This window comes from Rapidithrix thailandica, from assembly GCF_039710355.1.
Taxonomy (GTDB): Bacteria; Bacteroidota; Bacteroidia; order Cytophagales; family Flammeovirgaceae; genus Rapidithrix; species Rapidithrix thailandica.
In genome coordinates, this window is the sequence record NZ_JBDKWZ010000001.1 from 213,173 (window position 1) to 270,843 (window position 57,671).

Annotated in this window: 41 protein-coding genes (1 of these 41 cut by a window edge); 16 read left to right on the plus strand and 25 right to left on the minus strand. The window is 41.8% G+C overall.

Annotated elements, in window-relative coordinates:
* Positions 1-512 precede the first annotated feature (512 nt).
* Together AAG747_RS00725 and AAG747_RS00730 are read right to left on the minus strand one after the other, a co-directional pair.
* A complete protein-coding gene (locus AAG747_RS00725) occupies positions 513-1,424 on the minus strand; it encodes a metallophosphoesterase family protein (protein WP_346819195.1) in 912 nt (303 codons plus the stop codon).
* 334 nt (positions 1,425-1,758) lie between these two features.
* Positions 1,759-3,147, minus strand: coding sequence for an SLC13 family permease (locus tag AAG747_RS00730; protein WP_346819196.1), 1,389 nt, complete (start codon positions 3,145-3,147; stop codon positions 1,759-1,761).
* Between the two features lie 260 nt (positions 3,148-3,407).
* Between AAG747_RS00730 and AAG747_RS00735 the strand changes: the two genes are divergently transcribed.
* The 3 genes from AAG747_RS00735 (at position 3,408) to AAG747_RS00745 (ending at position 7,621) form a co-directional block, all read left to right on the plus strand.
* The gene (locus tag AAG747_RS00735; RefSeq protein WP_346819197.1) at positions 3,408-4,142 is read left to right on the plus strand and encodes a class I SAM-dependent methyltransferase; all 735 of its coding nucleotides are present in this window, start codon (positions 3,408-3,410) and stop codon (positions 4,140-4,142) included.
* A 497-nt stretch (positions 4,143-4,639) separates the two neighbouring features.
* A complete protein-coding gene (betB, locus tag AAG747_RS00740) occupies positions 4,640-6,103 on the plus strand; it encodes a betaine-aldehyde dehydrogenase (protein WP_346819198.1) in 1,464 nt (487 codons plus the stop codon).
* A 27-nt stretch (positions 6,104-6,130) separates the two neighbouring features.
* On the plus strand, positions 6,131-7,621 hold the full coding sequence (locus tag AAG747_RS00745) for a GMC family oxidoreductase (RefSeq protein ID WP_346819199.1): 1,491 nt from the start codon (positions 6,131-6,133) through the stop codon (positions 7,619-7,621).
* 133 nt (positions 7,622-7,754) lie between these two features.
* Here the strand turns inward: AAG747_RS00745 and AAG747_RS00750 are convergent, their stop codons facing one another.
* Entirely contained in the window at positions 7,755-9,383 is a 1,629-nt protein-coding gene (locus AAG747_RS00750; RefSeq protein ID WP_346819200.1) for a high affinity choline transporter 1, read from the minus strand.
* Between the two features lie 542 nt (positions 9,384-9,925).
* Between AAG747_RS00750 and AAG747_RS00755 the strand changes: the two genes are divergently transcribed.
* The 3 genes from AAG747_RS00755 to AAG747_RS00765 all read left to right on the plus strand — a co-directional run bounded on the left by AAG747_RS00755 (position 9,926) and on the right by AAG747_RS00765 (position 12,921).
* Positions 9,926-10,621 (plus strand): DUF4331 family protein, encoded by a 696-nt coding sequence (locus tag AAG747_RS00755; protein ID WP_346819201.1) that lies wholly within the window; start codon positions 9,926-9,928, stop codon positions 10,619-10,621.
* Between the two features lie 35 nt (positions 10,622-10,656).
* Positions 10,657-11,511 carry a DUF4331 family protein gene (locus AAG747_RS00760; protein WP_346819202.1) on the plus strand — a complete coding sequence of 285 codons (855 nt, stop codon included), beginning with the start codon at positions 10,657-10,659 and terminating at the stop codon, positions 11,509-11,511.
* 84 nt (positions 11,512-11,595) lie between these two features.
* The gene (locus AAG747_RS00765) at positions 11,596-12,921 is read left to right on the plus strand and encodes a tetratricopeptide repeat protein (RefSeq protein ID WP_346819203.1); all 1,326 of its coding nucleotides are present in this window, start codon (positions 11,596-11,598) and stop codon (positions 12,919-12,921) included.
* Positions 12,922-13,009: 88 nt separating this feature from the next.
* Here AAG747_RS00765 and AAG747_RS00770 read toward each other — a convergent pair whose 3' ends face one another.
* The 7 genes from AAG747_RS00770 to AAG747_RS00800 all read right to left on the minus strand — a co-directional run bounded on the left by AAG747_RS00770 (position 13,010) and on the right by AAG747_RS00800 (position 23,538).
* The gene (locus AAG747_RS00770; protein WP_346819204.1) at positions 13,010-16,246 is read right to left on the minus strand and encodes a S41 family peptidase; all 3,237 of its coding nucleotides are present in this window, start codon (positions 16,244-16,246) and stop codon (positions 13,010-13,012) included.
* A 243-nt stretch (positions 16,247-16,489) separates the two neighbouring features.
* Positions 16,490-17,389, minus strand: a complete 900-nt coding sequence (locus AAG747_RS00775; RefSeq protein ID WP_346819205.1) for a metal ABC transporter permease — start codon at positions 17,387-17,389, stop codon at positions 16,490-16,492.
* A gap of 30 nt (positions 17,390-17,419) precedes the next feature.
* A complete protein-coding gene (locus AAG747_RS00780) occupies positions 17,420-18,718 on the minus strand; it encodes a metal ABC transporter permease (RefSeq protein WP_346819206.1) in 1,299 nt (432 codons plus the stop codon).
* A 10-nt stretch (positions 18,719-18,728) separates the two neighbouring features.
* On the minus strand, positions 18,729-19,520 hold the full coding sequence (locus tag AAG747_RS00785) for a metal ABC transporter ATP-binding protein (RefSeq protein WP_346819207.1): 792 nt from the start codon (positions 19,518-19,520) through the stop codon (positions 18,729-18,731).
* Between the two features lie 39 nt (positions 19,521-19,559).
* Positions 19,560-20,492 carry a metal ABC transporter solute-binding protein, Zn/Mn family gene (locus AAG747_RS00790; protein WP_346819208.1) on the minus strand — a complete coding sequence of 311 codons (933 nt, stop codon included), beginning with the start codon at positions 20,490-20,492 and terminating at the stop codon, positions 19,560-19,562.
* Between the two features lie 1,136 nt (positions 20,493-21,628).
* Positions 21,629-22,630 (minus strand): sugar phosphate isomerase/epimerase family protein, encoded by a 1,002-nt coding sequence (locus AAG747_RS00795; protein ID WP_346819209.1) that lies wholly within the window; start codon positions 22,628-22,630, stop codon positions 21,629-21,631.
* A gap of 155 nt (positions 22,631-22,785) precedes the next feature.
* Positions 22,786-23,538 carry a hypothetical protein gene (locus AAG747_RS00800; protein WP_346819210.1) on the minus strand — a complete coding sequence of 251 codons (753 nt, stop codon included), beginning with the start codon at positions 23,536-23,538 and terminating at the stop codon, positions 22,786-22,788.
* Between the two features lie 509 nt (positions 23,539-24,047).
* Between AAG747_RS00800 and AAG747_RS00805 the strand changes: the two genes are divergently transcribed.
* On the plus strand, positions 24,048-24,851 hold the full coding sequence (locus AAG747_RS00805; protein WP_346819211.1) for an OmpA family protein: 804 nt from the start codon (positions 24,048-24,050) through the stop codon (positions 24,849-24,851).
* Positions 24,852-24,920: 69 nt separating this feature from the next.
* Here the strand turns inward: AAG747_RS00805 and AAG747_RS00810 are convergent, their stop codons facing one another.
* Positions 24,921-27,791, minus strand: a complete 2,871-nt coding sequence (locus tag AAG747_RS00810; RefSeq protein WP_346819212.1) for a LysM peptidoglycan-binding domain-containing protein — start codon at positions 27,789-27,791, stop codon at positions 24,921-24,923.
* A gap of 43 nt (positions 27,792-27,834) precedes the next feature.
* Positions 27,835-28,476, minus strand: a complete 642-nt coding sequence (locus tag AAG747_RS00815) for an O-methyltransferase (RefSeq protein WP_346819213.1) — start codon at positions 28,474-28,476, stop codon at positions 27,835-27,837.
* 631 nt (positions 28,477-29,107) lie between these two features.
* On the opposite strand from AAG747_RS00815, the gene map reads away from it, so the two are divergent.
* The gene (map, locus tag AAG747_RS00820; protein WP_346819214.1) at positions 29,108-29,887 is read left to right on the plus strand and encodes a type I methionyl aminopeptidase; all 780 of its coding nucleotides are present in this window, start codon (positions 29,108-29,110) and stop codon (positions 29,885-29,887) included.
* Positions 29,888-30,107: 220 nt separating this feature from the next.
* Positions 30,108-30,515 carry a hypothetical protein gene (locus AAG747_RS00825; RefSeq protein ID WP_346819215.1) on the plus strand — a complete coding sequence of 136 codons (408 nt, stop codon included), beginning with the start codon at positions 30,108-30,110 and terminating at the stop codon, positions 30,513-30,515.
* 51 nt (positions 30,516-30,566) lie between these two features.
* On the opposite strand, the gene AAG747_RS00830 is transcribed toward AAG747_RS00825, so the two are convergent.
* The gene (locus tag AAG747_RS00830) at positions 30,567-31,415 is read right to left on the minus strand and encodes a flavin reductase family protein (protein ID WP_346819216.1); all 849 of its coding nucleotides are present in this window, start codon (positions 31,413-31,415) and stop codon (positions 30,567-30,569) included.
* Between the two features lie 294 nt (positions 31,416-31,709).
* On the opposite strand from AAG747_RS00830, the gene gcvH reads away from it, so the two are divergent.
* The gene (gcvH, locus tag AAG747_RS00835) at positions 31,710-32,090 is read left to right on the plus strand and encodes a glycine cleavage system protein GcvH (protein WP_346819217.1); all 381 of its coding nucleotides are present in this window, start codon (positions 31,710-31,712) and stop codon (positions 32,088-32,090) included.
* A 64-nt stretch (positions 32,091-32,154) separates the two neighbouring features.
* Here the strand turns inward: gcvH and AAG747_RS00840 are convergent, their stop codons facing one another.
* The 5 genes from AAG747_RS00840 to AAG747_RS00860 all read right to left on the minus strand — a co-directional run bounded on the left by AAG747_RS00840 (position 32,155) and on the right by AAG747_RS00860 (position 39,317).
* Positions 32,155-32,787 carry a porin family protein gene (locus tag AAG747_RS00840; protein ID WP_346819218.1) on the minus strand — a complete coding sequence of 211 codons (633 nt, stop codon included), beginning with the start codon at positions 32,785-32,787 and terminating at the stop codon, positions 32,155-32,157.
* Positions 32,788-33,097: 310 nt separating this feature from the next.
* The gene (locus tag AAG747_RS00845) at positions 33,098-33,637 is read right to left on the minus strand and encodes a condensin complex protein MksE (protein ID WP_346819219.1); all 540 of its coding nucleotides are present in this window, start codon (positions 33,635-33,637) and stop codon (positions 33,098-33,100) included.
* Between the two features lie 2 nt (positions 33,638-33,639).
* Complete coding sequence (locus AAG747_RS00850) at positions 33,640-34,845, minus strand: hypothetical protein (RefSeq protein WP_346819220.1); 1,206 nt, start codon at positions 34,843-34,845, stop codon at positions 33,640-33,642.
* Between the two features lie 37 nt (positions 34,846-34,882).
* The gene (locus AAG747_RS00855) at positions 34,883-37,597 is read right to left on the minus strand and encodes a hypothetical protein (protein ID WP_346819221.1); all 2,715 of its coding nucleotides are present in this window, start codon (positions 37,595-37,597) and stop codon (positions 34,883-34,885) included.
* Between the two features lie 241 nt (positions 37,598-37,838).
* Complete coding sequence (locus AAG747_RS00860; protein WP_346819222.1) at positions 37,839-39,317, minus strand: glycine--tRNA ligase; 1,479 nt, start codon at positions 39,315-39,317, stop codon at positions 37,839-37,841.
* A gap of 312 nt (positions 39,318-39,629) precedes the next feature.
* On the opposite strand from AAG747_RS00860, the gene AAG747_RS00865 reads away from it, so the two are divergent.
* Complete coding sequence (locus AAG747_RS00865) at positions 39,630-40,502, plus strand: universal stress protein (protein ID WP_346819223.1); 873 nt, start codon at positions 39,630-39,632, stop codon at positions 40,500-40,502.
* A gap of 230 nt (positions 40,503-40,732) precedes the next feature.
* Entirely contained in the window at positions 40,733-41,974 is a 1,242-nt protein-coding gene (locus tag AAG747_RS00870; protein ID WP_346819224.1) for a hypothetical protein, read from the plus strand.
* A 45-nt stretch (positions 41,975-42,019) separates the two neighbouring features.
* Here AAG747_RS00870 and uvrC read toward each other — a convergent pair whose 3' ends face one another.
* The gene (gene uvrC / locus AAG747_RS00875) at positions 42,020-43,828 is read right to left on the minus strand and encodes an excinuclease ABC subunit UvrC (RefSeq protein ID WP_346819225.1); all 1,809 of its coding nucleotides are present in this window, start codon (positions 43,826-43,828) and stop codon (positions 42,020-42,022) included.
* 426 nt (positions 43,829-44,254) lie between these two features.
* Here uvrC and AAG747_RS00880 point away from each other — a divergent pair, with 426 nt between their 5' ends.
* Together AAG747_RS00880 and AAG747_RS00885 are read left to right on the plus strand one after the other, a co-directional pair.
* A complete protein-coding gene (locus AAG747_RS00880; RefSeq protein WP_346819226.1) occupies positions 44,255-45,223 on the plus strand; it encodes a hypothetical protein in 969 nt (322 codons plus the stop codon).
* Between the two features lie 420 nt (positions 45,224-45,643).
* Positions 45,644-46,162 carry a sigma-70 family RNA polymerase sigma factor gene (locus AAG747_RS00885; protein ID WP_346819227.1) on the plus strand — a complete coding sequence of 173 codons (519 nt, stop codon included), beginning with the start codon at positions 45,644-45,646 and terminating at the stop codon, positions 46,160-46,162.
* Positions 46,163-46,387: 225 nt separating this feature from the next.
* On the opposite strand, the gene AAG747_RS00890 is transcribed toward AAG747_RS00885, so the two are convergent.
* Complete coding sequence (locus tag AAG747_RS00890) at positions 46,388-46,699, minus strand: winged helix-turn-helix transcriptional regulator (protein WP_346819228.1); 312 nt, start codon at positions 46,697-46,699, stop codon at positions 46,388-46,390.
* Positions 46,700-46,814: 115 nt separating this feature from the next.
* On the opposite strand from AAG747_RS00890, the gene AAG747_RS00895 reads away from it, so the two are divergent.
* Entirely contained in the window at positions 46,815-47,642 is an 828-nt protein-coding gene (locus tag AAG747_RS00895) for a DNA alkylation repair protein (protein ID WP_346819229.1), read from the plus strand.
* Positions 47,643-47,735: 93 nt separating this feature from the next.
* On the opposite strand, the gene AAG747_RS00900 is transcribed toward AAG747_RS00895, so the two are convergent.
* The 4 genes from AAG747_RS00900 to AAG747_RS00915 form a co-directional block, all read right to left on the minus strand.
* The gene (locus tag AAG747_RS00900) at positions 47,736-50,390 is read right to left on the minus strand and encodes a tetratricopeptide repeat protein (RefSeq protein ID WP_346819230.1); all 2,655 of its coding nucleotides are present in this window, start codon (positions 50,388-50,390) and stop codon (positions 47,736-47,738) included.
* 166 nt (positions 50,391-50,556) lie between these two features.
* Positions 50,557-51,240, minus strand: coding sequence for a DUF1266 domain-containing protein (locus tag AAG747_RS00905; protein WP_346819231.1), 684 nt, complete (start codon positions 51,238-51,240; stop codon positions 50,557-50,559).
* Positions 51,241-51,296: 56 nt separating this feature from the next.
* On the minus strand, positions 51,297-54,932 hold the full coding sequence (locus AAG747_RS00910; protein ID WP_346819232.1) for a zinc ribbon domain-containing protein: 3,636 nt from the start codon (positions 54,930-54,932) through the stop codon (positions 51,297-51,299).
* Positions 54,933-55,090: 158 nt separating this feature from the next.
* Positions 55,091-55,831, minus strand: a complete 741-nt coding sequence (locus tag AAG747_RS00915; RefSeq protein ID WP_346819233.1) for a hypothetical protein — start codon at positions 55,829-55,831, stop codon at positions 55,091-55,093.
* 238 nt (positions 55,832-56,069) lie between these two features.
* Here AAG747_RS00915 and AAG747_RS00920 point away from each other — a divergent pair, with 238 nt between their 5' ends.
* Positions 56,070-56,672 carry a hypothetical protein gene (locus tag AAG747_RS00920; protein WP_346819234.1) on the plus strand — a complete coding sequence of 201 codons (603 nt, stop codon included), beginning with the start codon at positions 56,070-56,072 and terminating at the stop codon, positions 56,670-56,672.
* A 126-nt stretch (positions 56,673-56,798) separates the two neighbouring features.
* Here AAG747_RS00920 and AAG747_RS00925 read toward each other — a convergent pair whose 3' ends face one another.
* Positions 56,799-57,671, minus strand: the 3' portion of a protein-coding gene (locus tag AAG747_RS00925; RefSeq protein WP_346819235.1) for a DUF3999 family protein. 360 nt of this gene lie beyond the right edge of the window; only the last 873 of its 1,233 coding nucleotides appear in the window; its start codon lies beyond the right edge, outside the window; it ends in the stop codon at positions 56,799-56,801.

Below are 57,671 nucleotides of genomic sequence, written 5' to 3' on the forward strand. Positions count from 1 at the left end.
AAATAAATTGAACCACATAGAGCACAATAGGATACATAGATTTTGGAAAGTGAGGGTTGGTAATTTCCCTACTGTGTTCCTATGTTACTACTGTGGTTCTAAATAAATTGAACCACATAGAGCACAATAGGATACATAGATTTTGGAAAGTGAGGGTTGGTAATTTCCCTACTGTGTTCCTATGTTACTACTGTGGTTCTAAATAAATTGAACCACATAGAGCGCAATAGGATACATAGATTTTGGAAAGTGAGGGTTGGTAATTTCCCTACTGTGTTCCTATGTTACTACTGTGGTTCTAAATAAATTGAACCACATAGAGCGCAATAGGATACATAGATTTTGGAAGGTGAGGGTTGGTAATTTCCCTATTGTACTTCTATGTTACTATTGTGGTTCTAAATAAATTGAACCACATAGAGCACAAAAGGACACATAGATTTTGAATGTGGATAAAAATCACCGGGTAAATAGACTTCCCGGTGACTATGGGTTACAGTTTAAAATAATCCTTAAAAACTATGCGAAATATATTCATTGGTCACTGTTCCGTCACTGTACAGATCGATGATGGCATAGCCGGGAGGGGTCTGTAAATAATAAGATTTCCCGGCCGAGTTTTTATCGCCTTCTTCCCACCAAAAACCGCTCAAGGCACCATTACAATAGTAGGAGACATCGTTGTAAACCACCTTGTCCAACAAGTGGATATGCCCGCTGACACATGACTTGACTTTGTCTTTGTGTTGGTAAAACAAATCGATCAGGTATTTATAATCGGTGTGCATGCCTCCGCCATCCAAGTGGGTACAGGCAGCCAGCAGCGGGTAATGACTCATAATCAACACCGGGGTATTGGCGGGGAGAGCTGCTAAGTCTTTCTCCAACCATTCGCGCTGCGCCTCATCGAGCGAACCGGCATTTTTGTTGTTGCTGTCGAGAACGATAAAGTGCCAGTCGTTTTTATCAAAGCTATAATAACGGCCCGGTATGTCCAGCTGCTTCACCACATGATTTTTCCCATACATCTCATCCGACTTGTCGGGGGCGGCCCACCACATGTCGTGGTTCCCCAGGCAACTGTATACCTCATATTCTTTGATGGATGCTCTGCACTGGCTCCATATCTGCCATTGTTCGTTGACACGCTCCCGGGTAATATGGCTATAGTCTGCGGCATAAATGGTGTCCCCGCCATTCAGGAAAAAATCAGGTTTGTGCTTGCGAACCTCCTCCATGCATTTTTCAAAACGCTTTGGAGCATCATGCTCCGGGCGGATATGTACATCGGTAATATGGGCAATTCTCAATACCCTTTTCGATTTGCCTTTTTTGGCCGTTGAGGCCATTGCCTGAGGAGAAAGCGCGGTGGCGCCTGCCAATACCGCCATGGATTTTATGGCGGACCTTCGGTTAGATTTCATTGGTTGTAAGTTTTATTTTTGTGAATATTAGTTACTCTTTATTTATGAAAATCAACTTGTCCAATTTAGGGCTTGTGCTCGACCTTTTGCCCCTTCTATCAGGTTCTGTTATCGTTCACTAAGTTGATTTGTAAAAAAAAAGATTTTTTTCCGAATAGCCTTAGCAGGAGGAAAGAATTCAAGTAAGGTTCATAAAGTTAGTCCCTTCCTTAGGCATTCATGCCCGGATTAAAACTTCCAATTGAGTGATTGTTTCGCTTTGCTCTTTTCAAATAAAGGGTGAAATTTAAACATGTTTTAAAGCTGTTACCACCAGGCTAATTCGTCTTAAAACTTAAATCTCCCAAAGCAAAGGCAGCACAAACCAGACAAACAAAAAGATGACGCCAATGGAGAAGAGGTTTAACCAGACGCCGGCTTTGATCATTTCTCCGATCTTGATTCTCCCCGATCCGAATACCACCGCATTGGGAGGGGTAGCCACCGGAAGCATAAAGGCACAGGAAGACGCTAACACCGCCCCGACCAACAAAGTCATTGGGGAGACTTTCAGCGAGGTGGCGAGCGTGATCAGTAGTGGTAAAATCATACTGGCTGTAGCAGTATTCGAAGTGATTTCGGTGAGAAAATTAATACAGGCTACTACAATCAATAAGACTAAAAAGATAGGGATAAAATTCAAGGTCAGAAACTGATTGGCCAACCAGCTAGTAAGGTCGGTGCTGGAAAAACCCTTTGCAATGGACAAGCCTGCTCCAAAGATCAAGAGTACTCCCCAAGGGAGTTTTTTGGCGGTGTTCCAGTCCATCAGGTAGGTTTTTTCTTGGCCGGAAGGGATGATAAACAAAATGACTGCTCCGAAAATCGCGATGATGGTATCGTTGACCTGCGGGATGAATTTGACAATGACAAAAGAGCGGCTGATCCACAACAGGGCGACTAAGGCAAATACAATGGCTACCCGTTTTTGAGGGGTGGTAAGGGCTTCGGGAGCCTTAAAATGATAAGTAAAACCTTTCATTTCGGATGGAATGTTGGCGGTGAGGTATAGCCAAGTGACCACAATTAAAAAAGATGAGAACGGTAAGGCAAACACCATCCATTCTCCAAAAGGAATTTCTACACCTAATGAATCTTTCATGACCCCTGCAAAAATGATATTAGGAGGAGTGCCAATCAACGTAGCCATCCCTCCGATGGAAGCCGAATAAGCAATGCCTAAGAGTAAATGCTTTGAAAATAGATTGTTGTTATTCTCCGAGCCGATCACTGATAAAGCAATGGGTAACATCATGATGGAGGTGGCCGTATTGGAAATCCACATGGATAAAAATGCTGTGGCCAGCATAAAACCCAGAATGACTTTTTTAGGGCTGTTGCCAATCAGCCGGATAATGGTAAAAGCAATCCTTTGGTGAAGCAGCCACTTTTCAATGGCCAAGCCGATCATAAATCCCCCCATAAATAAAAAGATATAAGGATGTCCGTATGATGCGGTGACTTCCCCGATCTTTAAGCCTTGGGAAAGCGGTAACAACAAGATAGGAAGCAAAGAGGTAACTTCCAGTTCCACGGCTTCCGTAATCCACCAAATAGCCACCCAGGCAGTGGTGGCCAACACCGTTTGGCCTTCGTAGGAAAGGTCTTCGAAAGTGAGAGATTTTATAAGGATAAATGCAACAGGGCCGGCAAGTAAAGTTAGTATCTTTTTATAGTTGATCATTTCATTTCTTTTGTGGAGTACAACCAGCCTCAATATACCAAAAGTTGACTAGAGGTTCCATTCGGTCAGATGGTTTATCCTTCAAGTGGATAGTTCTTGTCTATGGATAACTACTGGTTGGGGTTGAGAGAAGTTGAATTTACGTATGTAAAAGATGTTCTGGATATTAATATTTATTTACAAATAACAATGTGCAGATGTAGCTTCTTTTATGTTTGTATTAATGAAACTCTTTCGTTTTATCTAATACTACCCATGATATGCATACTTTGCTCGAGAAGATTTTTGCGTCCAAAGCATTTGTCAATTCAAATAATGAATTGGTCGAAGTGCATTCGGAAACGTCCCAATACCAATGTGAATTCCTGCAAAAGATCATTATTGACAATCATTTTTCTCAATCCATTGAAATAGGGTTTGCTTATGGGATTTCCACTTTAGCCATTTTAGAAGTGGTTTCAAAAAATGCAGGGAGGCATTTTGTCATTGACAAATTCCAACATTCGGGATGGGGAGATAATGGCTTGGATTTGATAAAGCAAGCGGGATACCAAGAGTTTCTCGATTTTTCAGATGATTTTTGTTATGAAATCTTGCCTAAACTTCATTTTGACAACCGGAAATTTGATTTTGCCTATATCGATTCCAGTAAGCAATTTGATTGGATTTTGGTGGACTTTTTTTACCTGGACAAAATTCTGCAAACCGGAGGAGTGGTTGTGTTTGATGATGTGAGCTTTCCAGGGATACGGAAGGTTTTGCGGTATGTCTCTCAGTTTCCGAATTATGAAGTGTATGCCCAATTTCCGCCTAACCAAGAAGAAACCTCGTTGCGTAAGTTGGCCAATCTGTTAACGAAATTACCTAAGACAGACAAAATTTTAAAAGAGGAGCTTTTGTTGAGCGATCAACAACTTGGGATTAATTCCCGTTGTGTGGCTTTGCGCAAAACAGGGGAAGACCAACGAAATTACGATTGGCATGTGAGTTTTTAATTTTTTTGAAATTGAATGTAAATACTGGAAAGGTGCTTTTTTTCAGTGTTTGCTAAAAGAGTAAGCCGCTTGACGCTGAAGTGATTCACACGTATAGTTCTTGACCGAACATGGAATCAAAATCGGCTCATCAAGGCACTAAAGCTATTGTTGAAAAAAGTAACACAGAGGAGGCGTTTTTAAAGCATTTTTTAAGAAAAAGAAAAAGGTTAATTTACTTCACTAGGCGAGCAATCTGTAACTCTCATCCATAGGTGAAAACCTCACTCCTGATGTTGCCAAACCTTGTACAGTGATAGGGCGGTAGCCTTTTCTCTCACTTCTTGTATTGTATACAACCTATTCATGTCAAATTTCAAGATCACGCTTTTGGGTGACTGTCGGATAAGCATTAGTTTTGTGGGAATTTTCAAAGTATTAGGACTTGCTATGCTCAACAAATGCACTCATTTGCAAGTCCCCTTCAAGGTATTCATTGTCACAAGATCATTTTACAAATGAAGAAAATACAACATTTTATCGATGGAGAGCTGGTTTCCTCATCTTCATCTAATACGTTCTATACAACGAACCCGGCTACCGGTCAAGTGGTGGGTGAAGTGTATCAGGCGACTGAAAAAGAAGTAGAACAGGCAGTGACTGCGGCACGAAAAGGTTGGGAAGTGTGGTCGGAAACACCAGGTGCCGAACGAGCAAAAGTTCTTTTGAAAGCAGCCCGACTTTTACGGGAACGCAATGAAGAGCTGGCAAAACTGGAAGTGTTGGATACGGGTAAACCTTATGCCGAAGCGGTGGAGGTTGATATTCTCTCAGGTGTGGAAGCCATAGAGTTTTTTGCGGGAATTGCCGCCTCTATTCATGGTGAACATTATGACTTGGGTGGTTCCTTTGCCTATACCCGGAGAGAATCTTTGGGGGTTTGTGCGGGCATCGGGGCATGGAATTACCCGATCCAGATTGCGTGTTGGAAATCAGCTCCGGCCTTGGCTTGTGGAAACAGTATGGTGTTTAAACCAGCCGAACTGACTCCGATGACGGCTTTGGAATTAGCCAAAATTTATAAAGAAGCCGGCTTGCCGGATGGTGTGTTTAACGTGATCCAGGGAGATGGCGAAGTGGGCAAAGCCCTGACCGAACATCCTGATATTGCCAAAATTTCCCTGACAGGCGAAGTGGGTACCGGTAAGAAAGTGATGGCAGCCAGTGCTGCTACTTTGAAAAAGGTAACCTTGGAATTAGGTGGGAAATCACCGATTCTCGTCTTTCCGGATGCGGATTTGGATGAAGCCGTTTCAGGTGCCTTGTTGGGTAACTTTTATACCCAAGGAGAAATCTGTTCCAATGGCACGAGGGTGTATGTGCACAAAGAGGTAAAGGAGCAATTTTTGGAAAAATTGTTAGCGCGTACCCGGAAACTGAAAATAGGAGATCCGACTGATGCTACTACTGATGTGGGGGCTTTGATCAGCGAAGAGCATATGGAGAAAGTGTTGAAGTATATTGAATTAGGAGAGCAAGAAGGTGCCCGTAAGCTTTGTGGTGAGGGGCGTGTACAGTTTGAGCAAAGTTCTCCTTTGAACGGAGGGTATTTTGTAGAACCTACCATCTTTGATGCTTGTACGGAGGAGATGCGCATTGTACAGGAAGAAATCTTCGGGCCGGTGATGTCCGTGTTGGAGTTTGAAGAGGAGAAGGAAGTGATACAAAGGGCCAATAATACACCTTTTGGCTTGGCCGCCGGAGTGTTTACCCGGGACTTACAAAGGGCCCACCGGGTAGTGAAGCGGTTGCAGGCAGGAGTCTGTTGGATCAACACCTATAACATTACCCCTGTGGAAGTACCTTTTGGCGGATATAAACAATCCGGTATCGGGCGCGAAAATGGCCTGGCCGCCATTGAACATTACACCCAACTCAAAACGGTATATGTGGAAATGAACGGTGTGGATGCACCTTATTGATTATATAATTAATTGACCTGATTACTTATGAAATTTGATTTTGTCGTAGTGGGAGGAGGTTCTGCCGGAGTGGTGACGGCCTACCGCCTGGCGGAACAAAACCTGGGAACTGTGGCTTTGATAGAAGCCGGACCAAATGATAAGAATATTGAAAAAGTATTAGAGTTGCGCAGGTGGCCGGAATTGCTGGAAAGTGAATTGGATTACGATTACGCCATTGAACCGCAGCAAAACGGAAACAGCGCGATGCGACACAGCCGGGCAAAAGTACTGGGGGGATGTAGTTCTCATAACTCTTGTATTGCCTTTCAGGCCCCTGATTATGATTTTGAAAATTGGGCAAGTTTGGGCGTTGAAGGTTGGGATGTGGCTACCGTCAGGGCTAGTTATAATAAAATGCTTTCCAAAGTAAACCTGGAAGCTTCCGACTCGAACAATGCTTGTGGTAAGGCCATGATAGAAGCGGCCAACACTTATGGGATTCCCGAAGTAAAATTCCCGCAAGGGCATTATGAAGAAGGCGCAGGTTGGTTTCAGTTGAATAAAAAAGGAGGCACCCGGCATTCCAGTTCCGTGGCTTATTTGCATCATAGTGAGCAAGTGCCTGAAAACCTGACAGTACTTTGTGATACCAAAGTAAGTCAAATTGTATTGGATGAAGAGCGGGTGGTTCAAGCCATTGAAACCAATCAAGGAAGAATTGAAATAGGAAAAGAACTGGTCGTCAGCACAGGGGCGATTGACACGCCTAAATTGTTGATGTTATCAGGGATAGGCCCTAAAAAACACCTGGAAGAAATCGGTATTTCTGTAAAAGTAGATTTACCCGGTGTAGGTGAAAATTTGATCGATCATCCTGAGGGAGTGATTGTGTGGGAAGCAAGCCAGTCTGTTCCCAAAGAAACAGCACAAGAATATGAGATCGGTTTGTTTTGTAAAGTAGAACAAGAAGCGCCTATTGCCGACTTGATGTTTCATTTTGGCACGGTAGCATTCGATATGCACACTGTACCCAATGGGTATCCTACCAGTGAGAATGCTTTTTCGCTTACGCCAAATGTGATGCGGGCCAAAAGCCAAGGAACTATTCGATTGCGTTCGGCTAATCCGGCCGATGCTCCTTTGGTAGATCCTAAATATTTTACCGATGCGGAAGGCTACGATCAGAAGATCATGGTGGAAGGTATCAAAGTAGCCCGGAAGCTGATGGAGCAACCGGCCATGAAGGCTTGGGTAAAACGTGAGTTGGCCCCGGGGGCAGAGGTGCAAACCGATGAGGAAATTTTTGAATACATTAAAAAAACACACAACACAGTATACCACCCAGCAGGAACTTGCAAGATGGGAAATCCGGAAGAAGAGCTTACAGTAGTAGACAGCGCTTTGAAAGTGAAAGGCGTAAAAGGTTTGCGTGTGGCGGATGCTTCCGTATTTCCTGCGATGGTGAGTACCAACCCTAATCTTACCTGTATGATGATTGGGGAGCGTTGTGCGGAATTGATCGGAGAAGAATATTAATAAAGAAATCAGGATTGATGATGTGATTCGTCCTTTTTTGTTATTGATACTAATTGTGATAAACTAAAAGCAGCCCGTCATGAATCATGCGGGCTGTTCTTGTTGAAGTTGTCAGATAATTCGATTTCTGGTGCTAATCTTTACAAGGCACCAATGGTGTAGCAGGACATGTTTTTTGGGTGAGTCTGGAAACAATAAGAATGGTGATCAAACTGGAAGCCATTGCCATTGTCCGGAATGGAAACAATACTTCACCGTTTTCAATCATCGGATACGGTAAAAATGGCTCTAATCCAAAGGCCGCTTCCCCGCCACCCATACGAAGGAATAAAGCCACGGCAAATCCACTGATCGATCCGTATACATTGGCCTTTTTATCAAACAATGCAGTGGTGAGTTGAGGAAAGAGAATACAATACACAAAATCACTGCACAAAGACCATAGTACGTAAACGCTTTTTACTTGCAATGCCAAGAGGGTTGCCGAAATGCCGATGATCCAGATACTCCGCTTGATAATTTTGGGAAGGTGTTTTTTAGGATCTTGTTTTTTTATAAAAAGAGGTTTGTACACATTCCAGGTAAACATGGAAGAAGCCGAAAGAATCGAAGAGTCCGCTGAAGACATGACTGCGGCCGCAATTGCTCCCAAACCTACGGTGGCTACCAAAGGAGGTGTGAGGTAGCGTACCGCATAGGGCAAGGTCAAAGCCGCTTCTTCGGGTGGGTTGATGCCTATGGCATTCCAGTCGACTACATTTCCGATCATACCGATCAACACGGCAGGGATAGCAGCCAAAATACAGACAAACCCGGCAATGATGGATAACCGTTTGGCTGTTTTGGCATCTTTAGAGGAAAGCACCCGTTGAAAATATACTTGCCAGGGAATTCCTCCGAAAGTGAGTAATAAAGCATAGTCCCACCATTGCCAATAGGTGTTGCCCCATGCCGCATCGTTCCATCCCTTCCAAGGAGGAAGCAATGAAGTGCCCTGATTTTGACTATATGTATTCCAGGTTTCTGCCAAGCCCCCTGTGTGGTCTAAGGCAAAAGGCAGAATGACAAACAACCCTGCTAATAACAAAATCATTTGAAAAATATCCGTAAGCGCCACTGCCCATAAGCCACCGATGGCGGTGTAAATAATAGCAATGGTAGCTGATAGCAAGATAGAGGTGTTAAAATCCAAAGACAGGACCGTGCCGAAGGTAGTACCCAGTGCGGTCAGGATGGCTGCCGTCCAGAACACTTCCCCACTCAATGCCGGTAAAAATAAAACAGCGGTCATTTTTTTGCCGAAACGTTGGCTCAAAGGATCCAGCATGGTTTTGAAACGGTAGGTACGCATCTTGCCGGCAAAAAATAGCCCTCCGATAATCAAGCTCAGTGCATAGCCCCAAGGTGCTTGTACCCACGCCAATCCACTGGAAGCGGTGTATTCGGCGGTTCCGTTGATATAGCCTCCGCCTACCCAGGTGGCACTCATAGTGAATACTGCAATACCAACAGGCATAGAGCGTCCGGCCAATAGCAATTGGTTGAGATTGTTGGACGATTTAAGACTGGAAGCATACATGCCCAAGTAAAAGATCAATCCGTAGAATACAACCATTGAAATAAAGCCCGGCCAGTATACGGGACTGCCATAATAGTCGAGTCCCAAGCCTATCAATAATAAGATAATGATTAAGGTTAAAGAAGGAGTTATTTTTGAATTGCTACTTGTAGGGGAAATGATTCCCGTCAATAGTTTGATCATCTACTCTTTAATTTTTCTATGTTCTATGCAACGTATATCTTAAGCTTGTTCCCCTCTGCCTTATTGCCGTATAAGACGCTAATCATCTTAAATGAACGGTTTTGCTGAAATTATGACCGTAAAAGAAGGAAATGTAGTTTGCTTTTTTAGTATACTCTAAAAAGACCAGCTTCGAAATTAAATATTTCATTGTACAGAACCAAATAGTATACAAGAACGATAAGACTGTAGGTTGTTAAATAATACTGTGATAAATGACTTCCTACATAGGACCCGGCTTCTTCTGGTTAAGTTGAATAGAACATAATAGCTTTCTTTGTCAATGAAAACCTTAAGTTAAGAGATAACTTTTTCTAATTTTTTTAAACCCCTCTTTTTCTATTCTCATAGCCTGTTTATTTCAAAATAATAGACAAGGTTCTCTATGCTTGTTTTTGAAGTGTAAGGAGGATTTTCTTGGAAAAATTAATATATAAAAATCCGGTAACAACCTATACTTCGTATGTACAGTCAAATCAAGTCATTCACTAAAACAACTCACTATGAAACGCATAATGCTAACATTGGCTGTTGTATGTGCAATAGCGATAGGGGTATACCTGATTGCGGCAGATCATCTCGATGCTCCGGCGGTAGGCTCTTTGGCCGAAGGAAGTTCGTTGGCGGATATTACCGATTATTATGCTTTTGAAAGCCCTGATAATGCAGATAATTATGTGTTTGTCTGTAATGTGTCAGGCCTGACAGCACCCAGTGCTACGGCCGCAGCTTCTTTTGATGAGGAGGTGATGTATGAATTTAATATTGATACGGATGCGGATAATGTGGAAGACCTGGTGATTCAAGCGCTTTTCAGAGATGGAAAAGTGATTGCTTTTGGTCCCATAGCTCCTTCTGAAACAGGCCGGACCAGTAGGATCGAAAATGAAGCCAACCGGGTGGAATCGGAAATCAGCACTTATAATGAGGAGATACAAATAGGAGAAGCCAATGGCATGAAAGTCTTTGCCGGGCCCAGGGACGACCCGTTCTTTATGGATTTTTTCCGGTTTGTTGCCATTGTGAACGGAGTAGCCAAAGGAACACCGGATGGCGAAGACCCTACGGCTTTTAACAACCCCGGACAGGATACGTTTGCCGGTACCAATGTATTGTCAGTGGTGGTGGAAGTACCCAAAGATATGCTGGGAGATACGAATACCTTTACCTCTTGGGTAGAATCCAAACGGAAAATGTAAACCTTATTTCTTACCCTTCTAAACCCTAACAAGACATGAAAAACCTGAATAAAATAGTTGCCTGTTTGTGGATTATGAGCGTGCTGATGACAATGGCTTGTAAAGACGATGACGATGATGTGGCCCCAAGAAATGAACCCAAAGCAAGTGCAGGAGACAGCCAGTCGGTAGACCTGGAAAAACGGGTAATCCTGGATGGCTCCGCTTCGATGGGAAGTAGCCTGACATATGCCTGGGAACTGACCGATCCCAATGGAAGCAACGCCACTTTAACGGGTCTGGATACGGATATGCCTTCTTTTATTGCCAAGATGGCGGGAACCTATACAGCTACCCTGACAGTGAGCAATAGTGAGGGGAGCAATACGGCTTCGGTGAACATTGTGGTGACCAATCCGGAATATGTATTGGCTGATCAAATGGGGCGACCTGCGATCAATACCGTATTTAACTTTTTTGGCGATGCCGAGGCAAAAAACAATTATAACCAAACGCTGCCTTCGGAAGGGGCCGGAAATGCGATGGCATTTGAAGGTATTTTGGATGCATTGCAAGAGTACATCGGGCTGGACTCGGAGAGCTATACGAATGTTTTAGGCTTGGATAATACCACTACGGCTACGGTTTTGGCAACAGATGTATTGGGTTCGAATAAAACGGCAGCGTCTACTTACGGCCCTTCGGACCTGAACAATATCAAAGTAGGGGAGAATGTATTGAACGGTCGTGGATTAAGCGATGACGTAGTGGATGTAACCTTGATACTGGCTTTGGCCGGAAATGACCTTAATAATTTGAATGATACGCAAAAAGGGTTAATCAGTGATAATGTACAGGCCAATGACAAGGCATTTTTAACTCAATTTCCATACCTGGCATCACCTCATTAAATGTGATCGATTATCCGCATGTAAAAGTTATGCCTTTGTGATTCTTTTACCCGTTTCAATTCTTCTTCCTTAGATCATTTTCTCATGAAAAAAATAGTAATTCTTCTGATCTTGTTGGTTGCGGCTGTCTGGGCTTTGTTCCAATGGCAGGTTACCAAAGTAGAGTCATTGTCCGAAACGATCACCCACAGGCAGGATTATACCCGGTATTTGAAACAGAATTATGAGCCGGAACCTTCGGAAAAACTGGATGCTGAAATTACTTTTTGGTTGGATAAACTTGATAAACAACCGGAGGGCTTTTTGTATATGGAAAAGGCTGCGGCCTTGCTGAGCCGGAAGTATAAACTCCTTGGGAATCTAAAGGATATCCAATTGTCGGACAGTCTTTTGCATAAAGCAAATACTTTTCTGAAAGGAAAAAAGAAAATCAATAATTACCTGTTGCTTTCTGCCAATGCCATTGGGCAACACCGGTTTCAGCAGGCAAAGAGCTATGTAGAAAAAGCATTAAACCTGGAGCCTTTTAATTTTTCCACAATGCTCATGGCATTTGATGCCTATATGGAAACCGGAGCTTTTGAACCTGCTGAAAACTTATTGAAGCATGCGTATGCACCCACTTCCTTTGATTACTTAATTCGCGCGGCAAAGTTTCAGGATCATCAAGGAAATTTGGATTCTGCTCTTTTTTTGATGGAAAAGGCCCAGGCAATTGCCGCCCAAAAGGGTTTGAAAGATAAGTACCTGTGGGTCAAAACCAATTTAGGCGATATGTATGGGCATGCAGGGCAATTTGAGAAATCGTATCACACTTATCTGGAAGTATTGGATGAAGGTGCTCATTCGCTGCATGCCATGAAAGGAATTGCCTGGCTTGCTTTTTCCCACGATTTGAAAACAGATGATGCCAAGGAAATTTTATCCTTTATTCTAACACAAAGAAAATCACCGGATGTCTATTTGACCTTGGCAGAGATTGCCGAATTTGAAAATGACAGAAAAGAAAGAGCGAAACAGTTGGCTTTGTTTGAAAAAGAGACCTATGAACCGGGCTATTTTGAGATGTACCGACCCTCTCGGGTAGCTTTAGTGGCTGAAGAGGAGGATGTTCAAACGGCTATCGCCTTAGCACAAGATGAAATAAACAATCGCTCTACTCCCAGTGCTTATTTGCTATTGGCCAGGACTTATGCCAGAGGTCAAATGTTTGACAAAGCATTGGCCATTGTAGAAAACCATGTGGTGGGGGAAACTTTCGAACCCTCTCTTCTTTATCAATCAGCCTTGATCTATCAGTCGGCAGGTTTGAAACATCAGGCAGAGCAACTTTTTGAAGAGGCTTTGCAAAGTTCTTTTGAGTTGGGGCCGGTAGTCGTGCAGAATATTAGATTGCAATTGACAAAGTGAATAAACCCCGGCTTTTGATTCAGGATAACGGATACGAAAAACGCCTCGCTAATGAACGAGGCGTTTTTTATAGGATGCAAGTTAATACTTAGTTTTTCTCCGAATCAATTTGTTCGAGCAGCACATTTACTGCTTTTTGCAATTGCTCATCTCGGTGGTTGGCTTTACTCTCAGGAGTATTGTAAATCAAATAATCCGGTTCGGCCGGGATGTTCTCCATGTTTTTTCCGGTTTTCTTTACATACCAGGCCCGGAAAGGTACCCGCACGTAAGAACCGTCAATTAAACCTTGCCCTCCGGTAGAAATTACCGCTCCGAATGTAGGTACTCCAACCAATTTACCTAAGCCCAGCGTTTTGTAGGCATGAGAGAAAATTTCGGCATTGGAATAGCTATTGGCATTACACATGGCCACAGAGGGTTTGGTCCAGGTGGGGAAGGGCAAGCGCTCACCGTAAGGGTAATGTTTGGCAAATTTCTCGTTTTCGTCCAGGCTTTTCGCAGCCCCTCTGGGAATGGTATAAGCGTGCTGACGAACATCCAGTACTGCCATCAGGTAGTCAGTGGTCCAGCCACCGCCGTTGAAACGTACATCAATGACCAAACCTTCTTTGCCCAGGCCACTTGCGGTAAGCTCCCGTTCAAAGTTTTCAAAGCTTGGCCAGTTCATCCCACGGATATGGATATATCCTAAGCGTCCATTGGAGTATTTCTCGGTTAATTCTTTGCGTTGTTGTACCCACTCCTCATACAGTAAAGTAGAAATGGAGCCGCTTGGGCGAATGATCACTTCTCTTTTTTGTTTGTCTTTTCCTTCTACTTCCAACAACACCCTTTCATTGACGGTGTGTGTCAGCAAAGCATAAAAGTTTTCTCCGGCTTTTACTTCTGTTCCATTGACCGAAAGAATTACATCACCGGCTTCCAATTTGCTTTGAGAACGGTCTGCAGGGCTGTTTGGAATCACACGCTTGATTTTTACACCTTTAGCCAGTGGTTCAATATCAATTCCCAACAGTCCGGTGCGTTCTTGTTGTGTTTCCGCTTGGTCAGGGCCGTACATACCCATATGGCTGGCATTGAGTTGGCCAAGCATCAAGTTAAATACTTCGCGGAAGTCCCGCTTGGTGGATGCTTGTAATGCCCAGTTTTCGTATTTCTTCTTCAGTTGGTCCCAGTTGTTTCCGTGGAATTCCGGATCGTAGAAGCGCTTGTTTAAGGTGCGCCATCCCTCGTCAAAGATTTGTTTTTTCTCTGCGGTGTAATCGATTTGGATGCTGGCCGTAAATGAGAGGCTTTCTTGCGAGCCGCCTGAAGCTTTGATTCTGCCGATAGAGCCGCCTTTTCTGATGAAGTACAAATGACTGCCTTTAGGGCCTATGTTTACGGCAAATGGCGATTGACCTCCTGAGGTCATCGGCTTCATCTCCGTTCCGTCCCATTGGATTTGAAACAAATCTTGCTTGGCCTTGTAGCTCATTCTGCCGCTACGGTTGTTGACAAAGTAAAACGTTTTGCCATCATTGGAAATAGCCAGGCTAGATTCATTGCCCGGTAAACCTGTTACTTGAGCTAATCGTAAGTGAATGTTTTCAAAGTCAATCTGAATAGGAGGTAATTCCTCTTCTTTTTTATCTTTCTTGTCTCCTTTGTTTTCCTTTTTTGAAGGTTGGTCTTCTTCGAAATCTTCCCAGTCTTGTTTGGTTTTTTCCCAATCTTCTTTTTTCAACCAAACAAACCAAACATCGGCATCGCCATTGTTTCTGGAAGATAGGAAACCCAGTTTAGACCCGTCTTTACTCCATACAGGTTGAAAGTCCGGGCGTGGGTGTAAACTTACATTTACAGGTTTTTTACTATTATCTGCTGCGTGAATATATACTTCTTCGTTGAAGTTAAGGTCTTCTAAGGAGTAGGCCAACCATCGTGCATCCGGACTCCAGCTGACACCTCCGGGGTGTGCCCAGCCGTCTAACAATAACTTTTCGTTACTCAGTTTTCCTTCGGGACTGATTGAAGCCGTGATTAACGTGCCGCCTCCTCTGGTATAAGCAATTTTTTTGAAATCAGGAGAAATCACCGGTTGTGCCTCATCTTTTGCCGTTTTGGTGATTTGAAGAGTTTCGTGTTTTAAACTCTTGAATAAATCCGGCTGTTCGGGATTGGACGAGCGTACCATAAACAGGTCGTACTGGCCATTCCGGTCTGAGGTGAAGAGCAAAGTAGAATCATTTAACCAGGCAATATCCTGATCTCTTGCCTCACTTTTCGTTAATTGTACGGTTCTTCGTTTTTCTTTATCGTTTTCTTTGACGAAAATCTCACCACGAATGACCAAGGCCAGGTATTTGCCATTAGGCGAAACGGCATATTCCGAGGCATTATTAGAATAAGATTTGCGTTCGGTTGGGTCAAAGCGGTAATCCGTATTCAATTGTAGATTTACCTTTTGAGGATTTCCACCCTCAGCGTTCATTGTATAGATGTGGGCAAATTGCTCAAAGGCGATTTTTTTACCATCCCGGCTGATTTCCATATACCTTACTCCAAAGTCTTTATATGACGTCAAAGCTTCCGGGCTTCCCTGAGCTTTTCCATTATTGTCTAAAGCAAGTTTGAAGATATTGAATTTGCCATTGCGGGCACTGATAAACAAGAGGGTTTGGTCGTCTTTCCAAACGGGGTTAAAATCATGTCCGTCAAATTGAGTCAGTTGTTGAAAGCTTTTTTGCTGGTTATCATAAAGCCATATTTCCCGGTTAGCAGGACCTCTGTAAGCTTCACGGGCCAAACGGCAAGTACCTCGCACAAAAGCGATAAAGCGTCCGTTCGGAGAAGTTTTGGGCGTGAAACCCACTGCGTCAAAAAGACGGGTAGGAGTGCCGCCTTTGGCCGAAACCTGGCTCAACTCTCTTTCGCGCTCCACGTTTACATAGGTTCTGCGGGTTTCCATCTGCAGTTGTCCGTCTTTTGTCCACTCACTTATTTCATCACTGGATGAGTGATAAGTAATTCGTTGAGGCAGTCCGCCTTGGGTAGGAATGACAAAAATATCATCGTTCCCATAACGGTCGCTGCTAAAGGCAATTTGCGAGCCATCAGGGCTCCACTTGGGTAATTGATCATAGGCCTCATGAATAGTTAGCCTGCGAGGCTCTCCTCCTTGTGCATTGGCCACCCAAATATCCCCTTGATAGGAGAAGGCAATTTGTGATCCGTCCGGACTCAATGCCGGAAAGCGCACAAAAGGCACGGGATCTTGTGCCGCGGCCATATGAATGAGAAGGTTGATAAACAGTGTCGTTAAAATTGGAATTTTATACATTTTAAAATGTAAGTTTTGATTTAGTTGAATAAGGTGTATAAAACGGGGCTTGAAATTACTAAATCTTAAGGGTAAAAGTTGGGTTTAAGAGAAGTTTACCAATTTGTTAACGAATTTAATTGGAACGGAAAAAGCCGTAAGGGCTACGAGCAGCTCTTACGGCTTTTTACAGATGGCTTGATGGATTGAACTTCTTGTTGTTCAAAAAAGCCGTGAATGCTAGGCGGTTAGTGTGTTTGCATGTTAAGGACTATGTTTTGAAAAGCCGGCTTCCCGGATATGATGTGCGGCATCTTCCATACTTGTTTTCTCTTTGCCTTTTTTGATCAAAAGAGCGATAATGAATTCCAGGCCAATACAGCTGACCATGGCACCGGCAATAGAACCATTGACCCAACTACTCAAAAAATAGCCTCCGATAGCGGCCAAGATCCCGGACAGTACCGATAAGAGTAACATTTTAGGGAGGTTGTCGGTAAGCATATATGCGATAGCCGGCGGACCTACCAGAAAAGCAACTACCATAATGGCACCAACGGATTCGAAAGAGAGGACAGTCGTGAGAGATACTGCGGACATCAGGGAGTAATGCCAGAAACTGGTGGCTATGCCCAAAGTAGCAGCAAAAAGAGGGTCGAAACTAGTAAGTTGCAAACCTCTGTAACCCAGTATTATATACAATAAGATAATCACAAAATTGATGCTTAATATCCAAACCGTTTGAGGGCCCATGTTTTGTCCGTTTACTATCCAAGTATTGAGTGGGACATAGGCGATTTCTCCATAAAGGACACACTCTTGGTCCAAGTCGACTTTATCTGCGAAAGCGGAAACCAGAATAACGCCAATGGCAAATAACCAAGTAAATGCTACCCCAATGGCGGCATCAATTTGTAACTTCCCTTTCTTATTCAGTATCTCGATGATAATGGTGGTGAGTACACCGAATATCGCTGCTCCAATCAACATCGGTAGTGATGCACGGGTGTGAGCTACCAGATAAGCTAACACAATACCAGGCAGTACCGCATGGGAAATGGCATCGCCCACCATCGTCATCTTTCTAAGTAAGAGAAAGCAACCCAACAGTCCGCAAGTGGCGGCTACCAAAGCTCCGGTGAGTATGATCCAAAAGGCATCCATATACTATTTTTTTTTGAGTTAAAAGCCCTTTTATTCTTTGCCCTTGTAGGGTACGGGTGAGGCATGAGGGTCAACCAAAGGGTATTCCAGTTGTTTTTCCAATTCTCTTTCCAGTTCCGGGGTGATGATATGTTCAATGGCCTCGGCATCTTCATGTACATGGTCGGAGGGTAATTGCATATGTTTGGTCAAATAAATCTCCCATAAACGGTGGATTTTTGTTACTCTCCTTCCTTCTTCCACACCTGAAGGCGTTAAGGCCACTTCTTTTCCCGTTACGGTTACCAGGTTTTTCTTTTGTAAAATTATCAATCCTCTTTTGAGGTCCCGTGTAGGGATGGAGCGAGTATCCTGAATCAAATCAAATGCGCGATAACGTTGGTAAGCATCGTCCGTTTCTCCCAAGTGGTACAGGCATTTCAAAATGTTTTCCCCAAGAATTTGCTTTTTTACCCTGTTTTGAGTCTGTAATTCGTAGAGAATACCTCTTTTTTTTCCAAGTAAAACTGAAAACACGGTTAAAAGCGAAAGTACAGTGACAATCCAGGGGCCTGTGGGCATTTTGGGTAATGTATAGGAGATAAAAGTGCCCATCATTCCTGCAAAGATGGCAAATACCGCAGAGAGGAAAATCATCCATTTGAGGTTTTCGGTCCAGTACCGAGCTGCTGCGGCAGGGGTAATGAGCAAGGCTGCCATCAATATTACTCCTACGGCCTGAATGCCGATAGCGATGGCAAAAACGGTGAGTACGGAAATCAGCAACTCCATCCGCTTGACCGGAATTCCGATGGTGCCTGCATATTCCCGATCAAAGGTAATGAGAGTAAAGGCTTTGAAAAAGTAGATAACAACACTAATGAGTACCAAACTGAAAAGGCCAAATACCATGACATCTTCTTGGACCATGGCCGCTGCTTTCCCAAATAAAAACTTGTCCAAGCCCGATTGAGCGGCATTGCCTGAATTCTGAATAATGGATAACAACAGTACGCCAAAACCATAAAATACAGACAGCACCAAGCCTAGAGCAGCATCCGGTTTGAGTTTTGTCCGGGCGGTAATCATGTCAATACAAAACAGCCCTAACCAACCGGTAGTAAAAGCTCCTAACAGTAAAAAGAAGGGGTTTTTGGTTTGTGCAAGCATAAAAGCCAGGCAAATGCCTGGCAAGATGGCATGGGAAATGGCATCGCCAATCAGGGCGCGTTTTCTCAAAAAAGTAAACGTGCCGACCACACCCGAGCTCGCACTCATCAATACGACTGCCAGTAATACCCAACGTACATTGGGATCGTCCAGCAGCAAAAATTCAAAGAGATTTCCCATCGTATACCGTTTAATTTTTTTCTCTGACCGGGAATTTTTTTCGACCTAACAAATCGGCTACTTGGGTTAAGATGTTTAAGCGTCCGCCATAGGTCTGGTCCAGGATTTCGCTGGTGAAAACCTCTTCCGTTTTCCCGGAGGCAATCAACCGTGTGTTGATCATCACCAGCCAATCAAAGTACTGAGAGGCGGTTTGTAAATCATGATGGACTACAACTATGGTTTTGCCTTTGGATTTCATTTCGGTGAGCAAACTCATAATGGCCGATTCGGTTGCCGCATCCACACCTGCAAAGGGCTCGTCCAAAAGGTATAAATCCGCTTCTTGAGCCAAAGCCCTGGCAATGAATACTCTTTGTTGTTGCCCTCCGGAGAGCTGGGATATTTGCCGGTTTTTAAATTTCTCCAACTGTACTTTTCGAATACTTTCCAGAGCAATTTCCCTGTCAAGCCGGTTGGCCCGTTTGAAAATGTTTTTCCGGGTGTATCTTCCCATCAACACCGTATCGTATACACTGGCGGGAAAGTCCCAGTCCACCGAGTTTCGCTGTGGTACATAGGCTACCCGGTTTCTGACCTCTTCCAGGCTTTTATTAAATAATTTGACATAACCGCTGCCCGGTTTGATCAAGCCCATAATGGCTTTCAACATGGTCGTTTTTCCGGAGCCGTTAGGGCCGATGATGCCAATTAAATTTCCCTCCGGAAGTGTATAATCGATATTCCAGATAGCCGGCTTGTTTTGATAAGTAACCGTCAGGTTGTGTAATTCTATGACCGGATTAGGTACATGGGCGATCATAATTGAGTCTTTTTTCCGTAATGAATAAATTCCATTGTTCTATTTTAAAGAATGTACAATGGTGTTGACATTGGCTTTTACCATGCCGATATAGGTGCCTTCCGGAGTACCGTTAGCTCCCATAGCATCCGAAAACAATGTCCCCCCGATTTGTACCGGATGCCCTTGTTCCTGGCAGCCTGATACAACGGCTTCCAAGGATTTGGTAGGAACAGAAGATTCGACAAATACGGCTTTGATCTTTCGTTGTACAATATAATTTTTTAATTCAGTCACATCTTTTAAACCAAATTCCGCTACGGTGGAGATTCCTTGTAAGCCTCTCACTTCAATGTCATATGCTTTGCCAAAATAGGTAAATGCATCATGGGCCGTAATCATGACCCGGCTTTCTTGAGGGATGCTTGCAATTTGTGCAGAGGTCCACTCATGCAGGGACTGAAGTTGTTGTTCGTACTTTTTAAAGTTTTGCCGGTAAGCTTCACAATGTTCCGGATCTAATTCACAAAGCTTTTCAGGAACCGAGCGAATACTTTCCAGCCATAATGCTACATCAAACCATATATGAGGGTCATATGTTTTATGGTTTCCGTCTTGCGATACCACTATAAGTTTTTCTTCCTTCAGGTAACTGGCTACCGGGATGGTGGGTTTTTCATGATTTAGTTTATCCAAAACTTCTACCATTTTACCCTCTAAGTGTAAACCGTTATAAAAGATGGCGTCAGCCTCTCTCAGTTTGGACAAATCGTTCATGGTGGGTTTGTAGAGGTGTGGGTCTACCCCCGGGCCCATCAAAGCATCCACTTTGATAAAATCTCCGGCAATATTCCGGATAGCATCTCCCAGCATACCTGTAGTAGCGACTACATAGGGCGTGTCTTTTGAATGATTGGTTTGATCAGTAGAGGAATTACAGCCAGTTAAAAGAAGTGTGATACTAAATAGCAGTAGTAGGATATATTTCTTCATGAATTATTACAATATGAATTGGTTTTAAACAAAGGTAAATATATTTTTAGGTTTATCTAAAAATAAAAGCCAATACTTTTTTAAAAAAAGAGAGATAAAAAGATGAGGGTATTTGTCAGGAAAGCGCTTCTGAGTGGAGTACTAAGCGCATCTTTTTTGGGCAAAACTCTTATTTCAGAAAGTTCAGTGCAGTATTCTGAGAACCTTAAATTGAGAATTTTTACCACCAACGGGGTGCCTACCGCAACGCATTTTAAACGTGCTCTAATAAGAAACCCATCAAGCTGAGCCGGATGGGTTTATAATTTAATTTAGCCGATTAACATTTACATTTATCTTTAATGAAGCGGTTGAACATTGTTTAAAACCCAATTTGCATTGCGTTTTTCAGCATTTGAAAGTTAAAATAACACACTTCAGTGTTTTGATCACTATTGCTTGTCTTACGTTGGTTTTTGCATTGAGGTTTTTTCACTGTAAGACTATCCATGTTTAAGATGGGTTCAATATCACCGGTTGAACCGTAGACTTTATGCAAGAGACCTCTGTACATGGTGTATGATTTTTATTGTATAAATTCAATAAAAACTTGTACAATAGTAGGTCAAATATAAAAGACAACCTAATTGCTTAACCATTATTAAGAGCTTTTGAATAGGGGAGAGAGGGAGCTTTACGTTTTGGGAGAAGGATAACTGTAGAGGAACACGAAAGGTTGTTAAGAGCAAAAAAAAGCAGGTTTAAGAAAACCTGCATTTTTGATAGTTAAAAAACTAAAACCAATTAACATAAAAATGAGCTCTTTAATATTTTTACTATCTATCAGATTAAGATGTTTCTAGTTAGAAAAGAATGTAGTGCAAATCTATAATTAATATTGATGGAATAAAAGAAGGAAAATTTTGTATTTATTCTATACTGACCATTTTCTTGACGCTTCTTAAAACCCGTTAAAGTAGGCAGGAAATTTAGTAAAATAATTCCATTTTATCACAAGTATTTCCAGTAAACTACTTTTCAGTAAAGAAGAGAGGGGGCTTAGGTCATATTATTTGTATGCAACAAAACTTTGTCTACTCCACTTAATAAAGAAAGAGTAGCAAAGTTTTGTGCTTTTCTCCGGGAAAGAAATTTTTTTAACTTAAAGTCGCTCCGGCTTTTAGAAGTAGCGCTTTAGTTGCTTTGATCCCCTCGTCTTCACTGAGTTTGCTCCCTTCATATTCCACACCGATATGCCCGGTATAGCCTGCGTCTTTTACAATTTTAAGGATTTTGTAATAGTCGCTGTGGATTTCGTTTCCATCGGCATCAAAGTCATGAGATTTAGCGCTTACTCCTTTGGCAAAAGGCATGAGCTCTGTAATTCCCTGATAACGATCGTACTCATCCTGACAGCCGTTTTCGCCTCTGGTGATACAGAAGTTGCCAAAGTCAGGCAAAGTACCACAGCCGTCCATGCCTACTTGTGATATCACATTGGCCAACCAGGTGCCATTGGAAGAATAGCCACCATGGTTTTCTACAATTACATTGATATTAAAATCCTTAGCAAATTCGGTGAGTTTGCCTAAGCTGCTAATGGCTGCACTGCTTACTTCCTCGGCAGTGCCTTTACCGGCTGCATTGACCCGGATAGAGTGGCAACCTAAAAATTGAGCTGCTTCTACCCATTTGTAATGATTTTCTACAGCTTTGACTCTTTCTTTTTCGTCAGTACTGCCCAAGTTACCTTCGCCATCAATCATGATCAAAAGGCTTTGAACTCCCAGGTCATCTGCGCGCTTTTTCATGTCTGCCAAATAGGCTTGGTCTTCTGCTTTGTCTTTAAAAAAGCCATTGACATACTCTACTGCCTCAATGCCAAAGTCATTTTTTGCTTTAGCAGCAAAATCCAGGTTATCGAGGTCACCATTGAACAAAGCTTTGTGTAAAGACCATTGAGCTAGCGAGATTTTAAAAAACAAGTCCGTGGAAGCAGTGGTAGCAGGTTCGTTTCCTGCTTTGCTTTCCTGGTTGTTGGCCGATTCGTTACTTGTTTTTCCACAGCTACTTACTATAGGAATGATTGTGGATGACAAGCCCACCGTTGCGGCTACTTGTCCTATGTTTTTTAGGAAAATACGTCTGTTTTTGTTCATATTTACAAAGGATTTGTGTACTTTTTATCTATCCAAGATACATGAATATCCTCGATTATTCAAACTTATGTGAAAATTACCTTGATTCAAACAAAAGCCCAACCATAGTGTGTGACTATCATTGGGCTTCGGGTGGAAAGAGGATGTGATAGTAGCTATTTAATTTCCTCCTCCTGTGTTTTTTTCTCTATTTTTTTGTTGAGGTTTTTTTTTCGCTTTTCTTTTTTCTTCTTTTTACGTTGCTTCTTTTCCTTTTTTCTGGGTGTTTCTTCTACAATTACGTCTTCTTCGTCATCCGTTAGCTCTTCACCTACCGTATGTAAATCAGCTTCGGCCTCTTTTTTATTTTTCTTTTTGCGTTTTTTCTTCTTTTCTTTCCTTTTTTTCTTGCCTTTTGTCCCTTCTTCTTCTTCAACTTCGTCAGAAGTTTCCCCTTCTTGTTGTTGTAAGGAATCCGCCGGAGGGTTCAACAGTTCACCAAACCTGAGCTCGTAATAATATTGTTCCATACTCTTGGGCGGTTCATTGGGGGTGGCTTGTTGACCTTTGGCCAATTTGCCGGATAGAGAATCGGCCCTACTGCCGTCTTCACTCATCTGAAAACCATCTTCGGCATAGTATTCTTCCGAATCTATCAAGGCAGAATCTGCACGCAATGAATCCGGATGAGGGTAGGTGGGTTTTGCCTTAATGACATACAAAAGTTTTTTATCATAAGGCTTTCGTTTCTTTTTAAAAATTCTGGCAAAAAAACTTCTGCGAGAGTTTTTTACCAAACCGTTCCATTTTTTTGGTTTTCCGGTATATAACGTTTTTTGGTCGTTAGAGGCGATAGCGTCCGGGTCAAGTTTGGGAGTGGAATCCCGGGTGAAATATGAAAAATACTGGTCAGACAGCCGACTATCCATAAGATATACGCTCTGATATGCCGGGCATACACGTTTAGTACACGCCATGCTGGCTATCAACGTACACAATAGTAATCCATAAAGGAGGAAATGTCTGACCATCTATTACTGTTGAGGAATTTTCTAAGCGTCAAAAAGTTATATAACCCAAGTAGGACTTTTGCAAAAAAAGTGATTTTTACACCAAATTGTTTAGAATATGCCACCTTCTCAGGTTAATATTATAAAAAATATTTTGAAAAAGTAGTTTAAAAAATATTCCGTTAGATTATCCCATCATAGAAACTTGAAATTATTGTCACAAACTAGTTTTTTTTACTTTTTTCTAAACGTTCCCTGAAATGTAAATTGTATTATTTCGGCAATACTATTCGATAGTTTGGACAATATTTGGCATTAATGGAGTAAAAGCTTGGATTACGACAGAAACATTGGGGTGAATAACAATAGAGCATGTTTTGTTGACGTACTACAATTAACACCTAATGTGTAATACTGTCATGAAAAAAATGAACTTTTTTGGAGTACTTCTCGGGTGGGGGATTCTCTCTGTCAGCACGGCTTTCTCTCAAAGTATGAATGTGAAGCCTCTTATCCCCAAGTTGAGAAGTTATAATATTGTATATAACGAACAAAAAGCGGATCAACTCTTGTTTGCTACGGGGTTTGATCAATTTAAACGTATAGAAGGGAACAAAACCTTGGTCCAATTTGAATTGGACAAGTTTGTGGATTCCCGAGGGCTTTCCAGCAATCAATTGATTAAAAACTATGAAAGTCTGGTGAAAAAGTTTGGAGGCGGTTTGGTCTATCAATATGATAACCATGCTACTTTCAAAGTAAATAAGTTTCAGAAGAGTTTTTATGTAACACTGGAAACCTACGGAGATGGCAAGGGATATAGCCTGGCAGTAGTAGAAGCCGCTATGGAACCCGGAGATTTGTTTGCGGATAATTTATTAAAAGAACTCAATCAGAAAGGTTCGTTTTCCCTGTACTTTAATTTTAAATCGGGGACGGCTCAATTACCCCCGGATGCCGAGACGAACATAACCACCATTGCAGAGGTGCTCTTAAAAAATCCAGACTTAAAAATTAGTATTGAGGGGCATACGGATAACGTAGGTTCAGCAGAAATGAACAAGCGTTTGTCAGAACAAAGGGCAAATTCGGTGATGCATGCCTTGATAAAGAAAGGAGTCGGTGCCGAGCGTTTGAAAGCGATTGGCTGGGGAGATGAAAAACCTTTGGCATCCAATACGGAAGAGTCGGGAAGGCAGAAAAACAGGAGAGTGGAATTGATTAAAATATAAAAGATATTCTCATTTAATTTGGTATACTAGGGGAAAAGGCTGGCATTGTTAATGCCAGCCTTTTTAGTTTTATTTCACTCGTAATCGCTCTCCGATATCAATTGAATTGTCGGATTTCTGATTGAGGATTTTTATCTGTGATACTTTGATATTGTACTTTCTACTAATCGAGTAGAGCGTTTCGCCTTTTTGTACAACATGAAATACTTCGTTGTTTTTATTGGTAATGGTGGTTGGAGTAAAGGTAGCTGAAGAGCTATTGTTGCTCCCCGGAGCCTTTACCCGCAGGCTTTGTCCTGTTTTGATATCTCCGCCACTCAGGTTATTCCATCGTTGCAAGTCTTTTACATTTACCTGGTATTTTCTGGAAATAGCAAAGAGAGTTTCTCCTTTCATTACCGTATGATAGTCGGAGACTGCGGCATTACCACTGTTTGTATAGGTAGGCGGTGTATTTACCGTACCTGCAGGAGCTAACAGATTATCTACAATCAGTTTTTGTCCGGCGTATACATCATTACCTTGTGGAATATTGTTCCATGTTCTTAGGTTTTGAGCCGTTATGTTATACAGCTCCGCAATACTGTACAAATTTTCTCCTGCTCTCACCACATGGTATCCGTTTTCCACGGTTGGTAGGGTAGTGGCTTGCGAATAGGTAGAGGCATTTGCACTCGGTGCCAAATACAAGACTTGACCTACTTTTACATTTAAATCGCCTCCCAGATTGTTCCATGCTATCAGGTCTTTTACATTTTTTTGATAGTTCCGGGCAATGCCATACAAGGTTTCTCCTTTCACCACCGTATGCGTTGTCGCTGAGGGGTTAACTGTTGTTGGTGGTGTATAGTTCGTTGCCGGTTGGTTGTAATCAGGAGTCGGGTTTACAGACGGTTGGTTATAATTTGTATTACCCGAAGTACTTCCTTTCCGGATCACTAACTTTTGATCAATATCAATATTGTTATCAAACAATCCATTCCAAGCTTTGATATCAGCAACACTCACTTGGTATTTTCTGGAAATTCCAAAGAGAGTTTCTCCTCTTTGTACGTAGTGGTACCTTTCAGCGCCTCCGGTGACATCCGTTGCCGGTTGGTTGTAATTCGGTTGTGTAGGTGTATTGTCTACCGCTGGGGTATTATAATCCGGATAGTTGTCCGTAGGAACGGAAGTGGGATTACCTTCATCATCGATCAAAATGACACTGTCCAGCGGATCTTTCGCGGTAGGTGGTACATTATTTCCGGTAGTAGGATTGTTGCTGGCTATGGTTTGCTTTTTCACAATCAAGGTTTGCCCAGGGCCTACTTTTAAATCATTCTGCAAATTATTCCATTCCTGTAAATCCAAAATAGTGACACCATATTGACGGCTGATAGTAAACAGCGTTTCACCGGCTTGTACCGTATGATATTGCGTACCCGAAGCATCGGTAGAGTCACTGGCCGGAATATTAGGACCGATGGTAATAATATCCGTACCCGGTTGTGGAATGTCAGGTTCTTCGTCTATTTGCGGAATGGTGTCAATTGCCGTAGTATCTTCAGTGATGACCATTTTCATTTCGACTTCACGGATCTCCACCGGAGTTTTCTTAGGCCTTTTGCTTTGCAACCAAAGTACCCGTCCCATCACTAACATTTCGGTTTTACCCATCCGGTTGAATTTTGCTACATTATTGAGCTTAATTCCATAACGTTGGGCAACCTCCCATGGGGATTCGTTGGGGCTTTTGACCACATGGTATTCTACAGGGCCTTTGCTGTCTTTCTTATCTAAATAATACACCTGACCTTCCACCAGTTCATCAAACATCGTCATATCATTGGTCCGCAAAAACTTATTGGTAGAAACCCCCAAAGTATTGGTGACGGTGAGAATGTTCAGGTTTTTTCCGGCAATAAAACCTTCTTTGCCGTTAATTGTGGCTAAGGTGATAGTGTCCCCGGCTATAGGCCGTTTTCTTTCATTCCGGATGATAGGGTAGGGATTATCATTGACGATTTCGTAGATCGTATCCCTGGCGATGGTGTATTCAAGATTTTCTGTAGGCGTATTATTATTACGCGGTATTTGTCCCCCGGGAATGCCTGTGTAAGACAGCCCCAACTTACTTTTGATCTCCGCTTCCCGGCTTACGGGGATGGGTAGCAAGAAGGTATACTTTTTATCATTGGGTACCGGGTTGTGTTTTAACCAACGGTTGTACATTAATAGGGAGCTTTCACTGATCCCGGTTAATTGTGAAATATCCCGGATACTTTTCCCATTCGCGGGGTATTCACATAAGGTGATGATCGAGCTATTTTTATTTACCGCATTTTGAAAAGCAATTTTATGGGCTAACAAGTGGATAATGTATAAGTGGGTATCCTTTTTCAATTCCGCCTTATCTTGCCCGATGTATCTACGGTCAATAATATTATTGGCTCCGGTCAAACCCAGGTTGTACGAAAGGGAGGAGTAAATCCAGTTGCGCAAGAAATAATTATTTTTCTTTAAATACTGGGCAGCTCCCCGGCTGGCCGAGATGATATGTTTGCGTTCGTCCACCTGAGTATTGATTTGCATCCCTAATTCAATGGCCGTAAACTCCTTGAATAGCCAATAACCTACCGCATTGGAACGGGAAATGGCATTGGCAAGCAAAGCGCTTTCTTGCAAAGCCAGGTATTTAAAATCATCAGGTAGATTTTCTTCTTTGAATACTTTTTCTATCAGTGGAAAGTAAAGATTACATCGGTCTACGTATTCCTGGTAGTAATTGGGGTTACGCATCAAGTCATCCACTTTCCGCTGTATACGGGCCCGCACCTCGTTGTGAATCTTCAGCTTTACCCCGGCAAACATCATTGATTCTGGCACCGAAAATGACTGAGTAATCCCCCACGTGTGTAGCGCGATTAAGATCAGGATGGATAAATAAAGTTTTTTCATAAGAATAAAAAAATTGCTTTTCTCTTAAGATTGTTCAAGATCACTACTGGTTTTTCCTGGCTATCAACAAGCCATCCCTTACAGGTAGGATTACATTACTTACCCGTTTGTCTTGCTGTACTTTTTGGTTAAAAGCCCGAAGCGCTTCGGTATCTTTGTCTTTAATGTCCTGCCGGGTAATTTTCCCATGCCATAAGACATTATCCGCAATAATAAAGCCTCCTGGGTTGACTTTGTCAATGATTAAATCAAAATATAGAGAATAATTGCGCTTATCCGCATCAATGAACACTAAATCAAAACGTTCTTCTAGGTTGGGTATCAAACGGGTCGCATCTCCGATCAGGTAGTGGATTTTATCCGTTAACCCGGCTTCCTCAAAATACCCCCGTACCCGGTCTTCCAGTTCCTCATTAATATCAAGGGTATACAATAGTCCGTCATCACTTAGCCCCTGAGCCAGGCAAATGCCTGAATATCCTGTAAAGGTACCGATCTCCAAAATTCTTTTGGGACAGAGCATTTGTGACAAAAACTGCAAAGTGACCCCTTGTACATGGCCTGAAATCATGTTGGGCATCAATACATGTAAATGCGTTTCTCTGTTAATTTTTTGCAGCAGGGGTGATTCTTCCGAAGTATGAGCTTGCAAATAATCTTCAATGGCCGGATGTATTACTTCCATGGGCTGTCTTTTTTGGTTTGTTAAAAAGTCAAAGCAAAGTTTACTTTGAGTACCCTTCTATTTTTCAACTGGGCAAAACGCAAGGGTTGTCTTTTGGTAATAACAGCAATACCAAACTCCCTCTTTGCAGCGGTTTACCCGGAGGAAAAATACAAAGATAACCCCCCTTTTATTTTCTGTACTAGCAATAAGCCTCTTTTTTCTTTTAGAAAAACCTTGAGAGAATTTATAAAGAAAACCTTGTGGTCTTGTACTAGTAAGATTACGGAATTAGTTGAAAAAATATAAACTGATACTTTAATGTATACTTTATCTTTGTTTGATTTACAGGTAGTTAAGTTTATTTCGGTTATAAAAATACTAGAAAAATCACGAATTAAAAAGTAACTTTTCTTCAGATTCGGTTTCCAGGCGTAAAAATCTTCACATACCTTGTCAAGTGGGAAGGAGGTTTTTTAAGTCTTCGATTGTAAGGTTCTACACCGGTATGGCTTTTTCAGTGAGGCTTACAAAAGCTTCATTTCCAAATGCCTTCTGGGAAGAAGGGAGTTCTGATTGATCAGGAAAACCGCTATATTTGCAATTCTTTTATAGAAGAAATTATATTAAAACTGCCAAAAAATAAATAGCCATGACCTATTACAAGACTAGGGATGAGATTGAGATTATGCGAGAAAGTGTGTTGATTGTTTCCAAAACTTTGGGGCTAATGGCACAGGAAATCAAACCCGGTATTTCTACGTTGGAACTGGATAAAATTGCGGAAGAATTTATTCGTGACCATGGCGGAGAGCCTGGCTTTAAAGGATATGGAGGCTTTCCGAATACCTTATGTACTTCGGTAAATGAGCAAGTGGTACACGGCATCCCTAACGATATCCCTCTCAAAGACGGAGATATCGTTTCCATTGACTGTGGCGTGAAAAAAAACGACTTCTATGGTGACCATGCTTATACCTTTATGATCGGTGAAGTAGATCCCGAAACCCAACGTTTGGTAGAAGTGACAAAGCAGTGCTTGGATTTGGGTATTGAGCAAGTGAAATTAGGCAACCATATCGGTGACATCAGTTATGCTGTTCAGCAACATGCTCAAAAGCATGGCTTTTCGGTAGTGCGTGAGTTGGTAGGTCATGGCGTAGGGCGTAACCTGCATGAGAAACCCGATGTACCGAACTTTGGCAGGCGGGGTAACGGTCCTAAAATCCAAAATGGACTGGTACTGGCCATTGAGCCGATGATCAACCTGGGAAAACGGAAAGTGTTGCAACTTCGTGATGGTTGGACCATCGTTACCGTTGACAAAAAACCATCTGCCCACTTTGAACACAATGTGGCAATTATTGATGGAAAAACAGAGGTGCTTTCCACGTTTGAATTTGTGGAAGAAGCCTTGGCTCAAAAAGTATAAAGTATCTTTTTTAGGTTGTCTGATTTTAGATAAAGCTACCTAAAGCTCCGGGAATAAATACCGGAGCTTTAGGTGTATATAGCCTATACCTACCCAATTAGATTCCATTACTTGCGATTAACCTACCTATGTAAGTTTCCTTGATTATTTGTACCTTCAATTGCTTAGAAAGGTCGTTTTGATTGTACAATCAAGACCCATTTTTTAACCTTTCTGATATATGAAGTTTTTATTGACCTTATTTTTTGTCACCAGCTCTTTTTTGATTTGTACCGCACAAGAAGATAACTCTGTAGGAAAACACATCAATGCCGTCAGAAACAAAGTCATGAAAGAAGGGAGGGAGATCCTTAAAGAAGGTTCTGAAGACCGTTTATCCTTCTTTCGCACTTCTACGACTAATAAATTTACGGAAGTAGAATATTATTTTGATCAGTATACAGGCGTTTGCTTAGGCTATACGGTGATTTATTATAATTTGGAGCAAATTAATAAGGTAGTGAAACTGATGAATAAGGATATGGTGAATGTAGACGACACAAGTTGGAAGGATTACAAAATGAAATTGAATTTCGACTTGGTTTATGAAACAGACCATTTTGCAGTGAATGTGGAACCGTTTGAATAAGGTAGTTGATGAGGATGAGAGGCATCTAACTTGCATCCTCATCAAAAAAAGCTAGTCCAAAAGCACCTTCCAGGCGGCTAAGATATTTCCGGATTGTAACAGTTGATGGGCATACTCATGAGGGTTTGCCCTTTTCTTTTGTTCATCAACGGATACCGGTTCCAGTTCTTTCGGAGAAGGTATTTGTTCTACATTGCCAAGCTTTCCGAGATCGTTGCCTGTAAGAATATGACTCTTTTTAATAGCTTCGGGAAGTTGATCTACCCCGATGCCTTTTTTGCGCAAGGGTTTGGCGACTTCAAACATATTTTCCAAGGAGGTCCGGCAGTACCAGTCACCGCCCATTCTTCCCACAAGGTGCATGAGTGTAGGGTCGATTTTTCCTTGCTCGTTCAGTACTTCTTCCCGCACATGTGCCAGCAAAACCTCACAAATGATCAGGTTGCCGGCTCCTCCTTCCCGCCCTAAAGAAATAACATCTTTGACCGCGCATTCAAATTGTACCGGAGACTCCGCTACCCGGGGAGGGCGCACCTTTTCGGAAGGAAGAGGGGTAAAACCTGCTTTGATAAATTCATTGACGCCTTTTTCGTATTCGGTACTGGCTAAAGATGTTTGTTCCACCATATCATAATTGACCACATTGATTACGGTTTCTTTTACTTCCAATATATTTTCCAGCGTGTGTTTGGTGGTATTGCCCCGGACCCTGCGGGCAGGAGAAAAGACCAGGGTGGGAGGATTGGCTCCAAAGGCATTAAAAAAACTAAACGGGCTGAGGTTAATATTGCCTGCTTGGTCAACAGTACTGGCAAAGGCAATAGGCCTGGGAGCCACTGCCCCTAATAAATAGGAGTGGAATTCGGCCGTAGAAACTTCTTTGGGGTTAATGGTTTTCATTGTGTAATGTGTTGTTTAGGAGTTTTTTAATTTTGAAGAAAAAATTGAGGTTTTCTCAACAAATATCTTGCAAGGCCAACAGTAAACTTACCACTGTCGATAGTTTCTATCTCATTGAAAGATAAAGCACCAAATTGCAAAGAATAATGAACATGCGCAAACGCTTGAACGGATTCGGTGAAATAGGTGCGAAAAGCTGCCTTTTCTCAAAGAATATAATTTGCTTCTTTTGGGGAGAATATGTTTCTTTGATCCGCGAATTATTTTCACATTAATCGATAAACTAAAAGTAAAATGAATATTCCGGCTGATTTAAGGTATACCAAAGATCACGAATGGGTAAAAGTAGAGGGTGAGCTACTGGTAGTAGGTATCACTGATTTTGCACAACGTGAGTTAGGTGACATTGTATTCGTGGACATCACTACTGAGGGTGAAAACGTGCCAGAAGGTGAGGTATTTGGTTCAGTAGAAGCGGTAAAAACCGTTTCTGACTTGTTTATGCCTATTACAGGTGAAGTGGTGGAAATTAACGAAGGGCTGGAAGACGAGCCTGAGGCGATTAATAATGAGCCTTATGAGGGAGGTTGGATGATTAAAATAAAGCCTGATAATGCTGCGGATGTTGAGAATTTGCTAAATGCCGATGCTTACAAAGAATTGATTGGTGCCTAAGCTTTCTGTAATGTTAGCCACAAAGGCCTTCTTTTTCAAAAAAAGAAGGCCTTTGTCGTATGGCTTAAAAAGCTCTTTCTATCTGATAGGCTAAGGTGAGGGAGAATACCCGGTTTCTTAAGCTGGCCTCCGTGGAATTTGAAATATTTGCCAAGCCAGCCTCATAACTTAACCTGATCTTAATCGGGTCAATCTCTACACCGGCACCAAAGGTAAACCCGAGATCCAGCCTTTTGATAGAACCTTCGTGATCCGAGTTAAAATCCAGGTCTCCTTTTTGCCCATCCACTTTGACCCTCCCTGAGGCTGCTATGGAAATGACCGGTCCCGCATCTATAAACAATCTGGGATTTTTACGGAAGGACATCCCTATTTGAGCCAATATGGGAAGACTTAGATAGTGGATTTTTATTTCAACGTCCTCTCCACTGCCGGTATCGGTAAATTCAAATCCTTTTTGGTTCAAAAAGACCCCGGTTATCAGACTGAAGGATTCGCTGGCCGGAACTTGCATGGATACCCCGGCCCGTAAGCCCAAAATAGATTTTAAACTAACCGAAGTGTTGGACGCTTTGTCTTTGATGGTTGCTTTGGCTTGATTGAGACCAAATGTGTAGCCAATCCTTACCTGTGCCAGGCCTGTTAAGGATGTGCTTAGAAAAGTGAGTAAGAAAATGGTGATGTAAAAGTACTTCATAGAGGAATTGTGAATTTTAATTAGAGAAGTGAATTAACCTTTTTCGTTTTCCTGAAAAATGTTTCAAAAACGCCTCCTCTGTGTTACTTTTCTCAACAATAGCCCTGGCTATTCTCTTCAAAAAGTGCCTTGATGAGCCGATTTTGATTCCATCTTCGGTCAAAAACTATACGTGTAGACCACTTCAGAATATAGATTTTCCAAAATAAATAAATGGAGAATTTTTTACGATAAACTTGGTAAGTTTTATTCAAAAAATTTGAGTTGATGAGGGGTTCTTGAACAAGCTATCCTTCAAAGTATCATGTCATCAACTTTCCGTTTGGTCCATCTCTTGCATCTTTTCATGGGCTACCACTTCGGCCAGGGTCAAAAACAGGTCAATAGCTTTGGTGAAGCGAAATTTGTATTGCTCCTTGTCCGTATATTGTAGAAGGTTTCTCCGGGCGAGCTGTTTTAAAAAACGATTGAGGTCATTTTCCAAAATTCCCAGCTCCGAAACCAGTTCACTGAAAGTAGGACTTTCCAGATACAGTAGAATTTCATCTGTTGTAAACTCTCCAAACTCTAACTTCTCTTTAAAATTTTCGCTGTTTTGGCTTAACTCATAACAGACAATTGCCAAGAAAACCGTAAAGTTTCTGGATAATTTTTCATCCGTATCATCCGAAGTCAGGTAGGCGTATTCGTTCCGGATAATGAGTTCGTACCCATACGTTTCTTGAAAAAACTCGGCATAAAAGTCCTTATTCTTTTTCAAGGAAGTGAAGAGTTGGTGATCAGACCAAAGGATAAATTTTCCCTCTAATAAATCGTTGACCAGTTGTTTATGATATTCCGGATAATGCATAATTAATTCTCTTGGGTTGATGGGTTAACTTCTACGGATACGACTGGAACCTGCAATTCATAATCGGCCAAGTCGATGGTGAATTTCTCTGTTTTTTGAAACTCCGCCCGGATTTCTTTTTCGAATAACAGTGCGGACAAAATATAAAACTTTTCGGCCTTCAGGTCGGCTTCTTCCTTTTGCAATTGTTCAAAACACCATTGAAAAAAGTTCTTTACGGGTAATTGTTGTAAGAGTACTTCTTTATAAGCATCCTTGTCAAAAATCCAGTTGTCATCTGCTACCCCGTCCGGTATGATGATCATAGGTTGCTGCCTGAAGGCATTCTCCACCAATACCTTTACATCCAATTCAAAGTTGGAGGCGTAAACACCAGGCCGTTTGCCGCGTTGCAGGCCTACCTTCCAGTCAATTTTTCCTTTCCGGGCTTTGAGTAAAATTTCGTTGACCCCTGTTAACACCAAGCTCTCCGTGCGGATTCTTTCCAACAAAGGAGTAAGCTCTTTGGTAATCAGGGCAATGTTTTTCAAGATCTCCTCATTGGCATATGCCACATGTTGGTAGAGTTTCTCAAATTGTTTCCTCAGTAAAAGGTCTTGAACATTGTGTCTTTGCAAGTTGGCAAAATCACTTACTTTGTACAGTTGTCGGATTAGCGCTTGTGGGTCTTCCTTGTTCAGGATATCATTGAGCGGTTTGATATAATTTTTTACCAGATGACCGGCTTTTTTGACCTTGTCCACATAGTCAATCTGCTTTTTGTTGGATTTTAATTCCATAGCCTGATCGTACAGACTATGTGTATTGGCGTGAATTTGTAAGGTAAACTCCTGTATTTCACTCACCAAACCGTTAGCCAGGTCTTCTTGTTTGGATGTTTCCTCCGTTTCGCAAAGTTGGGTGAAAATCTGGGCAATGGACTGTTGGTATTTTTTGATACTTTCGGGAAGATCCAGGCGAAAGTCATCCAGTAGAAACGCCAAAAAATCCGAAAAACGCTTGTTCAACTCGTAGTTGCCATCTCCCAACACTTGTACAATCCGGTAGCTTGCCAGCTTCTCAATAGCTATTTCGAATTGCAGACATTTTGCTTCCAGTATCTCATGAGGAATAAAGAAGTTGTTGCTTTTGGCAATGCCAAAAACCTGCTCGATAAAAATATAGTTATCCGCTAAAAAATTAAGTACCGTTTTTCCGCTTGCCTTCATGTTTTCAATGTTCTGTGGTCACCCTTCCTTCAATCCTTCAATCCTTCAATACTGACATACCTGCTTTCCGTTTGGCCAGACTGGTAAAGGTTTCATCCAAGTACACCCGGTTGCCGTTTTGCATTGAGCGTTTCATGAAATAGTATTTTTCAATCCCGATACCCTGTAAGTTGCTGGCAAAAATCAGGATAAAGCCGTTTTTCTCACAGAAGCGGATGAGTTGGCCGATGTTGTGTGGGTCAATGGTAAGTTCATCCACACAGAACACCACTTTATTTTCCTCATCATCTACTTTGAAATATTTGATGATTAATAAAAACAAGATCAAATTAATCATACGGATGGTTCCGGTGGATTCATTCTGGCGCTTTAAGTTGATGGTTTTTTTGCTGCCTGTTTCATCGGTTACCAACACATCAATGTCAAACAACTCGTCAAAGTTGTAATTCCGGGCTTTGGGTTCGCGCAGGTACTCTTCCAAGACTCTCAAATACGCCTGTTGCTCACGACTGTTGAACTCATTGAACACATCCACTTGAAACCCGGTGATCCGGATGATTTTACTGATCTTCGTCAGATCATTGAGGAGGGTGCTGTTGTCTTTGAGTTGGATTTTGATAGAGGCCAAATCCGAGATTTTATATTCGTCAATTTCCCGGTTGAAGCGTTCGATAAAGACTTTGAACTGCTCGTAAATCTGCAAGTGTTTGCGCACCGGTTCGGTAAATTGATGAGACAAACTATCCAGGAACTCTCCCATCATTTTCTCTTTGTCCGGGATGGTGATCAGCTCTTTCGTAAGCTTTTGGATAAATTCTTCTTCATCGGCCAAGGTGCTGTTCAAGCGCTGTTTCAAACTGTGAAACATTTGGGTTTTGCGCTGTTTTAAATCGCTTTGTTTTCCTATTTCTTTTTTCAATTCCTGCCGGAGTTGTTCGATGGGTTTGTCAAGCAATTGCTCAACCAGTGAAAATCCCTGTGAAGAAAATTCTTCCTGCCACTCTTGATATTGGTAGACTTTGGCTTTGTGGGCAGACTTGCGTTGATTGTATTCGGCAATGAGCTGATTGTTTTTCAGGATTTCTGCTTTTACCTCATCCAGTTGCTGTTGCCATTCCTCTTGTTGCTTTTCCAGAATCTTCAATTCCGATGCAAGCTGTTCGATATTATTTTTATTCGGACGAAAGAGTTTGACCTTTTCAATTTTTTGTTTGGTCGCTTTGATTTGTCCGTTAATTTCCTCGTATTCCCGCTTTTTTTGCTGTTCTTTCTGCAATACCTCCAAGGTTTTACTCTCTTCCCGCAATTCGTTTTCACATTCTTGCAATTCTGTTTTTACCTCCGCGAGTGTTTGTAAGGGTTTGGGTTGGATACCGGAAATGTCAATGGCTCCGTCTCCGATTTTCAAGTTGTCAAGCAACGCCGAAACCGGTTTTAGCACCCGGTCTTCCAAGGCCAATACTTTGTCAGAAAAAAGTGCATTGAGCAATTCCTGCGTAGGTTTATCATCCGAAATGTTGTGGATGAGCAGCTTGCCTTGGTTCCGGATTTTGTTTTGCAATACTTTGATCCGTTCTTGCAAAGCCCTGACCCGGCTGGCTTGCTTTTGTTCATTGAGCTGGTAGCGTTCGATATTTTGAAATTGATAGGTAAGCTCTTTGGCTTTTTCTTCCAGCTTAATGATTTCCTCTTGAAATACATCCACCAATTCCTCTATTTCATAGCCGGTGGGATTGAGCAGTTCAATTTCACGAAGAGTTTCCTCAGAACTTTTGATCAGGCGGCTTTTATTTTCTATCTCTATACTGACGCGGGTTTCTTCCCGGAGGTATTTATCTCTTTGAGGTTCCAGTTCGTTTTTGACTTTGGAAAATAGTACGATTTGTTCGTCAAACTGCTCTAATTCACTGCGCAAAAAATCCAGTTCCTTTAAGGTTTTTTGTTGGAAACTGTACAGTAATTTCCCGGCCAATTGATTACTGTGTTTGTATTCATTGACAACAAGCTGAAAGTTTTCAAAATCTTCTTTTACGGCTTTCAGGTTGTGGATATCTTGGTTAAGCTTTTTGAGCCGGTTGATTTCTTCCAGTTTGGTTGTGTCTGAAAATACGGTCAAAGCTTCCGAATGCCGGTTGTCAGCGACCGTGAGCGCTTCTTTTAAGGCATCGGCATCGATGAGTTTGGAGTTGAGCAGGTAGCGGTATACTTTGGTAAAGCTATTTTCCAGCGCCTGGCCTTTGCGCTTGACTTTGTCGGTAAGCCAAACGAAAGCGTTGCGTTGGTGGTCCGAGCTGTAGACTTCACGATACAGGTCTTTTTTGTCCAGTTTTTGAAAATAAACCCCGGTACTTAAAAATTGCTTGGTTAGCTCCGTAAACTTGCAAAGTTCTCCGTTCTCCTTGAAAAAATTAATCTCATCAAATGCCTGGTCTATTTTATAATATTCCACTTGGTCATCTTTCCGTTTGACCAAGATACAAAAATGCCCTCCGGCTTGCCCCTTGTGATTTTCAAAGACGATATAACTTTGATTCGGGTAAGGAAATAAGTGCCCGATCGTATCCTTGAAACTGTATTTTCCATTGTCAAAAGTCATATGGCGACTATTGATCATATACAAAAAATTCAGTGTATCGATCAGTGTGGTTTTCCCGATTTTATTTTCCCCCACTAGTTGGATTGAATTTTTATCCAATCGCAAGATCGCCTTGGCGTGTCTACGGGTATTGAATAAAGCGATTTTGGATAGCATAGTTTCCTGCTTTGATGTGATGCAATGGTTGATTTGAAACAAAGGGGAATGAAAAAAATGCAAATGCTTTAAGTATGGGCATGTTTGGACTTTGTTGAAAAGCTGCTTTATAGAACTTGTAAGTCTACACTTCGCTTTCCGCTTACTTAGCCTATATGCCTTGGCAAACCCCTCTTCTCTTTTCCAAAAAAACACCCGCAAGCCTGAAAGCCAGCGGGTGCATTGATTTATACAATGATTTCTACAATTGACGCAATAAGTTGTTCATCGACACGCGTTCTAGCAACCAACTTCTTACTTCGCTGATATCCATACGGAATTGGTCGGTAGTGTCTCTTTCACGGATGGTCACAGTGTTGTCTTCCAAGGTTTGGTGATCCACCGTGATACAGAAAGGAGTCCCGATCAAGTCTTGACGGGTATAACGCTTACCAATCGCCGCTTGCTCTTCGTAAACTACTTTCATGTCGTATTTCAAGTCATCTACCAGTTCCATGGCTTTTTCCGGCAAACCATCTTTTTTCACAAGTGGCAATACCGCTGCTTTGACAGGGGCCAGGGCCGGGTTGAATTTCAGAAAAATCCGGGTCTTTTTCTTATCGCCTTCTCCCACTTCCTGTTCGGTATAGGCACTGCACAAGCTCAACAAGAACAAACGGTCGGCTCCGATCGAAGTCTCGATTACATATGGAATGTAATTTTGGCTGACTTCCGGGTCGAAGTATTGTTGCTTTTTCTTAGAGAATTCCTGGTGGCTTTTCAGGTCAAAGTCGGTGCGGGAGTGAATACCTTCCACCTCTTTGAAGCCGAAAGGAAACTGGAATTCGATATCACAAGCGGCATTGGCATAGTGGGCCAGCTTTTCGTGATCGTGAAAACGCAAGGATGCTTCCGGGGTCCCCAAGATTTTGTGCCAACGGATACGCTTTTCTTTCCATTGCTCGTACCATTCCATCTCCGTGCCGGGGCGAACGAAGAATTGCATCTCCATTTGTTCGAATTCCCGCATACGGAAAATAAACTGACGGGCTACGATTTCGTTTCTGAATGCCTTACCGATTTGGGCAATACCAAAAGGCACTTTTTGCCGGGCAGTTTTTTGTACATTCAAAAAGTTGACAAAGATCCCTTGGGCCGTTTCCGGACGCAAATAGATCGTACTAGATTCGTCTGCTACAGCCCCGGTCTGGGTAGAGAACATCAGGTTAAATTGCCGTACATCCGTCCAGTTGGCGGTGCCGGATACCGGACAGGTAATATTTTCCTCAAGGATTAAGTCATGTACTCCTTGCAGGTCTTCGGCTTCCAGAAGCTGGTTCATTTTGGTCAATAAAGCGGAGGCTTTGTCCGTTTCTCCGGCTTTTTCATATTCCTCTGCCTTATCTTCCAGCAATTGGTCGGCTCTATATCTTTTTTTAGAATCTTTGTTGTCGATTAGTGGGTCGCTAAAACTATCCACGTGTCCGGAAGCTTTCCAAACAGTCGGGTGCATGAAGATAGAACTGTCAACCCCTACGATATTGGAGTGCATCAGGGTCATGGCTTTCCACCAGAACTCCTTGAGGTTATTTTTCAACTCCACTCCATTTGAACCGTAGTCATACACTGCTGCCAGTCCATCATATATTTCACTGGAAGGAAAAACAAATCCGTATTCTTTCGCGTGAGATACCACTTTTTGAAAAGCAGTATTCTCCTGGTTGTTCTCTTTCTTTGCCATAGTCGCAAAGATATAGAAAAATTGAAAACAGAGAAGCGTAATTCAGGGATCTGTTATATAGTTTACAGGGGCAGGGATTAAGGACGTTTTTAACCGTTGAGTGCCTTGAAATAACCGTTTGATGCTTTTGACTCAGAGGGGGGGACTGATTTGCTCAAGTCTTTATGAAAATTTGCTTATTGATCAGGGTCCGGTAGAGGTATGATTTATCTCATTGTTTTTTTCGGTATTTTACTGATTCTTTGGGGTATAGATAGCAAGAAGAGGATAATCCTCTCTACAAATAACTCTAAATATTAATCCATTGATACCATGAATATCCAACAAATTGTCGTACCCGTTGATTTCACCCCGGAATCCTATTTAGGCATTGATGAGGCCGTTATTTTGGCAAAAGAAACCGGAGCGGTTGTAAAGCTCTTACATGTCATTGATATTCCTTATGTAGGCGAGCGTCCGGCCCCTTTTCAAATGATTGCCGATGTGGGAAACGTATCCGCAATGGGATACAATGAAGATAATCCGGAAGTTTCCTATATGCATGATTTGCTGGGAACCGTGCATGAGCGGTTTGACGAAATCAAAAAGAAATATCCGGAAGCCAAACTTGAGGTGGAGGTGAAAACGGATACCATGCAACGTTATTTGTCAGAGTTTGTCGTAAAAGACGGAGGTGACTTGGTAGTAGTGGGTACTACAGGAAAAAGCGGAGCACGTAAATCGAAAGCCGCAGATATTATCCGGCATGCACCTATTCCCGTATTGACCGTTACCAAAGAACGGAAAGAAAATAAGTATAAGAACATTGTCTTTGCTTCTCAATTCAAATATATAGATCAAAGTATTGTGGAGCATGTCAAAAGCCTTCAACAGTTGCATGGGGCCCGGGTTCACTTTGTCAAAATTGTCAGCCCTTCTAATTTTTATACCACCCCGGACGTATTGTCTGCCATACGGCATTTTGCGAAAGAAAACGGTTTTGAGAATTACACCAGTAATTTATACAATTCCATTGAGGTGGAAGAAGGGGTTTTAAACTTTGCCCGTTCTGTAGATGCGGATATGATTGCAATGAATACCCATGGCCATACCGGTTTTGCCAGAACGTTATTTGGCAGTATTGCCGAAGAAGTAGCGGTACATTCTGAAGTGCCGGTGTTGACTCTCAATGAACGCTTTGATTAAGTGAGTATACCTTTGTCCCTTGGAATACGGTTGTTCCAAGGGGCTATTTTTTTACTGAGTAATAATTATGTCTGCTTGTCTGACAAGGAGTGCAGAGTATGGATTCTTTTCCACAAAATATCCCCGTCCGGCCGGAAACAGATGTATGAAATAGTGCGATGAGTCTTCCAGAGATACATATTCTTGAGCAAACCAATGTACCTGATCGCTGCAAAACTTACTTACGGTGGATGCAGGTAAGTTTTATAAATTTATTGCTAGTGGTAGCTATGGGGTGCCTGTTACGTTGGATGCAATTTAACGGTGTGCCCGGAGCCAATTATCAATACCTATTGCATACGCATTCTCACTTGGCTTTTTTGGGTTGGGTATTCAATGCACTGTTTACAGGAATTGTCTATGCTTTTCTGCAAAAGAGTAATTTGCAAAGTGTAAAATACCGCAGGTTGTTTATCGCTTTGCAAATAGCCGTAGTGGGTATGATGTTCACTTTTCCTTTTACCGGATATGCACTTTGGTCCATCGTTTTTTCCACCGTACACTTGCTCCTTACCGTAGTGTTTACCGTATTGGTCTTTAAGGACAGTGCTCATTTAAAGTATCCGGAAAATAGTTTGGAAGCTTATGCGCTGAAGTTTGTGAAAAGCGCTTTGGTGTTGATGTTGTTTTCCGGATTAGGCCCTTTGGCTTTGGGGCCCTTGTCAGCCAAAGGAATGGGTGGCAGCCAGTGGTATTATCTGGCAATATATTTCTACTTGCATTTTCAATACAACGGTTGGTTTTTATTTGCAGTTTTTGGCTTGTTTTTTAAAGCATTGGCCGATCGTAACATTCCACTTTCCATTCATTGGGTCAAGCGTTTTTACCAACTCAATTTACTCGCAATCGTTCCGGCTTTTTTACTCTCTACACTGTGGACACGGCCAAGTATACCGGTGTATCTTTTGGCTGGTTTGGCTGCCTTACTACAAGTGGTGGCATTGTATCCGCTATTTCGATTGTTAAAAGTATATTCAAAACAAATTAGCGCCAAGCTACAGCCTCTTGCAAAACAACTTTGGCTTTTGGCATTTGCTGCATTTGTATTAAAAACTATTTTGCAGTTGCTTTCTGCCTTTCCGCCTATCGCCCAACTGGCATTTTCCATGCGAGATTTTGTAATCGCCTATTTGCATTTGGTACTGATTGGCGTGGTTAGTTTGGCATTGATCGCTTGGTTTGTTGATCAGAAGTGGTTGCAGGCACAGCGGTTCTCAGCTCGTTTCGGGATTGTTTTATTTGTGCTTGGCTATTTAGGAATCGAAGTAATCCTCGTTCTTGTTCCTACTTTGCGTCTGTTGGGTTGGGCGACTGTATTTACGTATTATCCACTGTTGTTTTCAGTATCATTGATCGGTTTCGTGGGAGTACTCTTGTTGGCCGGCACCTTGCTGGTACACCGAAAGAAAGAGCAGGTGATTATTGAAACCTGAAAGAATATATTTGAACAGTTCATTTGATAATAATCCCTGCGTGTTTCAATCCTTCTTCAATCCATTAAGTAGAATTTGTGCTTTGTGTTTGCCAATGAGTTGTTCTATTTCAGAGGGAGCAGCCTCTTTGAGTTTTTTTACGGATTTGAATTCGGTGAGTAATTTTTGCACCGTAGAAGTGCCAATACCGGGAATTTCTTCCAATTGCGTATTCAGGCTGTTTTTACTGCGTAGGTCGCGGTGAAACGTAATGGCAAACCGGTGGGCCTCATTCCGCAAATGTTGTAATAATGCCAAAGCAGGTGATTTTTTATGGATATGCAAGGGTAATTGGTCATGTGGATAATAGATTTCTTCCAAGCGTTTAGCGATACCTACCACGGGCACATCTTTCCGTATTCCCAGTTCTTGCAAAGCTCTGTAAGCAGCGTTTAATTGTCCTTTCCCTCCGTCTATCACAATCAAATCAGGCAAAGGCTTTTGTTCGGTAATCAAGCGTTTGTACCTGCGGGTCACTACTTCGTGCATCGAAGCAAAGTCGTCCGGGCCAACGACCGTTTTGATTTTAAAATGCCGGTATTCCTTTTTGGCCGGTTTTCCATCCTTAAAACAGACCATAGAAGCCACCGGATTGGTCCCCTGGATATTGGAATTATCAAAGCATTCGATATGCTTGGGGAGTTCCGTTAGGTTGAGGTCATTTTTCAATTGTATCAGCACCTGATTTTTCTGGTTGGCATTTTGTCTGCTCAAGCGGGCGGTTTGCCGGTCTTTTTTAAAGTACATGACATTTTTCAAAGACAGCTCAACCAGTTTTTTCAGATCTCCGATTTTAGGCAGTTTGACAACCGCCACATCGAACTGAATGCCTTCTAAGGAATCAATATTGGTAAGGATTCTTTGGGATTGTTTGCCATATTGTTCCCGGGTATCCACAATCACCTGTTCCAGGATTTCAACATCCTCTTCTCCCAGTTTTTTCTTTACTTCCAGAGACTTGGTTTGGTTAATGCATCCATTGATAATTTTGATGAAATTAATATATGCGTAATTTTCTTCGGAAATAATGGTAAATACATCCGTATCGGTGATTTTCGGATTGGTTACCAGTGATTTTTCCTGGAATTTGTCCAAAGCTTCCAGCTTTTCTTTATAGCGTTGGGCGTTTTCAAAGTCCATTTGCCCGGCTGCATGGGTCATTTTCTCTTTGAAGTATTGCTTCACCGGGCTTATTTTTCCCTTTAGGATATCTACCGCCTGGCGTATATCTTCCAAATAATCCGCCTCACTTTGTAAGCCTTCACAAGGGCCTTGGCAGTTTTTAATATGATATTCCAGACACACTTTGAATTTGCCTTCCTGTATATTTTTTTCCGTTAGGCTCAGTTGACAAGTGCGCAAAGTATATAAATCTTTAAACAGCTCCAGAATGGCGTGCATGATCCGGACGCTGGCGTAAGGGCCAAAGTAACGGTGCCGTTTGTCTTGAATATTCCGGGTGGGGAAAATCCGGGGAAAAGGCTCGTTGGTAACACAAATGAAGGGATAGGTTTTATCGTCTTTCAGCAGAATATTGTACTTCGGTTGGAGTTTCTTGATCAGGTTGTTTTCCAAAAGTAACGCATCGTATTCCGTATCGACCACTACATATTCAATGTCCCGGATTTCACTGACCAGTTTCCGGGTTTTCCGGTTCAGCGAACTGTCCTTATTGAAATAGCTGCTTACCCGGTTCTTCAATGCCTTGGCCTTCCCTACATAGATAATTTTATCCTCTTCATTCAAATATTTATACACCCCTGGTTCTTTGGGAAGCTTTTCAATAATGGCTCGAAGTTTCTCCTGATACGTCATTGGCTGAAATTCATTTGTATTCTTTACAAAAATAATAATTGAGAGCAGTATTTACTTCAATAAGGCTCCTTTAGGAACACGAGAAGTTGAGAGGGGACAGAGGGGTCAAGCAAGAGCTGTTATTCACCGAAGCCAAGACGGAATCAGAAAAACTCTAAATCTTGATTTTAGTCTTTGACCGGAAATTACTTGACTATACATGAATTGACCCAAACAGTAGCTCTTAAAATTCCAACAAGTTTTTAAACTGTTGTTTAATCGGTAGTTTTAGGGAATAACAAAAAAGAAGCTTTGCTTTATGCTCAATTTATAAGTGAGGTAGATAGAGATAGTTATGATGACTCAGTTTATACAACTCGGTATAATAAGATGTTTAAAAAGTTAGAAAATACACCTGGGTTATTCTGTAAATAATGGGAGAATATCATGAATAGAATTTATATATTATTAGTCATTGGGCTTACTTTTTCATCCTTTCAAGCTAGTTGTCAGCATTTTATTACTGGAAAATGGGTGAACATCAATATGAATGATGTGAATAAACCCATTATCTATGATTTTAGAGAGGATGGAATTTTGTATTTACATTATAGGGCAGATTCGATAAAGAAACGAAAATGGGAAGTTTTAGATGGAGCATTGCTCATGGGTAATGCTTGTGATGGCTATAAAAAATTGACTATAAAACGGATAGGGGAATATAAAGTACTGTTAAACGATGACATAATTTTAACACCTTATCACCTGCTCAATTTAAAAAAATCAATGAAGGGTTCGTTTAAAAGTTTTTTACAGGAAAATACATGGGCAGCCGGAAAAAATAAAGGTAGTAACCAAGCAAATTTTTACTTGGAAGTAATCAATGACCAGATACTATTACAGACATATCCCAAAGACACAGAAGGAAAAGCGTTCCCAAGTCATTTATTCAACTGGGAACTTGTAGAGGTTGATTCTATCCTTATTTTAGGAATACACGGCTCTTTAAAACAATACTTCTATGTGAGAGCGATGAATAATCAGGGATTTGAGGTGGTGAATGCTGTTAATAATTTTGATCAATTAACATTTTGTACGCATAGTTTTGAGGTTGATATTGATAAATTAATAGCTCAATTGCAAGGCAATTGGGTCTTCCAAGATGATGAATTGTATGAGCGTATAAGTTTCAACATAATGTCAGAAGGTGATAAAAGTTATACACTATTTTACAATGTCTTACCAGAAAAGAGGATGGAGATTGGCGATTATAGGATTAACAAAGACGGAAGGTTACTCGTGTTGGATGATAATAGAGTGATCGAAATTCTTAAAATAAACGAATACAGTTTAATCCTAAAGTTTAATCCCTATTCTGAAGAGGAGTTGATTTATTATTTACATAGGAAAAATTAGGTGTATTTTATAACATCGAATCAAACAAACCTTAGCTGTTACCATCAAGATATTTTGCCCCCTTCTTTCTATTGGTTTTTCCTTTCAAGCCATTGGTATCCAAAATACACAAGTCACCCTACTTGTCAGCATTTTTAGCTTCGGTGAGCATTTCAGCCGTAGCCGTTTTTTGGATTTTCTATAAAAGAAATAAAAATAAATGTATCCTTTTTACCCTTTTTCGGTCTCCTTTAGTGAACATTAAATTTTTATCTTATGAATACTTGTCAATGTATCGAATGTAGTTGTGACCAATGCGATTGTGTCAATTGTGCTTCTAGCGATTGCCCATGTGAACAATGCAATTGTAAGGAAGGCGAATGTTGTTAAACAAAGAAGGTTGGCTTTGAAAAACAGCCAACCTCTTTTTAATTTGTAATTATGGAAACCAAAGCACTTTGGGAACAGTATCATCTACCTGTCTACTATTTCATTTTGAAAAAAGTACAGGAGGAAGATATTGCCCAAGAAGTATTGCAAAATGTATTCTTAAAAATCCACGAATACCTGCATCAGCTTAAGGATGAGGCCAAAACAGAGGCCTGGATTTTTCAGATTGTAAGGAATGAAATCAACAACTATTACCGGAAGCAGAGCTTTCAAACGCGTAAAATTTCCCTTTGGAGAAAAGAAGAGGAGGCCTATACGAATATTTGTTGTTTTGACCGGTTTATCAATAGATTACCTGAAATCTATAAAACTCCTATCCGATTGGTTTATATAGAAGGATACTCCCAAATACAGACAGCCCAAAAGATAGGTATTAGCCTGGCCAATACAAAAGCGAGAATTCGAAGAGCCAAGGCCATACTCAAGGAAAATTTTTCCAAGTGCTGTAAGTTTGAAGTGAACAAAGACGGAAAGCTTATTGGTGAGCCCGATTGTGTCTTTTGTCAGTAGTGATTTTTTTCAGTTCAAAGAATTTAAAACTCTCAGAAAGGCACTTGAAGAGGGTTTAGTGGGCTTTAAACAGGTTTTCCATGAAAATTATATTGTTGATGACTTTACTATCTAAATTTGTAACAGCTCAGAAACGATTCACTAAGCGCAAACCGTTAAGAGAGGTTTGCGTAAAACTCGCTGGGATGGATTTGAAATAGGAAATTGCAGCGCCAAAGATAAACGTTAAACAGAGGCTAAAAGCAATTTTCCCCAGTCGTTCAGCTTCCATAAAATTTCCACAAGCTGACGGCCTCGATCGGTTAATTCATACTCCACTCTCGGAGGTAATTCGTGGAAGGACTTTTTGGTAAGGAGTCCATCGGCAACCATTTCGTTTAGCTGTTGACTTAATACCCTTCTGTCCACTTGTTGGATGCCCCGTAAAAACTCACTGGGTCTTTTTTTTCCCTCGTGAATTTGCCAGATAATCGGAATTTTCCATTTCCCACTGATAGTATTCACCGCTTTTTCCAACGGGCATAGTTTATTTTCCATAGCTAGTGGTGTTGTTTTCTAAAATTGACTTTTTTATCCCCTAGTGATCAAAAAATGCGGTATTGATGGCTGAAAGTCCATCGCGTATTTTTGTGTAAAAATAAACGATAAAAGAATGATAAAGGCAGAAATTCTGGACAGAAAAGGGGCCAAAAAAGTACAAGATATCCCTAAGGATGTATTGGAATTATTGAACAAAGGTGAAATTGCAACGGTCAACCTGACGGAGTGGTTGGCAGTGGATCAAAAGGAATTGATAGAACATACGTTTCCTGCCATAGCTTTGACAAAGGCCTTGGAAAGGATCAATCCTCATTTGACAAAACTCAAAAATAACTCTGCCATGAATTCCATAAAAGTCATTGGGAAGGAGTTGTTCGAATATTGTTTCGAACATGGGAGCGTAGAGCCAACTTTCACGAAGTTAATCAGCCATAAAGCCGATATTTTACGATGCTATGCTTCATATTTGCTGGCACTCAACGAGGATTTGGATATTGAGGCAAAACTAAAACGTTCTCAGGAGCTGGTTTCAGATTCACATTTTGGAGTGAGAGAAGTTATTTGGATGGCTTTACGCCCTGAAGTGGAAAAGCATTTAAGTATTGCGATCCGGATTTTGAGTAAATGGACACAAAGCGAAGATGAAAATATCAGGCGATTTACTACGGAAGTGACCAGGCCCCGTGGTGTATGGTGTAAACATTTGGATAGTTTGAAGGAAAAGCCGGAGCAAGCCTTGTCTATTTTAGCCCCCTTGATGTCTGACTCTTCGAAATATGTGCGAGATAGTGTGGGCAACTGGTTAAACGATGCCAGTAAATCCTCCCCGGATTTTGTAAAGGAGTTTTGTAATACATGGGAGAAAAAATCAGCTACCAAAGAGACACTGTACATCCTCAAACGGGCCAAAAGAACCCTTGAGAAAAAAGAAACCCTTTAAGCGTGTTTGACCACGCTTAAAGGGAACATTCAAATCACTGGTATTTTGATAGTAAGAGAGAATTATTTGGTGTGTTGAAATTCGTCTTAGGTTTTATAGCCAGGCTTCGGCAGTATTTCCACTGCTTGTTTCCGTGTCATTTTTCATCGTATACTGATACTCTTCCGCATAGTGGGCCAGTTTTTTCATCTTCTCTTCCATTTCCGAGGCATCGCTGCCTTCATGTTGAAAAATGAGCATACAATATTGGTAACAAGTATAGGCATCCAGGTAATTGCCTTCCGCTTCGGAGATGTTTGCTAACAATTTGTATTGTTCCAAATAGTCACCAAAGCCCATAGAAAGGATCAGGTACTTTTTGGCTTCTTCGTATTGATTGAGGCCTAAGTAACATTTTGCCTGATGGGTATACAACCTCCAGGCATCCCTTTTATATTGCTCATCATCTTTCAGTTTATGAATTTTGGTATATTCTACCAAGGCTTTTTCATATTGTTGCAATCCAAGATAGGCTTCGCCCAGGCGGTTCATTGCCCAATAGTCTTCCGTGCGAAATTCATAGCTCTTAAAGATGTATTTAATGACGCCTTGATGATCATGCATTTTGAAACAGGTAAAAGCTGCATTTTGATAATGAAATCCAGGGTCTTCTCCTGATTCTGCCGCTGACACATAGCCTTTCAAGGCCTCTTGGTACCTGTTCAATTGCATCAAGCAATTTGCTTTACTGGCATGGGCAATGCCAAAGTCTTGTTGAAATTCCAAAGCCTTGTCAAAATAAGGCAGGGCTTCTTCGTATTTCTTGTCATTTTTATAGATTTCCCCCAACAGGCGGTAATCGGATGCCTCCGCATAGGAAGAGGCGATTACCTCTTGCATGATGTTGGCTGCCTTTTCGTATTTTTGTTCTGCGTAATACAGCCAGCCTAATTGACTCATCCCATTGATATAGTCGGAGCTTCCAAACTCATAGTTTTTGATAAATTCTTGGAGGTCTTCCGAGGCTTCATAATAGTGTTCTAATACACGGTAGACCACGCCCCGGTTTCGCCAAGTATAAGGGTCATTACTGCCATAAGCGATACTGCGGTTATAAGCTTCCAAGGCTTTCTCATACTCTTGGGCATCTTGCCACACCATGCCTTCCAGGTGTGCGATATTGGAACTTTGGTTGTAATAATTCCCCAGCTCCTCGATGGCCTCAATAGCTTTGTCCGTATCTTTTTGATAGTAATACACCCATGCTTCCTGAAAGAGTACCATGGCATGGCTTACTTTTAATTTTCGGGCATGGGCAAAGTCTTCCAACGACCTGTCAAATTCATTCAGGTCCATGTACACCCTGGCTCTTTCGTAAAGTACCGTACCCAACGTTTCGTCACAGGCATGTGCAAGGTCGAGTTGTCCCAGCGCTTTTGGGTTGTTTCCCAGGCGCATATAGGCGAGGCCCAAACGCAAATAGTATTGCGCCTTGGTGGTGGAAGGTTGGTTGAAGGAGTCTTCCAGTGAGTCCAGGAGGTTGTCAAAGTGCAAACCTCCGTTACTTTCCGGTCCTTCCAGCAAAGGTTCGGCCGCTTCCAATACAGTGACTTCCTCAGTATAGGCTCTGTTTTGATGGAGCAATTCTGCTAAGTCAAAATATTCTTCTAAGCCAGCTTCTTTGCTTTCTACCAGTTGCTGATACACTTCAATCGCCTCGTTGTTCCGGTTGCAAAGCTTTAATGCTTTGGCTTTCATTGTTTGTAAGGCAGCATCTAAGGGGGCTCCATGTTGTTCAAAAGGCTCTAAAAAAGAAAGACATTTCTCTCCGTTTTCCATATTGATATAACATTGGGCCACTTCATGCATTTGCACGGGTTTTCCTTGTTGTGCGGCAGCCAGTAAGAACTCCGCATATTTTTGATTGGCATCAAAATAATAGATACGGGCATGCAAGTCGAAATCATAGCTCGTATAGAGCTTTTTCAAGAAAGAAATTCCTTGGGGATAATTGCCTAAATGTATCTGGCAAAGGGCCACTCCTCGCAGGGCATCGACCCGTTCGGCATCCGTTTGAAGAATGGTAGAGTAATCTGCCAAGGCTTTTTCATAACGGGCCATTTCCATCAATGCATCGGCCCGGTCCAGGTAATCATACTGATTGGCCTCTTCACTTTCGATGACAGTGTGAAGAAGTAGTACTACTTCTTCAAATTGACCAAGTGCCAGATGGTATTTTGCCTTTAGTCGGTTGAATGCCGTCCGGTTACAACAGCATTGTTCTGCTTCTTGTAAGTGTTGGGCCATTCGTTCAAATTGACCGTTTTGCAAGGCCTCCCGGGCAAAAATCATTTGTGCCTCAAAAGCATATTTATCCGCTTGCTCTTGCTCTTCCATCGCATCATAACAGTTGGCAATGGATATGCGGGTAGGGCCATGGGTAGGCCAAGTGTTAGCGCATTGTAGAAAATCTTCCAAGGCCTCTTCCACCTGTCCTTCTTTAAACAAGGCCATTCCCCGGTAATAAAGGGCGTGGATGAATTCCGGAGCAATGTCCAAGGCCTGATTGAAATTCTCTATGGCAGCCGGCCAATTTTCCATAGCGGAATATACATATCCCCGGAGATAGTATGCGTTTGGATTATCCGCATCCAATACAATGCAGGCGTTGGCCTCAATCAAGGCATTTTCCAAATCCTTTTGCTCAACGAGGTCCCAAGCGTTTTGGTAATGTATATCGAATTGGTTGTTTGATGCTTCTTGGCTCATGATGGTAAGCAAGTGTGCTATCACAACCCGGCGAGAGGCTATGATATATCTTTGATTATGAAAAAATTATTTTAAAGAAATTGGAGTAGGCATTTTTCGAACATACTATTAAAACATATACTTTTATCTTGTAAGCTAGAAATGCTCGTTTGCCATGACCTTTCAACTAATCATCCTCTAAGGGTACATTCCAGTCAAGGGTGTTGAACGGGCTTTCCGGGTTATTTTTCAGGCGTGTATAGGCCGCCATATATTCATCAGTGTTGGAGAGTGTCAGGTTTTTTGACCAAAACTGCCTGCCAATCATATAGTTTACAGCCCAGTCGTTCCAATTGTTAAAATACTTTTTTGCCTGATGGGCCATGGGTTTCATGCGATTGTAGGCCTCTTCTTCATCGAGATAACCTACCAAAGCAAACCAACGGCAAAGGGAAATATACCGTCCCAGGTCCCAGGCCATAATACCTTTGTAGCGCAATACCTGAGCGTATTGCCGGACGATTTTCCATTGAATGGCAGTATCGGGATTTTGTGCTTCCCACTTACCCAATTGTAGTTGATACTCTTCATCCGTTAAGCTGGATATATATTGTTGCATTTGCATATAATTCTTGCGGTGTCCTCCGCTTTCCCGTAGCCAATACAATGTATCCAATGCTTCTTTGGTATTGTGAACATCCCAATAGGAGATCAGGTTTTTCTTCCAAAAGTCGATATTCTCCTGAGTTTTTTCTGTACTCCAAAACAGATCGTGCCGGCCATAGTTGGCTTCGGTAAGTATACTGGACAAACTGATACACCAACGTATACTGTCTGTCAACTCTAACCAGCGAAGAGGTATATGCATCATATTGAGATCGGTTTTTTGCTAAGAATAAATTTTAAACTGCTTTTCCTGTCTTCCTTTTAAATGTTTGCCATCACTTCTGTAATGACTGCTTTATGTGTATCGGTCAAATTGGGCGTGCTTTGCATCAACATTACAAAGGTACTTTTGTAATGCATGGCGTAGATGGAACCTTTTCCAAAGTGCAGAAAGGCTTCCCTTGCTTTCGTTCCATACTGAGGGAATATCCCGTCAGGAGCAGTGGCCGGATCCATAATGATATTGCATAAAGCTTGTAAGAGAAGTACCGGTAAGCCCATGTTTTGAGTAAACTCCTCTTGAAGAGTGTCACTTTTTTCCAGTAAGAAATCCAAGAGTACGGGATTGTCTTTGCGCTCTTTCTTATAATAGGGCAGATGATCGCAAAACTGCCGGAAGGTAAAATCGTCCGTAGCAAATTTCTCTTGAGCTTCTTCCAAACTCCAGAAAATCTCGCTTTCGTCATAGCCCAGGAAATAATCACCGGTATCGATACTGTCCTCATCCGTGATATCTGCTGTTTCTTGCTCTTCTTCTTCAGAAATAGTGGCATTACTTTCCTCAATAAAAGTTTCCAAGTCGCTTTTCAGGAAGAAAGAAATCTCATCATTATCGATTAGCGTTTGCAAATAATTGGCAAAGCTTTGGCGCCATGGACTCTTGCCAAATAACTGGATGACATGATCCTTCAGAAATTTGAAATAGCTGCCATGATTCGTATATTCCTTTTCCGATTTTTTAAGCTCATTGAAAAGGATATTACCAATCTTGGCGGTAAGGTCTTCTTGCTCCTGTAAAAGAGTAGCGATCCGTTCACATTGGCTTTCCAGAAAATCAGGAAGCCAACTTACATTTCCCCGGTCGTTGAAAAAATAATCTTCCAGATAGGTATAAATCTGGAAAAGCCAGACCTGTGGTTTTTCTTGAATCAAAACCTCTAAAAGTCGGGTCAGAACGTCTCTGGCAATTTCAGAGTTCAGGTCAAAGGACAAATCAAGCTTCCACAACTCTTGAAATACCCCTTCTTTTTGATGACTGTATATACAAGTAGCCTGTAAGAGTTGCATGATAGGCTTGATGCGAAACTGCTCTTGTGTTTCGATGCCTGACGTATGTTTTTTAAGGTAAAGGACAATATTACCCGGAAGGATTTGTAAGGAAGGCATGCATTCCAAGGCTTCAGAGATGTTTGGCAATTCGTCTCTGACCTTTACCGCTTCCTCTACCAAATAATGCAAGATTTGATAGTTGTTCTGATGCGTGAGCAAAGAGCCAAACACTTCTAATAAGTGTTTCAGGTCACTGAAGATATGGGTGTACAAGCCGTGAAAATCCAAAGTATATACCTGCCCGTCAGTGAACAAATATTGAGGGTCGGCATCGACAATGTCTTGGAAAATGCTAAAGAATGCCTGTTCTTCTTCCGGACTGTTAGGGTTGACCAAGACGCTGAACAGAAACTGATGAAGGGTATAAAAGTGCGTGCCTTCGGCTTGTTTTTGATTTCTGAGCACACTTTGCACATCCGAACGGAAATGAAGATCATGAGCAATTTTATCCCGGTGATCAGTCAGTGTTTTTACCCATTGTTGAGTCAGAGCCGGGGAAAATTTGCACGTGTGTTGGTAAAGGTTACTCAGGATTTTGACCGTTGTAGGGTTGATCCTGGTAAAGGCAAGGACCTCTACAAGGGGTTGCTTGCCGGAGCTGTTGCTAAGATTAAAAAGTTCGTGTATCAGATGTTCCTGGTTGTCTACCGGGTAGAAGTCGATCAATTCCGATGCAAAATAAATACATGCCTCTTTATCCTGACTCAATAAGTCGGCAAAGTATACTTTGTCCAATTCAATAAGCTCCTGGAATACCTTTCGTAGAGGAACTTTTAATTGCATGGCCTTGACATACGCCTGAAGAAAAGCCTTTAAATTTCCCTGGTAAAAATCTTGAAGAAACCCTTGGCTAAAGCGGTAGTTTTTAGGCGTGGTACCTGCTTCCAGTTGGTAACAGAGCTCACTGTGATGAAAGTGGTTGTTTAAATACATTCCGATCCACTTTGCATGAAAATGCATTTCTCCGTAGGAGGCTTGCTCAAGCAAAAACCAAGTCAGATGGTAGGAGGCAATATCTCCTTGTTTTAATACGCCATTGAAGATCCTTTCAAGATATCCTTTGTCTCTGAAGTCGGCTGCAAAAGCCAGAGCACCCCGTTCCTTCACAATATAGGTGAACAGCCATTTCAAGACTTTTGGTGTGATAGAGTAATGACTTACAGCCTCGGATAAAGGATACAGGTAGGCCTTATCAAAAGGGTGTTCACAGAGGGCATGCAGGATTTGCTGACTTTCTTCAATTAATTCGTCCGAATTGGAAAGGATGTGAATGAGCCATTCGGGTTTATTTTGTTGCAGGGCCACTTTAGAAAGCATTGAAGCAGCCTCTTTTGTCTCAACCCTCGAATGCGTAAGTATTTTACTTACTAATATGGAAGAAAGCTCTTTATGTGGTGATTGGTTGAAATCGATACTGGAGGAAGAAAGATACGCTTCAAGGGCAGGCATCCATGCTTCAGGGATGACCAAGGCGTATACCGTCTCACAAATTCCCAGGATGATTTGCAAAGGAAGTATCCCCTGTGAGTCTTTCACACGGGTGAGAACGGCAGACCGGTTTTGAATCAACTGTTGAATAGCAAATTGTTCTTGCCAATGAGGAAGAGAAGTAGATTCGGTCGTAATAAAATTAACCAGTACCTCATCGTGTTGTAATAAGGTCGCTGCGGACAATTGTACCTCTGCAATATTACTGCGCAGGGCATCTTCCGCCAATTCTTTTAATCGTTCAAGATTGGTTTGTGTAAACGGATGAGCCGTATCCCGGTGGAGTCGTAACAAGGCTAAGGCGGCATATTGTTGCACCCTTGGTACATTGAGGAGGGGAGTTAATAAATCCTCAATTTTGGCAACGTGTTGAAACATCCAGTCGCTCTTCAAATCTACTGTCATGGATTTTGCCGAGCCTAGCAGCAAAGCCGCTTCCTGGGCCAGGAAAGTATTGTTCTGAATGTGTTCAGGTAAAAAAGTATTCAGGTCAATGTTTCCGATGAACGGTAGCGGTTGGTCTTGTCGGTAAAAGGAAGCCAATACCGCTAAGTCTCTGCAAAAAGTTAGCGAACTGTGCTCAATTACCTTTGATAGAGCTTCAGGGTTGTTTTCCAACTGTAACATGGGGCCCTGGCTCAGTTCCTCCAACTGGGCTTCGTTCATGGGCAGTTGCACCACTAAGTCATTCTCCAAGCGGCTGGAATAATGCTTCAGAACCAAGTACTTTTCGGCTAAACGGACCTCATCCACTCTACGGTAGACTTCCGCCAATTGTTTGTTGTAGAGGCGTTCGTAATTTTGAAGTTGGGCATCATTGATTTCTCCAAGCTTTTCGGTGAGTTGGAGTTGGTCTACTCCCAGGCTTTTGAGCATCCGGGCAGCAGGATACAGCCGGTCGGGTTGCACTTGGTTGCCACAGTGTTTACAAAAATTTCCTTTGGGAGTAAGTTTAGCACACCAGGCACAGCGCACTTCTTCTCTCACGGAACTTCCACAGTTATTACACAAGTCACCTGCCTTCCACTCTTTGGGCTGTACGCTTTCGCAATGTTGACAATGGATGCTATTTATGGACATCGGATATTATAGGTTTTTAGATATTGGGTGGTATTAGAGGCATGTAAAAAATGCATCCTCACTACAAACCGTGTGTTGGACTCATTTCTCACATGCCTCTGGTGAATGGACTCTCATTCACTGACGTTAAAAGGAACATTGTATACTGTAAGCCAAGGTTATGCGTCTCCTCTCATTTTCCGGATACGAGCCCACATGTTTTCTTTTTCGCCCGGTGTCATTTCCTTCAATTGTTTGGCAATTATGTTTTTAGCTTCGCCTTCCCGTTTCATCAATACGGCAATTTCCAGGTCACTGGAAGGAACAAATTCAGCGCCACAAGACCGGCAAAATTTACCCGGGCCACTGGAAGAACACCAGTAACAGGTTAGTACAGGCTCTGCTTGGTTGCCACAAGAGAGACAGAGGTCTCCGGTTTTATAATCTTTCGGTTGCTTGGTGCCACAGTGTACACATTTGACCACATCCGCACCTTCTACCACTACGGTTTGTGGAGTGGATGTACTACTCTCCTGGACAGGCGGGGCCGCTTGAGCTGCCGGAGCACCAATGGCCCAAGTCATTACTTTTTGAGCCGTTTCCAGGTCGATATCCGTAATATCGGCCAAGGTTTGTGCATCTCCTACAATCGTAAAATCGGCTTTGGACTGAATACCTGAAGCAATTAACAATTCCACTTGCTCTTCATTTAAGCCTTTCGCCTTTAAAATATTTTTTTCTAATAATGAGAATCCTGCATTTTCTTCCATAGTCGTATGGGTATTTTGGGAATGATGAAAGCCATTTAATTTATATACAAATGTATTTTTTTGAACTAAGAATTCGCTCCCCATAAGAAGCGATTGCCAAAAATCACCGAAATCAGGGATGGTATAATCTTCAACTCCCGTTCTGGCCAACTCAAGATAAAGTCTTTGTCGATCCCTACGGTTTATTCATACTAATTACAGGTAGTTATTGATTGTGATGCCTATTGTAAAAAAAGAAGTTGAAGGAGTCATGTCTAAGTAAAGATACACATGAACTTGTAGTAAAAAGGTATTTGCATATTTTTGTCGCTTTTTAATAATGTCTAGTGGTAATTCGGTAAATGAATAGTGCCACATCACTCAATAGTAAACTTTATAAATGTTGACAATGACAAGACTCTTTACCCTATTGTTAGCGGGATGCATTTTGACATCATGTGCTTCCGGTTATCACACAATCGCCCCTAATCAAATTAATTACAGTTCAACCACATCAAACAATGAAATAGAATTTTCTTACAAGTATGATGTACTCCATGAAAGGGGGAATAAAAAGTATGCAAAAAAAGAAAGCAAAAAGGGCATCAAGTTAGTTGCAGTAAAAGTAGTTAACAACTCGGGCAAGCCTTTTATCTTTGGTAAAGACATGTATGTCTATAGTGGCAACATGCCGGTTACCCTTTTGGAATCTGCCCATGTTCACCGTGAATTGAAACAGAATGTTCCTATTTACCTGCTTTATTTGTTGATGACACCAGCCAAGTTAACGACTACCAGCTCGGATGGTTCAAGTTCATCAATCCCTTTCGGTTTGGTACTGGGTCCGGGAATTACCGCTATCAATATGGGGGTTTCCGGTTCGGCAAATACTAAATTTAAAAGAGAACTAACCGCCAACATTTTAAATGATCGTCAAATCAATCCTGGAGAAACTGTTTATGGTTTTATCGGAATTGCAGATAGTGGTTATAATGTATTGACTTTAAAATAACGGAGTGGTTTACACTTATAGTTTTTGAAACATTTTTTAGCAAAAAGAAAAAGTTTAATTCACTTCAACATTAAAAAAACCTGCTTGGAATACACAAGCAGGTTTTTTTAAAAAATCAGAAATATATCATTTTCGCATCATTTGAATGGTCAGCCCTCCGATGATCAGGATCATAACCAACAGAATCGCCCAAAGCCAAAGTTTGTTTTCAAATAAGGCACGGGTTTTTGGCTTTTCCACTATCGCAATTTTTTCTTCTTCCCCTACCGACAGCATTTGTAAATCCTCCGGAATTTTGTCCCGGAAGTTGACTATATCATAATGGGGCCGTGGTGTTTTGGAGCTGCCATAGTATAAATAATAATCGGCCTCTTTGGCAAACCTTCCCACAAGCGTGTATTGAAAGCCCTGTATCCCAAATCCTTGAAGCGCTAAGGGTTCGTTGTCAAAATGCTGAATATGTATCCGTACCTTCCGGGTCAGTGTATTTTCAAAGGCAAACAGGTTTTCCTCCACCGAATTCAAATAACCTGTGTATACGGTTTGGTAATGGTAATGCCAACCCTTTTCACTCTGTACACTATCCGTTAGGGTTTCGATGCGGATAGGACGGTAAAAGTCGAAATCAGCCGCTACGTGTACTTGTACTTGACTGACCGGTAACAGTTTCTGAAGCTGAAGAGTGATTAGTGTTTCTTTTGGCGATTTGTTTTCCTGGGTTTGCACTTGGGTAGGTGTATATTTTTTCAAACGCCCGGGTGTTTGGGTTATGGACTGAATCTGAGCGGAAAGCAATTCGGGTTGAACAACTCGGGTGATTTTTAAGCGCAAATAGGCATACTTCACTTTGGGAAAGTTCAAGGTGGTATACCGGAAATTTGTATGTGCGTTTTTGATGGAAAGAATCCGTTGATTTTGAACAATCGAAAACCATTCTTGTTGGTTTTGTGAGCCTTCCAAACTTACCCATCCGTCAAAATTTTCATTTTTTAAATTTAG

What these genes read in the sequence shown, in the direction of transcription:
- AAG747_RS00725 (WP_346819195.1), bottom strand. Translation starts at nt 1,424, where the DNA reads ATGAAATCTAACCGAAGGTCCGCCATAAAATCCATGGCGGTATTGGCA.
- AAG747_RS00730 (WP_346819196.1), bottom strand. Translation starts at nt 3,147, where the DNA reads ATGATCAACTATAAAAAGATACTAACTTTACTTGCCGGCCCTGTTGCA.
- AAG747_RS00735 (WP_346819197.1), top strand. Translation starts at nt 3,408, where the DNA reads ATGCATACTTTGCTCGAGAAGATTTTTGCGTCCAAAGCATTTGTCAAT.
- betB (WP_346819198.1), top strand. Translation starts at nt 4,640, where the DNA reads ATGAAGAAAATACAACATTTTATCGATGGAGAGCTGGTTTCCTCATCT.
- AAG747_RS00745 (WP_346819199.1), top strand. Translation starts at nt 6,131, where the DNA reads ATGAAATTTGATTTTGTCGTAGTGGGAGGAGGTTCTGCCGGAGTGGTG.
- AAG747_RS00750 (WP_346819200.1), bottom strand. Translation starts at nt 9,383, where the DNA reads ATGATCAAACTATTGACGGGAATCATTTCCCCTACAAGTAGCAATTCA.
- AAG747_RS00755 (WP_346819201.1), top strand. Translation starts at nt 9,926, where the DNA reads ATGAAACGCATAATGCTAACATTGGCTGTTGTATGTGCAATAGCGATA.
- AAG747_RS00760 (WP_346819202.1), top strand. Translation starts at nt 10,657, where the DNA reads ATGAAAAACCTGAATAAAATAGTTGCCTGTTTGTGGATTATGAGCGTG.
- AAG747_RS00765 (WP_346819203.1), top strand. Translation starts at nt 11,596, where the DNA reads ATGAAAAAAATAGTAATTCTTCTGATCTTGTTGGTTGCGGCTGTCTGG.
- AAG747_RS00770 (WP_346819204.1), bottom strand. Translation starts at nt 16,246, where the DNA reads ATGTATAAAATTCCAATTTTAACGACACTGTTTATCAACCTTCTCATT.
- AAG747_RS00775 (WP_346819205.1), bottom strand. Translation starts at nt 17,389, where the DNA reads ATGGATGCCTTTTGGATCATACTCACCGGAGCTTTGGTAGCCGCCACT.
- AAG747_RS00780 (WP_346819206.1), bottom strand. Translation starts at nt 18,718, where the DNA reads ATGGGAAATCTCTTTGAATTTTTGCTGCTGGACGATCCCAATGTACGT.
- AAG747_RS00785 (WP_346819207.1), bottom strand. Translation starts at nt 19,520, where the DNA reads ATGATCGCCCATGTACCTAATCCGGTCATAGAATTACACAACCTGACG.
- AAG747_RS00790 (WP_346819208.1), bottom strand. Translation starts at nt 20,492, where the DNA reads ATGAAGAAATATATCCTACTACTGCTATTTAGTATCACACTTCTTTTA.
- AAG747_RS00795 (WP_346819209.1), bottom strand. Translation starts at nt 22,630, where the DNA reads ATGAACAAAAACAGACGTATTTTCCTAAAAAACATAGGACAAGTAGCC.
- AAG747_RS00800 (WP_346819210.1), bottom strand. Translation starts at nt 23,538, where the DNA reads ATGGATAGTCGGCTGTCTGACCAGTATTTTTCATATTTCACCCGGGAT.
- AAG747_RS00805 (WP_346819211.1), top strand. Translation starts at nt 24,048, where the DNA reads ATGAACTTTTTTGGAGTACTTCTCGGGTGGGGGATTCTCTCTGTCAGC.
- AAG747_RS00810 (WP_346819212.1), bottom strand. Translation starts at nt 27,791, where the DNA reads ATGAAAAAACTTTATTTATCCATCCTGATCTTAATCGCGCTACACACG.
- AAG747_RS00815 (WP_346819213.1), bottom strand. Translation starts at nt 28,476, where the DNA reads ATGGAAGTAATACATCCGGCCATTGAAGATTATTTGCAAGCTCATACT.
- map (WP_346819214.1), top strand. Translation starts at nt 29,108, where the DNA reads ATGACCTATTACAAGACTAGGGATGAGATTGAGATTATGCGAGAAAGT.
- AAG747_RS00825 (WP_346819215.1), top strand. Translation starts at nt 30,108, where the DNA reads ATGAAGTTTTTATTGACCTTATTTTTTGTCACCAGCTCTTTTTTGATT.
- AAG747_RS00830 (WP_346819216.1), bottom strand. Translation starts at nt 31,415, where the DNA reads ATGAAAACCATTAACCCCAAAGAAGTTTCTACGGCCGAATTCCACTCC.
- gcvH (WP_346819217.1), top strand. Translation starts at nt 31,710, where the DNA reads ATGAATATTCCGGCTGATTTAAGGTATACCAAAGATCACGAATGGGTA.
- AAG747_RS00840 (WP_346819218.1), bottom strand. Translation starts at nt 32,787, where the DNA reads ATGAAGTACTTTTACATCACCATTTTCTTACTCACTTTTCTAAGCACA.
- AAG747_RS00845 (WP_346819219.1), bottom strand. Translation starts at nt 33,637, where the DNA reads ATGCATTATCCGGAATATCATAAACAACTGGTCAACGATTTATTAGAG.
- AAG747_RS00850 (WP_346819220.1), bottom strand. Translation starts at nt 34,845, where the DNA reads ATGAAGGCAAGCGGAAAAACGGTACTTAATTTTTTAGCGGATAACTAT.
- AAG747_RS00855 (WP_346819221.1), bottom strand. Translation starts at nt 37,597, where the DNA reads ATGCTATCCAAAATCGCTTTATTCAATACCCGTAGACACGCCAAGGCG.
- AAG747_RS00860 (WP_346819222.1), bottom strand. Translation starts at nt 39,317, where the DNA reads ATGGCAAAGAAAGAGAACAACCAGGAGAATACTGCTTTTCAAAAAGTG.
- AAG747_RS00865 (WP_346819223.1), top strand. Translation starts at nt 39,630, where the DNA reads ATGAATATCCAACAAATTGTCGTACCCGTTGATTTCACCCCGGAATCC.
- AAG747_RS00870 (WP_346819224.1), top strand. Translation starts at nt 40,733, where the DNA reads ATGCAGGTAAGTTTTATAAATTTATTGCTAGTGGTAGCTATGGGGTGC.
- uvrC (WP_346819225.1), bottom strand. Translation starts at nt 43,828, where the DNA reads ATGACGTATCAGGAGAAACTTCGAGCCATTATTGAAAAGCTTCCCAAA.
- AAG747_RS00880 (WP_346819226.1), top strand. Translation starts at nt 44,255, where the DNA reads ATGAATAGAATTTATATATTATTAGTCATTGGGCTTACTTTTTCATCC.
- AAG747_RS00885 (WP_346819227.1), top strand. Translation starts at nt 45,644, where the DNA reads ATGGAAACCAAAGCACTTTGGGAACAGTATCATCTACCTGTCTACTAT.
- AAG747_RS00890 (WP_346819228.1), bottom strand. Translation starts at nt 46,699, where the DNA reads ATGGAAAATAAACTATGCCCGTTGGAAAAAGCGGTGAATACTATCAGT.
- AAG747_RS00895 (WP_346819229.1), top strand. Translation starts at nt 46,815, where the DNA reads ATGATAAAGGCAGAAATTCTGGACAGAAAAGGGGCCAAAAAAGTACAA.
- AAG747_RS00900 (WP_346819230.1), bottom strand. Translation starts at nt 50,390, where the DNA reads ATGAGCCAAGAAGCATCAAACAACCAATTCGATATACATTACCAAAAC.
- AAG747_RS00905 (WP_346819231.1), bottom strand. Translation starts at nt 51,240, where the DNA reads ATGATGCATATACCTCTTCGCTGGTTAGAGTTGACAGACAGTATACGT.
- AAG747_RS00910 (WP_346819232.1), bottom strand. Translation starts at nt 54,932, where the DNA reads ATGTCCATAAATAGCATCCATTGTCAACATTGCGAAAGCGTACAGCCC.
- AAG747_RS00920 (WP_346819234.1), top strand. Translation starts at nt 56,070, where the DNA reads ATGACAAGACTCTTTACCCTATTGTTAGCGGGATGCATTTTGACATCA.